General features: G+C 57.0%; 56 protein-coding genes, 1 tRNA gene, 1 other RNA gene and 1 riboswitch (2 of these 59 only partly in view). Of the genes, 26 read left to right on the top strand and 32 right to left on the bottom strand.

Annotated elements, in window-relative coordinates; all coding sequences use genetic code 11:
- The 4 genes from KO492_RS08590 to KO492_RS08575 all read left to right on the top strand — a co-directional run.
- Window positions 1–510, top strand: the 3' portion of a protein-coding gene (locus tag KO492_RS08590; protein WP_216044569.1) for a glutathione S-transferase. Its footprint begins 129 nt before the window's first position; only the last 510 of its 639 coding nucleotides appear in the window; the start codon falls outside the window, past its left edge; its stop codon occupies window positions 508–510.
- A 267-nt stretch (window positions 511–777) separates the two neighbouring features.
- On the top strand, window positions 778–1,341 hold the full coding sequence (gene petA / locus KO492_RS08585) for a ubiquinol-cytochrome c reductase iron-sulfur subunit (RefSeq protein ID WP_066602273.1): 564 nt from the start codon (window positions 778–780) through the stop codon (window positions 1,339–1,341).
- An 11-nt stretch (window positions 1,342–1,352) separates the two neighbouring features.
- Window positions 1,353–2,666: a cytochrome b gene (petB, locus tag KO492_RS08580; protein WP_216044568.1), complete on the top strand. Its 1,314-nt coding sequence runs from the start codon at window positions 1,353–1,355 to the stop codon at window positions 2,664–2,666.
- Between the two features lie 17 nt (window positions 2,667–2,683).
- On the top strand, window positions 2,684–3,502 hold the full coding sequence (locus KO492_RS08575) for a cytochrome c1 (RefSeq protein WP_066602279.1): 819 nt from the start codon (window positions 2,684–2,686) through the stop codon (window positions 3,500–3,502).
- A 50-nt stretch (window positions 3,503–3,552) separates the two neighbouring features.
- Here the strand turns inward: KO492_RS08575 and KO492_RS08570 are convergent, their stop codons facing one another.
- From KO492_RS08570 to thiB, 3 genes are read right to left on the bottom strand one after another with little or no spacing between them, the layout of a single operon-like run.
- Window positions 3,553–4,248, bottom strand: a complete 696-nt coding sequence (locus tag KO492_RS08570; RefSeq protein WP_216044567.1) for a thiamine ABC transporter ATP-binding protein — start codon at window positions 4,246–4,248, stop codon at window positions 3,553–3,555.
- Window positions 4,241–5,785, bottom strand: a complete 1,545-nt coding sequence (locus KO492_RS08565) for a thiamine/thiamine pyrophosphate ABC transporter permease ThiP (RefSeq protein ID WP_216044566.1) — start codon at window positions 5,783–5,785, stop codon at window positions 4,241–4,243. The genes KO492_RS08570 and KO492_RS08565 overlap by 8 nt, the downstream gene beginning before the upstream one ends.
- Window positions 5,761–6,735, bottom strand: a complete 975-nt coding sequence (gene thiB, locus KO492_RS08560) for a thiamine ABC transporter substrate binding subunit (RefSeq protein WP_216044565.1) — start codon at window positions 6,733–6,735, stop codon at window positions 5,761–5,763. Before thiB ends, KO492_RS08565 begins: the two co-directional genes overlap by 25 nt.
- Window positions 6,736–6,775: 40 nt before the next feature.
- A riboswitch (TPP riboswitch) is annotated at window positions 6,776–6,881 on the bottom strand.
- Window positions 6,882–7,074: 193 nt separating this feature from the next.
- On the opposite strand from thiB, the gene KO492_RS08555 reads away from it, so the two are divergent.
- The gene (locus tag KO492_RS08555; RefSeq protein WP_216044564.1) at window positions 7,075–7,944 is read left to right on the top strand and encodes an META domain-containing protein; all 870 of its coding nucleotides are present in this window, start codon (window positions 7,075–7,077) and stop codon (window positions 7,942–7,944) included.
- A gap of 101 nt (window positions 7,945–8,045) precedes the next feature.
- Here the strand turns inward: KO492_RS08555 and ilvD are convergent, their stop codons facing one another.
- The 8 genes from ilvD to KO492_RS08515 form a co-directional block, all read right to left on the bottom strand.
- Window positions 8,046–9,893, bottom strand: coding sequence for a dihydroxy-acid dehydratase (gene ilvD, locus KO492_RS08550; protein ID WP_216044563.1), 1,848 nt, complete (start codon window positions 9,891–9,893; stop codon window positions 8,046–8,048).
- A 163-nt stretch (window positions 9,894–10,056) separates the two neighbouring features.
- Complete coding sequence (locus tag KO492_RS08545; protein ID WP_216044562.1) at window positions 10,057–11,115, bottom strand: LacI family DNA-binding transcriptional regulator; 1,059 nt, start codon at window positions 11,113–11,115, stop codon at window positions 10,057–10,059.
- A gap of 140 nt (window positions 11,116–11,255) precedes the next feature.
- Window positions 11,256–11,332: transfer RNA gene (locus KO492_RS08540), tRNA-Arg, on the bottom strand.
- Between the two features lie 105 nt (window positions 11,333–11,437).
- Window positions 11,438–13,045, bottom strand: a complete 1,608-nt coding sequence (locus KO492_RS08535) for an ABC transporter ATP-binding protein (RefSeq protein WP_216044561.1) — start codon at window positions 13,043–13,045, stop codon at window positions 11,438–11,440.
- Window positions 13,042–14,148 carry an ABC transporter permease gene (locus tag KO492_RS08530; protein WP_216044560.1) on the bottom strand — a complete coding sequence of 369 codons (1,107 nt, stop codon included), beginning with the start codon at window positions 14,146–14,148 and terminating at the stop codon, window positions 13,042–13,044. The genes KO492_RS08535 and KO492_RS08530 overlap by 4 nt, the downstream gene beginning before the upstream one ends.
- The gene (locus KO492_RS08525; protein ID WP_216044559.1) at window positions 14,145–15,242 is read right to left on the bottom strand and encodes a microcin C ABC transporter permease YejB; all 1,098 of its coding nucleotides are present in this window, start codon (window positions 15,240–15,242) and stop codon (window positions 14,145–14,147) included. The genes KO492_RS08530 and KO492_RS08525 overlap by 4 nt, the downstream gene beginning before the upstream one ends.
- Window positions 15,243–15,292: 50 nt before the next feature.
- A complete protein-coding gene (locus tag KO492_RS08520) occupies window positions 15,293–17,164 on the bottom strand; it encodes an extracellular solute-binding protein (RefSeq protein WP_216044558.1) in 1,872 nt (623 codons plus the stop codon).
- Window positions 17,165–17,343: 179 nt separating this feature from the next.
- Window positions 17,344–17,862 (bottom strand): c-type cytochrome, encoded by a 519-nt coding sequence (locus KO492_RS08515; RefSeq protein WP_216044557.1) that lies wholly within the window; start codon window positions 17,860–17,862, stop codon window positions 17,344–17,346.
- Window positions 17,863–17,985: 123 nt separating this feature from the next.
- Between KO492_RS08515 and KO492_RS08510 the strand changes: the two genes are divergently transcribed.
- Window positions 17,986–18,816: a prephenate dehydratase gene (locus tag KO492_RS08510; protein ID WP_216044556.1), complete on the top strand. Its 831-nt coding sequence runs from the start codon at window positions 17,986–17,988 to the stop codon at window positions 18,814–18,816.
- A gap of 27 nt (window positions 18,817–18,843) precedes the next feature.
- Here KO492_RS08510 and KO492_RS08505 read toward each other — a convergent pair whose 3' ends face one another.
- Together KO492_RS08505 and nudC are read right to left on the bottom strand one after the other, a co-directional pair.
- Window positions 18,844–19,317 (bottom strand): SRPBCC family protein, encoded by a 474-nt coding sequence (locus tag KO492_RS08505; RefSeq protein WP_216044555.1) that lies wholly within the window; start codon window positions 19,315–19,317, stop codon window positions 18,844–18,846.
- A gap of 39 nt (window positions 19,318–19,356) precedes the next feature.
- Window positions 19,357–20,304 carry an NAD(+) diphosphatase gene (gene nudC, locus KO492_RS08500; protein ID WP_216044554.1) on the bottom strand — a complete coding sequence of 316 codons (948 nt, stop codon included), beginning with the start codon at window positions 20,302–20,304 and terminating at the stop codon, window positions 19,357–19,359.
- Between the two features lie 262 nt (window positions 20,305–20,566).
- Here nudC and KO492_RS08495 point away from each other — a divergent pair, with 262 nt between their 5' ends.
- From KO492_RS08495 to recR, 9 genes are all read left to right on the top strand, one after another.
- Window positions 20,567–22,543 (top strand): bifunctional 2',3'-cyclic-nucleotide 2'-phosphodiesterase/3'-nucleotidase, encoded by a 1,977-nt coding sequence (locus KO492_RS08495; RefSeq protein WP_216044553.1) that lies wholly within the window; start codon window positions 20,567–20,569, stop codon window positions 22,541–22,543.
- Window positions 22,544–22,731: 188 nt separating this feature from the next.
- Window positions 22,732–23,739: an ABC transporter substrate-binding protein gene (locus KO492_RS08490; RefSeq protein ID WP_216044552.1), complete on the top strand. Its 1,008-nt coding sequence runs from the start codon at window positions 22,732–22,734 to the stop codon at window positions 23,737–23,739.
- 72 nt (window positions 23,740–23,811) lie between these two features.
- Window positions 23,812–24,606 (top strand): ABC transporter ATP-binding protein, encoded by a 795-nt coding sequence (locus tag KO492_RS08485; RefSeq protein WP_216044551.1) that lies wholly within the window; start codon window positions 23,812–23,814, stop codon window positions 24,604–24,606.
- On the top strand, window positions 24,606–25,370 hold the full coding sequence (locus KO492_RS08480) for an ABC transporter permease (RefSeq protein ID WP_216044550.1): 765 nt from the start codon (window positions 24,606–24,608) through the stop codon (window positions 25,368–25,370). Before KO492_RS08485 ends, KO492_RS08480 begins: the two co-directional genes overlap by 1 nt.
- A 64-nt stretch (window positions 25,371–25,434) precedes the next feature.
- Window positions 25,435–25,531, top strand: an RNA gene (gene ffs, locus KO492_RS08475) — signal recognition particle sRNA small type.
- 103 nt (window positions 25,532–25,634) lie between these two features.
- The gene (gene rsgA, locus KO492_RS08470; RefSeq protein ID WP_216044549.1) at window positions 25,635–26,678 is read left to right on the top strand and encodes a ribosome small subunit-dependent GTPase A; all 1,044 of its coding nucleotides are present in this window, start codon (window positions 25,635–25,637) and stop codon (window positions 26,676–26,678) included.
- Between the two features lie 219 nt (window positions 26,679–26,897).
- A complete protein-coding gene (locus tag KO492_RS08465) occupies window positions 26,898–28,661 on the top strand; it encodes a DNA polymerase III subunit gamma/tau (protein ID WP_216044548.1) in 1,764 nt (587 codons plus the stop codon).
- A gap of 31 nt (window positions 28,662–28,692) precedes the next feature.
- Window positions 28,693–29,037: a YbaB/EbfC family nucleoid-associated protein gene (locus KO492_RS08460; RefSeq protein ID WP_066602450.1), complete on the top strand. Its 345-nt coding sequence runs from the start codon at window positions 28,693–28,695 to the stop codon at window positions 29,035–29,037.
- Window positions 29,038–29,044: 7 nt separating this feature from the next.
- Window positions 29,045–29,641, top strand: coding sequence for a recombination mediator RecR (gene recR / locus KO492_RS08455; RefSeq protein WP_216044547.1), 597 nt, complete (start codon window positions 29,045–29,047; stop codon window positions 29,639–29,641).
- A 51-nt stretch (window positions 29,642–29,692) separates the two neighbouring features.
- Here recR and KO492_RS08450 read toward each other — a convergent pair whose 3' ends face one another.
- Complete coding sequence (locus KO492_RS08450; RefSeq protein ID WP_216044546.1) at window positions 29,693–30,421, bottom strand: DUF1013 domain-containing protein; 729 nt, start codon at window positions 30,419–30,421, stop codon at window positions 29,693–29,695.
- Between the two features lie 142 nt (window positions 30,422–30,563).
- Between KO492_RS08450 and KO492_RS08445 the strand changes: the two genes are divergently transcribed.
- The gene (locus KO492_RS08445; protein WP_216044545.1) at window positions 30,564–31,205 is read left to right on the top strand and encodes a ribonuclease T2 family protein; all 642 of its coding nucleotides are present in this window, start codon (window positions 30,564–30,566) and stop codon (window positions 31,203–31,205) included.
- Window positions 31,206–31,256: 51 nt separating this feature from the next.
- Here KO492_RS08445 and KO492_RS08440 read toward each other — a convergent pair whose 3' ends face one another.
- Window positions 31,257–32,237, bottom strand: coding sequence for an NAD(P)H-quinone oxidoreductase (locus tag KO492_RS08440; protein WP_216044614.1), 981 nt, complete (start codon window positions 32,235–32,237; stop codon window positions 31,257–31,259).
- 2 nt (window positions 32,238–32,239) lie between these two features.
- Window positions 32,240–32,950 carry a COQ9 family protein gene (locus tag KO492_RS08435; RefSeq protein ID WP_216044544.1) on the bottom strand — a complete coding sequence of 237 codons (711 nt, stop codon included), beginning with the start codon at window positions 32,948–32,950 and terminating at the stop codon, window positions 32,240–32,242.
- Between the two features lie 112 nt (window positions 32,951–33,062).
- Between KO492_RS08435 and rpsU the strand changes: the two genes are divergently transcribed.
- Complete coding sequence (rpsU, locus tag KO492_RS08430; protein ID WP_066602373.1) at window positions 33,063–33,269, top strand: 30S ribosomal protein S21; 207 nt, start codon at window positions 33,063–33,065, stop codon at window positions 33,267–33,269.
- 179 nt (window positions 33,270–33,448) lie between these two features.
- Here the strand turns inward: rpsU and KO492_RS08425 are convergent, their stop codons facing one another.
- The 6 genes from KO492_RS08425 to mscL form a co-directional block, all read right to left on the bottom strand.
- Window positions 33,449–35,359, bottom strand: coding sequence for a DEAD/DEAH box helicase (locus tag KO492_RS08425; protein ID WP_216044543.1), 1,911 nt, complete (start codon window positions 35,357–35,359; stop codon window positions 33,449–33,451).
- A gap of 229 nt (window positions 35,360–35,588) precedes the next feature.
- Window positions 35,589–35,957 carry a DUF779 domain-containing protein gene (locus KO492_RS08420; RefSeq protein WP_216044542.1) on the bottom strand — a complete coding sequence of 123 codons (369 nt, stop codon included), beginning with the start codon at window positions 35,955–35,957 and terminating at the stop codon, window positions 35,589–35,591.
- A gap of 116 nt (window positions 35,958–36,073) precedes the next feature.
- Window positions 36,074–37,594, bottom strand: a complete 1,521-nt coding sequence (gene adh, locus KO492_RS08415) for an aldehyde dehydrogenase (protein ID WP_216044541.1) — start codon at window positions 37,592–37,594, stop codon at window positions 36,074–36,076.
- Window positions 37,595–37,729: 135 nt separating this feature from the next.
- A complete protein-coding gene (locus KO492_RS08410) occupies window positions 37,730–38,686 on the bottom strand; it encodes a GAF domain-containing protein (protein ID WP_216044540.1) in 957 nt (318 codons plus the stop codon).
- A 110-nt stretch (window positions 38,687–38,796) separates the two neighbouring features.
- On the bottom strand, window positions 38,797–39,252 hold the full coding sequence (locus KO492_RS08405) for an Lrp/AsnC family transcriptional regulator (RefSeq protein WP_216044613.1): 456 nt from the start codon (window positions 39,250–39,252) through the stop codon (window positions 38,797–38,799).
- Window positions 39,253–39,447: 195 nt separating this feature from the next.
- The gene (gene mscL, locus KO492_RS08400; protein ID WP_216044539.1) at window positions 39,448–39,882 is read right to left on the bottom strand and encodes a large conductance mechanosensitive channel protein MscL; all 435 of its coding nucleotides are present in this window, start codon (window positions 39,880–39,882) and stop codon (window positions 39,448–39,450) included.
- 166 nt (window positions 39,883–40,048) lie between these two features.
- Between mscL and KO492_RS08395 the strand changes: the two genes are divergently transcribed.
- From KO492_RS08395 to KO492_RS08385, 3 genes are all read left to right on the top strand, one after another.
- Window positions 40,049–40,750 (top strand): glutathione S-transferase N-terminal domain-containing protein, encoded by a 702-nt coding sequence (locus KO492_RS08395; RefSeq protein ID WP_216044538.1) that lies wholly within the window; start codon window positions 40,049–40,051, stop codon window positions 40,748–40,750.
- A gap of 144 nt (window positions 40,751–40,894) precedes the next feature.
- A complete protein-coding gene (locus KO492_RS08390; protein WP_216044537.1) occupies window positions 40,895–42,379 on the top strand; it encodes an ArnT family glycosyltransferase in 1,485 nt (494 codons plus the stop codon).
- A gap of 18 nt (window positions 42,380–42,397) precedes the next feature.
- Window positions 42,398–43,879, top strand: coding sequence for an ArnT family glycosyltransferase (locus KO492_RS08385; RefSeq protein WP_216044536.1), 1,482 nt, complete (start codon window positions 42,398–42,400; stop codon window positions 43,877–43,879).
- Between the two features lie 50 nt (window positions 43,880–43,929).
- Here the strand turns inward: KO492_RS08385 and pheT are convergent, their stop codons facing one another.
- The 7 genes from pheT to pyk form a co-directional block, all read right to left on the bottom strand.
- Window positions 43,930–46,323 carry a phenylalanine--tRNA ligase subunit beta gene (gene pheT, locus KO492_RS08380; RefSeq protein WP_216044535.1) on the bottom strand — a complete coding sequence of 798 codons (2,394 nt, stop codon included), beginning with the start codon at window positions 46,321–46,323 and terminating at the stop codon, window positions 43,930–43,932.
- A complete protein-coding gene (locus tag KO492_RS08375) occupies window positions 46,320–46,832 on the bottom strand; it encodes a hypothetical protein (RefSeq protein WP_216044534.1) in 513 nt (170 codons plus the stop codon). Before KO492_RS08375 ends, pheT begins: the two co-directional genes overlap by 4 nt.
- Complete coding sequence (pheS, locus tag KO492_RS08370) at window positions 46,829–47,899, bottom strand: phenylalanine--tRNA ligase subunit alpha (RefSeq protein WP_066602409.1); 1,071 nt, start codon at window positions 47,897–47,899, stop codon at window positions 46,829–46,831. Before pheS ends, KO492_RS08375 begins: the two co-directional genes overlap by 4 nt.
- Window positions 47,900–48,016: 117 nt before the next feature.
- Window positions 48,017–48,379: a 50S ribosomal protein L20 gene (rplT, locus tag KO492_RS08365; RefSeq protein ID WP_066602411.1), complete on the bottom strand. Its 363-nt coding sequence runs from the start codon at window positions 48,377–48,379 to the stop codon at window positions 48,017–48,019.
- A gap of 14 nt (window positions 48,380–48,393) precedes the next feature.
- Window positions 48,394–48,594 (bottom strand): 50S ribosomal protein L35, encoded by a 201-nt coding sequence (gene rpmI / locus KO492_RS08360; protein ID WP_066602414.1) that lies wholly within the window; start codon window positions 48,592–48,594, stop codon window positions 48,394–48,396.
- A gap of 119 nt (window positions 48,595–48,713) precedes the next feature.
- The gene (locus KO492_RS08355; RefSeq protein WP_066602416.1) at window positions 48,714–48,950 is read right to left on the bottom strand and encodes a hypothetical protein; all 237 of its coding nucleotides are present in this window, start codon (window positions 48,948–48,950) and stop codon (window positions 48,714–48,716) included.
- Between the two features lie 15 nt (window positions 48,951–48,965).
- Window positions 48,966–50,414 (bottom strand): pyruvate kinase, encoded by a 1,449-nt coding sequence (pyk, locus tag KO492_RS08350; RefSeq protein ID WP_216044533.1) that lies wholly within the window; start codon window positions 50,412–50,414, stop codon window positions 48,966–48,968.
- A gap of 136 nt (window positions 50,415–50,550) precedes the next feature.
- Between pyk and KO492_RS08345 the strand changes: the two genes are divergently transcribed.
- The 5 genes from KO492_RS08345 to KO492_RS08325 are packed head-to-tail and all read left to right on the top strand — an operon-like array spanning window position 50,551 to window position 53,006.
- Window positions 50,551–51,324: an N-formylglutamate amidohydrolase gene (locus tag KO492_RS08345; protein ID WP_216044532.1), complete on the top strand. Its 774-nt coding sequence runs from the start codon at window positions 50,551–50,553 to the stop codon at window positions 51,322–51,324.
- A 2-nt stretch (window positions 51,325–51,326) separates the two neighbouring features.
- Complete coding sequence (locus KO492_RS08340) at window positions 51,327–51,671, top strand: 5-carboxymethyl-2-hydroxymuconate Delta-isomerase (protein WP_216044531.1); 345 nt, start codon at window positions 51,327–51,329, stop codon at window positions 51,669–51,671.
- Window positions 51,672–51,683: 12 nt separating this feature from the next.
- Window positions 51,684–52,004 (top strand): DUF1244 domain-containing protein, encoded by a 321-nt coding sequence (locus tag KO492_RS08335; RefSeq protein ID WP_216044612.1) that lies wholly within the window; start codon window positions 51,684–51,686, stop codon window positions 52,002–52,004.
- Window positions 52,001–52,627 (top strand): DUF5671 domain-containing protein, encoded by a 627-nt coding sequence (locus tag KO492_RS08330; protein ID WP_216044530.1) that lies wholly within the window; start codon window positions 52,001–52,003, stop codon window positions 52,625–52,627. Before KO492_RS08335 ends, KO492_RS08330 begins: the two co-directional genes overlap by 4 nt.
- Window positions 52,617–53,006, top strand: coding sequence for a hypothetical protein (locus tag KO492_RS08325; RefSeq protein ID WP_216044529.1), 390 nt, complete (start codon window positions 52,617–52,619; stop codon window positions 53,004–53,006). The genes KO492_RS08330 and KO492_RS08325 overlap by 11 nt, the downstream gene beginning before the upstream one ends.
- Before the next feature lie 57 nt (window positions 53,007–53,063).
- Here KO492_RS08325 and KO492_RS08320 read toward each other — a convergent pair whose 3' ends face one another.
- The 3 genes from KO492_RS08320 to dgcN form a co-directional block, all read right to left on the bottom strand.
- The gene (locus tag KO492_RS08320) at window positions 53,064–53,924 is read right to left on the bottom strand and encodes a D-amino-acid transaminase (protein WP_216044528.1); all 861 of its coding nucleotides are present in this window, start codon (window positions 53,922–53,924) and stop codon (window positions 53,064–53,066) included.
- A gap of 19 nt (window positions 53,925–53,943) precedes the next feature.
- A complete protein-coding gene (gene dgcA, locus KO492_RS08315) occupies window positions 53,944–54,930 on the bottom strand; it encodes an N-acetyl-D-Glu racemase DgcA (RefSeq protein WP_216044527.1) in 987 nt (328 codons plus the stop codon).
- A gap of 63 nt (window positions 54,931–54,993) precedes the next feature.
- Window positions 54,994–55,995 (bottom strand): N-acetyltransferase DgcN, encoded by a 1,002-nt coding sequence (dgcN, locus tag KO492_RS08310; RefSeq protein ID WP_216044526.1) that lies wholly within the window; start codon window positions 55,993–55,995, stop codon window positions 54,994–54,996.
- Between the two features lie 281 nt (window positions 55,996–56,276).
- Between dgcN and KO492_RS08305 the strand changes: the two genes are divergently transcribed.
- Window positions 56,277–56,471 carry the 5' end (the start) of an L-malyl-CoA/beta-methylmalyl-CoA lyase gene (locus tag KO492_RS08305; protein WP_216044525.1) on the top strand. The gene runs 765 nt beyond the window's last position, so the window shows 195 of its 960 coding nt (coding positions 1–195); it begins with the start codon at window positions 56,277–56,279; its stop codon lies off the right edge, out of view.

Raw genomic sequence — 56,471 nt, 5'->3', positions numbered from 1 at the left:
GAGGCCTCCCCGAAGGGCACTGTCCCTGTGTTGATCACAGAGACCGGTGTGATCGAGGAAAGTCGCGACATTATGGATTGGGCCCTTGCGCAGAATGACCCCGAAGGATTGCGCCGGATGCCCGACACGGGAGAGGATTGGATCGCCCAGATCGAAGGCCCGTTCAAAACCGCACTTGACCGCTATAAATATGAAACGCGCTATCAGGACGTCGAGCCGACCGCAGAGCGCGATAAGGCCGCACAGATTTTGCAACAGGCCGAACCCCGGCTTCGCACAACCCCTTGGCTGTTCGGAGACACCCCGACATTGGCCGATCTGGCAACGATCACCTTTGTGCGGCAATATGCAATGGTAGATCATGCGTGGTTTGCGGCACAGGACTGGGTCGGCGTGAATGGCTGGCTTGAGCGTTTCCTGACCTCGGACCGCTTTGCACAAATCATGCATAAGTATCCCAAATGGGAGCCCACCGCAGAGCCTCTCGTCTTCTCCGGAAAAGCAAACTGACAGGGCAAAACAAACCCGCGATATACCTTGGTCGGGGAAACGACTGACGCGTTTGCGTCGAGATGTCGGAAGGTATAGGTAATTTTCAAATATACCTTATATGTCCCAAAGAGACCACACCGCGACACATCGCGCATGTTCACAATTCATTGAAAGCTAGACGTGAGCGCCTCCTCTCGCTAAAACCGCGTGCGAAGAGCTGCAGTAAAATGCGGCTTCTTACATATTAGGCCGGGGAGGACCGGCTGAGAAAATTGGAGAATTGCAGTGTCCCACGTAGATGAACACGAAGGCACCCGACGCGATTTCTTGTACTACGCCACTGGTGGCGCTGGTGCAGTTGCCGCCGGTGCAGCAGTCTGGCCGCTGGTCAACCAGATGAACCCCTCCGCAGACGTTCAGGCGCTGAGTTCGATCCGCGTTGATATCAGCGGTGTAGAAACCGGCACACAACTGACCGTGAAGTGGCGTGGCAAGCCGGTGTTTATCCGTCGCCGCACCCAAGAGGAAATCGACGCCGCACGCGCCGTCACGATGGACGAGCTGGTCGATCCGGTTGCTCGCAACGACAACAAGGACGCGACCCTTGACGCCGATGACCAGAACCGGACCCTCGACGAAGCTGGCGAATGGCTGGTGATGATGGGCGTTTGCACCCACCTCGGCTGTGTGCCTCTGGGCGACGGTGCCGGTGACTTCGGTGGCTGGTTCTGCCCGTGCCACGGTTCGCACTACGACACGTCTGGCCGCATCCGCAAAGGACCGGCTCCTGAGAACCTTCCGGTTCCAGTCGCTGCATTCGACGGCGACACAGAAATTGTTCTGGGCTAAGGGAGGAACTTATGTCTGGTATTCCGCACGATCATTATGAACCGAAGACGACCTTTACAAAAGGTGTCGAAAAGCGGCTTCCGATCATCGGCCTGATTTACGGCACGCTGATGATTCCTACACCGAAAAACCTGAACTGGATGTGGATCTGGGGCATCGTTCTGGCCTTCTGCCTCGGGCTTCAAATTGTCACCGGCATTGTTCTGGTGATGCATTACACGCCGCATGTCGATCTGGCCTTTGCCTCTGTCGAACACATCATGCGTGACGTGAACGGCGGGCATATGCTGCGCTACCTGCATGCCAACGGCGCGTCGCTGTTCTTCCTGGCTGTATATCTGCACATTTTCCGCGGCCTCTACTACGGCTCCTATAAAGCCCCGCGCGAAATCACATGGATCATCGGCATGATCATCTACCTTTTGATGATGGCCACGGGTTTCATGGGCTACGTTCTGCCTTGGGGGCAAATGTCCTTCTGGGGTGCAACCGTGATTACCGGTCTCTTCGGCGCCATTCCGTTTATCGGCGAGCCGATCCAGACATGGCTTCTGGGCGGACCGGCGGTGGACAACGCCACGCTGAACCGCTTCTTCTCGCTGCACTACCTGCTGCCCTTCGTGATTGCCGCTCTTGTGATCGTCCACATCTGGGCCTTCCACAACACGGGCAACAACAACCCGACAGGTGTTGAAGTGCGCCGCACGTCGAAAGAAGAAGCCAAGAAAGACACCCTGCCCTTCTGGCCCTATTTCGTGATCAAGGACCTCTTCGCCCTCGGCGTTGTGCTGGTTGTCTTCTTCGCCGTCGTCGGCTTTATGCCGAACTACCTCGGCCACCCCGACAACTACCTAGAAGCCAACCCGCTTTCGACCCCTGCGCATATTGTGCCGGAATGGTACTTCCTGCCGTTCTACGCAATCCTGCGGGCCTTCACCGCTGATGTCTGGGCCGTGCAAGTCGTGTCCTTCCTGACCGGTGGCATCGTCGATGCGAAGTTCTTTGGTGTGCTGGCTATGTTCGGCGCAATTATCGCTATGGCTCTCGTGCCGTGGCTCGACACTTCGTCGGTGCGCTCGGGCAAATACCGTCCGATGTTCAAATGGTGGTTCTGGCTTCTGGCCTTGGACTTCGTCGTATTGATGTGGGTTGGCGCCATGCCGACCGATGGCATCTACCCGTATATCTCGCTGATCGGCGCGACCTATTGGTTCGCCTACTTCTTCGTGATCCTCCCGCTTCTGGGCGTGATCGAGAAACCGGCCCCGCTTCCGGCTTCAATCGAAGAAGATTTCGCGTCCCACTACCCGGACGCGGCAGAGTGAGAAAGGAAACAGGGACAATGATCAAACAACTTACCCTCTCCGCCCTCACCGCACTGGGTCTTTCTGCCACAGCCGCTCTGGCTGCTGGCGAAGGCGGGCATATCCATGACGTGGACTTCTCTTTCGAGGGCCCGTTCGGCAAATACGACCAGATGCAGTTGCAACGCGGCTTGCAAATCTACACCGAGGTCTGCTCCTCCTGCCACGGCATGAAATTCGTGCCCATCAGAACACTGGCCGACGAAGGTGGCCCTGCGCTGCCTGAAGAGCAGGTGCGTGCTTACGCGTCACAGCTTTTCGTGGCAGACGAAGCCTCCAACATGCACCTTTTCGACTATGACGAGGGTGCAGCCCGTCCGCTGACATCAAACGATCACTTTCCGGCCAACAATTCCCAAAACGCGCCGGACCTTTCGTTGATGGCCAAAGCGCGTGCAGGTTTTCACGGTCCGGCAGGCACAGGTATCAACCAGTTCCTGAAAGGCATTGGTGGTCCCGAATATATCGTCGCAATTCTGACCGGTTACACCGGTGAGGAGAAAGTCGAAGCGGGCACCACCTATTACGAAAACACCGCCTTTTCGACGGGCTGGATCGCAATGGCCCCCCCGCTCTACGGAGAAGATGTCGAGTTTGCCGACGGTCACTCCAACGAACTGCATCATGAAGCCGAGGATATTGCGGCGTTCCTGATGTGGGCCGCTGAGCCGAAAATGATGGCGCGGAAGAAGGCCGGATTTGTGGCTGTCACCTTCCTCGTGCTGCTGACCTCGCTTTTGTATCTCACGAACAAAAAGCTCTGGGCACCGCACAAAGGCAAAAAGACCACGCTCTGACGCCTGCCACCAGACACACATAGAAAGCGCCCCAATTTGGGGCGCTTTTTTCATGTTCCAATGTAGCTTTTAAGCCCTTGCGGCGGGTTGGCTTTCATCTCACCCCAGTCGCGCGGAAGCTGACACTGACCATCCTCAATCCAGATCACCAGATCAGCAAACCGATCCACATCTGCAATGTCATGGGTAACCATCAACATCGTCGCGCCAAGCCGCTCACTAACCTCTTTGGCCAAACCGATCATCTCACCGCGCATGGCGGGCCCTAGGGCCGAGAACGGCTCGTCCAGCAGGATGATAGGCTTCTCCTGCACAAGCACCCGCGCAAGCGCGACACGGCTTTGTTGCCCGCCGGACAGTTCTGCCGGACGCCGCCCCTCCAAACCGGACAAACCAACCGCAGCCAGTGCGTCCGTGACGCGGGCTTTCTCCGCTTCGGTTAGGCGCAGATTTGGCCTTATCCCCAAGCCGACATTTTCAGCCGCCGACATATGAGCGAAAAGATTGTTGTCCTGAAACAGATGCGCAATCGGACGCTCATGTGGCAACGCTTGCGTCAGGTCCGCCCCGCCCCAAAACATGCGACCTGCGTCAGGGGTTTCAAACCCGCCGATCACGGACAGCAACGTGGACTTACCCGCGCCAGACGGCCCGATCACCGCAACGCGCGCACCCGCAGGAATCACACAATCCGCAGATAGTGTGAAATCCCCCTGAGTGAGGCGGATGGATTGCAATTCAAGCACGATGCTTCCCCCAACGATCAAAGATATAAAACAGGCCCAAACTCAGCCCCAGAAGCAGCAACGCCGCTCCCATCGCCTGATCCATGCGATAGGCCCCCATGAGACGGTAGATTTGCAAAGGCAGTGTCGCGGCTTCAGGTCTGGCGAAAAGCGCGATCACCCCCAAGTCACCCATAGAGAGGGCAGCCGCCAATCCGGCAGAGAACCCCATCGCAACGCGCAAACGCGGCAGAAGGATGAGACGCAGCCGGTTCAGCCCCGTCACGCCAAGACTATCCGCCAAACGCCCGTAATCCCGCTCAGCACCCGCCAGCGCCGGCCCCAATGCGCGCAGGATAAACGGCATCGACATTACTGCATTGACCAGGGCCGTTATCGGCAGCGCCCAATCCGCAGGATCGGTCAAGGCAAAGAGCACGATGTAAAGCCCTGTGCCCATCACCAGAGGAGACGCGGCAATAGACGACATGCCGATGATCTCCAGCCCACGCCACCGCATCGCAGACAGCGCCAGAGCGAGCGAAAGGAGAATCGCCAATGCAGCAGAACCCATGGCCGTCGCAATGGATCGGAGCGCCGCCCCCCAGATCGGGGCGGGCAGATCGGTCATCCCCGCCGCACCACGCAACGCAATGGCCAGAAGCGGCATCAGGAGGAACAGACTGACAGCGACAATCCAGAACAGATCAACCGCTCTCGTCCGAAGGGTCATGGCATCAAACCTCTGCACCACCCTGTTGAGACCGCCCGCGCCCATCTGTGGCACTCTGAATTTAAGCGAGGCAGCCACAGCCAGCGCACAGATCACCACCTGAACAAGCGCGAGAAGCGATGCTTTTCCGAGATTGAAATCGTAGCGGAAGGCCTCGTAGATCGCGAGTTCGACTGTCGTCGCCTTCGGCCCTCCACCAAAAGTCAATGCGACGGCGAAAGATGTTGTGCAAATCAGGAAGATAACGGTGAAGGCGCCGGGGACAATCTCTTTGAGCATCGGTCGCTCAATATGGCGAAAGACTTCCGACGGTCCGAAATGCAGGGAAGATGCGAGACGAAACCGCTCTGCGGGGATCGCCCCCCACCCCTGAAGGAGCAGTCGCGTTGCCAATGGCAGGTTGTAGAACACATGCGCCAAAATCACACCGTGGAAACCATAGATAGAAATAGGCTCCAATCCGGCCCAAAGCAGAAGTTTCGAGACGAAACCGGACTGGCCGAATACAGCCGTCAAACCGAGGATTGCAACAATCGTCGGCAGGATAAACGGTGCACCCAGCAAGGTGATCAACACACCCCGCCCTGGAAAACTCCGGCGCGCCAAGGCACGGGCGGCGGGGATGGCGAACGCGACCGAGAGAAACGCCGAGAGCAGCGCCTGCACCACGGTAAACCGCACCGCCATCCAGTCGAACTCCGAGAGCGCAGAGAAACTCTCCGCGCGCAGCGCAACCGCAACCAGTGTCCCGAAACTCAAAGCAGCGACCAGAGCCGCCGCAATGAGACCGGGCCAGAGTGCTATCGGGAAAATGCGGCGCGCCATTCGGCAATCGCTTCATCACGCAAGGCCGCAGCCTCATCTTCTCCCAAAAGGATAGCTTTTTCCGGATAATTCAACCGGGAAAACGCGTCAGGCCATTGTTCCTTCGGCAAGGCCGCAGGATAGGACCAGTTGGCGGTGGGGATGATCTCCTGAAACGCGGGGGAGAGAACGAAATTCATAAAGGCATCCGCCAGTTCCGGCTGATCCGTGCCCGCAAGCTTCGCGGTCAGCTCGACCGACATATAATGCCCTTCATCGAACAAGGCCGCCGACTTGGTCTCGTCCTCTTCCGCGATGATATGATAAGCAGGCGAGACGGTATAGGAGAGCACCATATCCACCTGACCGTCAGTGAACATGCCATAGGCTTCGGACCAGCCCTTGGTCACGGTGGTCACTTTAGGGGCGAGTTTGGCCCATGCCTCTTCCACATCATCGCCAAAGACCTCATGCCCCCACAACACAAGCGTCAGACCGGAGCTTGATGTGCGCGGGTCCTGAATGGCAATTTTCCAGTCTTCTTCCGAATTCACCAATTCCTCGAAAGACGTCGGCGGATTGGTGATTTTCGTATTGTCATAGACGAAAGCCGCAAAAGACCAATCAAATGGCAGGAATGTCTCGTCGGTCCACTCAATCGGCATGGTCAATGGCGACAGGTCAACGCCATGCGGCGCAAAAAGCCCCGTCTCGCGCGCCTGTTTCATCGCATCCACATTGATACCAATGGCGACATCGGCCTTCGTGCGCGCCCCTTCAAGACGCAGACGCGGCAGGACATCTCCGGTCACATATTCAAGTTCGCAATCACATTGCGCCTCGAACGCTGCCTTGATCGCAGGACCGGGGCCCCATTCGGAAGCAAAGTAATCAGGCGCATAGACAGTAAGCGTTTCTGCCGAAGCAGAGGTCGCAGCCAGCATGGCTGCTAGGGTTAGACCATATTTCATGGCTCGCTCCATACAATATGGGCGAAGAAAAAGGGCAGCGGTAAAGTGCTGATACCTTCCCTCCGCCGGTGTTAGCCGGTTCAGGTTCAACGGGTTCGCAGTGTGCATCTCAGCCGTGTCAGACACGGGCACCCCGAGGTGAGGGTGAAGCTAGGGTGCATTTGACAGAAGTGCAAGCCCTACGCGCTTTGTGCCTGTGGCGGGAAATGACCGACGCGAAGACGTGATGTGTCTCATCATGGACGCCCTTCGGGCTTTCCCCTATTCTTCGAAGGGTTTGATATAAGTGAGGACGTCATGCAGGTTTCTGGTCTTTTTTATTGTCTCGGTTTTTTAACTGTGTCCGCGCCTGCTTTGGCGGGAAGTCTGCCGACGGGCTTTAACACACAGGTTCTCTGTGACACTGCCTTTGGCCGTGTCGGATTTGCACAGAATGCGGCGATCCTTGATCTGGGTGGACGTGTTCTGATTTTGGAAGAGGCTGTCTCTGCCTCCGGCGCCCGCTATATCAACGAGGCGGAGGAAGCCGAATTCTGGGCCAAAGGCGATGAAGCGCGTTTGACGTGGGGGGAGGCGGATATGAACTGCACCCTGCAAACATCCGCTCACCCGTGGGTGGCGCATGGCAATGAACCCGGATGGCGGATCTCTGTTGAAGAGGGACGGTTTCGCGCCGAATTGGACTATGGCGAAACGGTGATCGAGGGCGACCTGCCGCCCGCAAAGGTTGCCGTGCATGGGCTGACCTATGACATGGAGAACTTCGGCCTCACGGTCCGTGCAGAAATCTGCCAAGACGACATGAGTGGCCAGACCTACCCCGAAAGCGCTGTCCTCAGTCTGGGCGAGACCACACTGCGCGGCTGCGCCGGTGCGCCCGCCGATTTACTATCCGGCCCTGAATGGCAGATCGAAGAGGTTACCGGAGCCGAGGTCATAGATGCCACTCCTGCCACCCTCGCCTTTCAGGACATGCAGGTGTCCGGATCCACAGGCTGCAACCGTTTTACGGGCGGCTTCGAACTGACCGGCGAAGGGCTGGGCTTCGGCCCATTGGCTGTAACGAGAATGATGTGTCCGGAAGCCCAGATGCAACAAGAGGCTCGTGTTCTGGACGCTCTGTCAAACGTAGACCGCTTTGACATTGACGAAACGGGCGCGCTGATCCTTTACGGTGCTGATCAACCATTGATAATCGCCCGCCGCTAAGGCCCCGCGTGAGAACCGGCGGCACCGAATTGGTGACGCTCTAAAGCAAAACGCCGCCCTGAACAGAGCGGCGTTTCATAATTTCTGGCAGGATAAGAGCCTTATTCCGCCTCGTCTGGCAGGATACGCACGCCGCCCTTGTCTGCCGAAGAAGCAAACATCGCATAGGCCTTGAGCGCGGTGGACACGGCCCGCGGACGCGGTTTCGCGGGTTTCCACGGCAGCGGACCTTTGGCCTCACGACGCGCAGCCAGTGTGGCATCGTCAACCTTGAGCTGGATCGAGCGGTTCGGAATGTCGATCTCGATCACATCGCCGCTCTCGACCAACCCGATCAGACCACCCTCGGCGGCTTCGGGAGAGGCGTGTCCGATGGAAAGACCAGAGGTCCCGCCAGAGAACCGTCCGTCGGTCAAAAGCGCACATTTCTTGCCGAGGCCTTTGGATTTCAGATAGGAGGTCGGGTAAAGCATTTCCTGCATCCCCGGACCGCCTTGCGGGCCTTCGTAGCGAATGATGACAATCTCGCCCGCTTTGACTTTGCGAGTCAGGATGCCTTCAACAGCGTCGTCCTGTGATTCAAACACATGCGCGGTGCCGGTGAATTTCAGGATGCTGTCATCCACACCCGCCGTTTTCACGATACAGCCACGCTCGGCAATATTGCCGAACAGGACAGCCAGCCCGCCGTCTTTCGAGAAGGCGTGTTCCACGGAACGGATCACGCCGTTTTCGCGGTCGGTATCAAGTTCCTTATAGCGGTTCTCGGTGGAGAATGCCTGTGTCGTGCGCACGCCACCGGGTGCCGCTTTGAACAGCGTCTCGGCCTCGGGGTTGTTGGCAACCTTGATGTCCCACTTGGCAATCGCAGCCGCCAGGCTTTCCGAATGCACTGTGCGGGCATCCCCATGGAGCAAGCCACCGCGCAGCATCTCGCCCAGAATGGAGAAGATACCACCTGCGCGGTGCACGTCTTCCATATGGACGTTCGGAATGTTGGGTGCGACCTTACACAGGCAGGGCACTTTACGGGAGAGGCGGTCAATGTCCTGCATGGTGAAATCGACCTTACCCTCATGCGCTATTGCCAAGAGGTGCAGAACCGTGTTCGTGGAGCCGCCCATCGCAATGTCCAAAGACATGGCGTTTTCGAAGGCTTCGAATGTCGCAATCTCGCGCGGCAAGAAACCCTTTTCCTCGCCCTCATAGTGGCGTTTGGTAATCTCGACGATCTTGCGACCGGCTTCGAGGAACAGGTTTTTGCGGTCCGCGTGGGTTGCAAGCGTCGAACCGTTCCCCGGCAGTGCGAGACCCAGCGCTTCGGCCAGACAGTTCATCGAGTTGGCGGTAAACATACCGGAGCACGACCCGCAAGTCGGGCAGGCATTCTCTTCGATTTGCTGGACCTGCGCATCGGTGAAATCGTCATTCGCCGCAGCAACCATTGCGTCCACGAGATCGACCTTTGTCATATCAAGGTCGGCAATATCGATTTTGCCCGCTTCCATCGGACCACCGGAGACGAAGATCACAGGGATGTTCAGGCGCATCGCGGCCATCATCATACCCGGCGTGATCTTGTCACAGTTGGAAATACAGACCATCGCATCCGCGCAATGGGCGTTGACCATATATTCCACGCTATCCGCGATGACTTCGCGCGACGGCAGGGAGTAGAGCATCCCGTCATGCCCCATGGCGATGCCATCATCGACGGCAATGGTGTTGAATTCCTTCGCCACACCGCCGGATTTCTCAATCTCGCGGGCAACCATCTGGCCGAGATCCTTGAGATGGACGTGGCCGGGCACGAATTGCGTGAAGGAGTTCACGACCGCGATAATCGGCTTACCAAAGTCTCCATCGGTCATGCCGGTTGCGCGCCAAAGTCCGCGGGCACCGGCCATATTCCTGCCATGGGTCGAGCGGCGGGATCTGTAATGTGGCATGGTGTTGGCTTTCGTTATGTGTACGTCGTTTATCCGCCTTAACGGACGGGGTTGTCGTTGCATAAGGCTTTCGTCGCGACATTTCCAGTCACGAACGCCTGTGCGCAGATGAATAAAGTTGCTGGAATCGACTCGAATGCAGACAGTTTGCGGCCTGAGCGTCTCAGATCGGCTTTTTCTTGCGCTTCAACGTATCACCGATTTCGAGCGAAGGCTCCAATGTGATGATCTCGCCGCCGGCGGGCCCGTCACTTTCGACTCGCTTGGCGATAATTTCCGCCGCAGCACGCCCGATTTCAAGACGACAAGCATCCATCGTCGCCAGCTTGCGCGGCAAACCGTCGAGAAACTCGATCCCGTTGAACCCTGCAAGCCCGATGTCTCCTGGCACATCAATTCCGTTATCGAGACAATACATCAGGCCGCCAGCCCCGATCATATCATTGGAATAATAAAGAAAATCCAAAGGCTCATCGACGTTTCTCTTGAGAATGGCCTCGGTCATCTCGCGCCCTTTCTTGAGCGCGGAGCCACCGGAATAGAATTCGCTGTCGGTGATCTCTAGGCCGGATTTGGCGAGAACTTCGGTGAAGCCCTCGAACCGTTTGCGGGCACGATGGTCGAGCGGCATTTTCGTGCCCAAAAACCCGATCCGCTTGTAACCTGCGTCAATGATCGCCTGCGCCATTTTCCGGCCTGCGCGTCGATGGGAAATGCCGACTGCGGAATCGATCGCTTCGCCATCAGTATCCATGATTTCGACAATCGGAATACCCGCGGCACCCATCATGGCTTTTGCCGCTTCGGTATGTTCCAACCCTGCGATGATCACACCGGAGGGGCGCCATGAGAGCATCTGATACAAAACCGTTTCTTCGCGCTCCGGTTTGTAATTCGTGATGCCCACAACCGCCTGAAGCTCTGTGCCCTCAAGCACGTCATTGATTCCGGTCATCACTTCGGGAAAGACCATGTTCGACATGGACGGGATAATCACGGCCACAAGGTTCACCCGACTGGACGCAAGTGCGCCCGCGATCTTGTTCGGCACATACCCGAGTTCGCGGGCCGCTTCCAAAACTTTCGCGCGAGTGGCTTCGGAAACATCACCGCGATTTCTGAGGACGCGACTGACGGTCATCTCGGAAACGCCGGAGGCTTCGGACACATCGCGGAGGGTAAGCGGCCTTTTGGGAGGTGTATTTCCTGAACCTTGCGACATGACCTGACCCTCCAGCCTGTTTATAACATCTACAGTTTACATCAAAAAACGGGCTTGTCCATCTGGGGCGCACAAAAACCGTTAACGCTAACATATTGCGGCGGTTGCCACTCTCATCAACGCGAACTGTTCTGTGGGAATGGTGGGCCGTGCGGGACTCGAACCTGCTGCCTCCAAATTAGGAATTTGGCGCTCTATCCAGATGAGCTAACGGCCCTGAAACCTGTTATCTTTTCAGGGAAGAACAAAGCGATGTCAACGGTCACAACCGGTCACGTTTCAACACGCACACAGTCAGGATCGCAAAAGAAGCAGGTGGCGATTAGACCCCCGCCCCCTCTTCCACCTTCAAATCCAGCGCAGCACTGACGAGCGCGCGGGTGTAGGGTTCTTTCGGCGCATTGAAAATCTCTTCGGCCGAACCCGCCTCGACCACATCCCCGCGCTTCATCACAAGCACCTTGTGAGACAGCGCCCGCACCACGCGCAGGTCATGGGAGATGAAGAGATAGGCGAGCTTGTGGCTCACCTGAAGACGGCGCAACAGTTCCACAATTTGCACCTGAACCGTCATATCGAGCGCCGATGTCGGCTCATCCAGCACCAACAGGCGCGGGCGCAGAATCATGGCACGCGCAATAGCAATCCTCTGTCGCTGACCGCCGGAAAACTCATGTGGATACCGGTGGCGCGTCTCTGAATCGAGACCAACCTCGCGCATAATGTCGATCACAGCCTGCTCTTTCGAGGCATAGCCCTCCACGTGATGCACACCCAGACCCTCGGCTATGATCTGCTCCACCGTCATACGGGGCGACAAAGAGCCATAGGGATCCTGAAACACGATCTGCATATCCGCCCGCATCGCGCGCAACTGACGATTGGACCAGCCCTGAATGTCTTTGCCCAACACCACCACAGGCCCTTGCGACGAAATCAGCCGCATCATGGCCAGCGCAAGCGTGGTTTTTCCCGAGCCGGATTCCCCGACGATGCCAATGGTCTCTCCCTCGCGCACCGAAAGTGTCGCGGCATTCACGGCCTTCACATGGCCCACAGTTTTGCGCAGGAAACCGCGCTGGATCGGGAACCAGATACGCAAATCCTTGGTCTCGGCCACGACCTCTGCGCCTTCAGGCACGGGGGCAGGCTGACCGGTGGCCTCAGCGGCCAGAAGCATTTGCGTGTAAGGGTGCTGCGGACTGTCGAAAATTTCCGCCGTCACGCCGGTCTCGACGATTTCACCATCCTTCATCACACAGACCCGATCCGCGATTTTGCGCACGATGTTGAGATCGTGGGTGATGAAGAGCATGGACATGCCCAGTTCGCTTTTCAGATCACGCAAGAGTTCGAGAATCTGCGCTTGAATGGTCACATCAAGCGCCGTGGTCGGCTCGTCCGCGATCAACAGGTCGGGCCGGTTCGCAAGCGCCATAGCAATCATGATCCGCTGCCGCTGCCCGCCAGAGAGCTGGTGCGGGTAATCTTTAAGGCGGCTTTCCGGTTCATGGATACCGACCTGAGTGAGCAGTTCGATCACCCGCTGGCGAGCAGGCTCTCCGGTCATTCCGTGGTGGATCAGCAAAACCTCGGACAACTGCTTTTCCAGCGTATGCAGCGGGTTGAGCGAGGTCATCGGCTCTTGGAAAATAAAGCTGATGTCATTGCCCCTGAGCTTGCGTAGAGCTTTCTCGGAAGCCCCCACAAGCTCTTGGCCCTGATAGGTGATCGAGCCGGTGGTCACGGAAGTGTCCGGCAAGAGGTTCACACAGGACAGCGCGGTCACGGATTTGCCGGAGCCGGATTCACCCACAAGCGCCACGGTTTCGCCCTTCTCGATGGAAAAGCTCACGCCTTTCACCGCCTCGACAGTCTGACCGTCCTGCTGGAATCCCACACGCAGGTCTTTATATTCCAAAAGGCTCATCGAAAGGTTTTCCTTGGATCAAACGCATCCCGCACGCCTTCGAAAATGAAGACCAGAAGCGAGAGCATGATGGCATAGGTGAAGAAGGCAGTGAAACCGAGCCACGGGGCCTGAAGGTTCTGTTTGGCCTGTAGAGTCAACTCGCCCAGAGAGGGGTAAGAGCTTGGCAAGCCGAACCCCAGAAAGTCCAGCGCGGCCAGCGTGCCGATATTTCCCGTCACGATGAAAGGCAGCATAGTCAGCGTCGCAACCATCGCATTGGGCAGCATGTGGCGGAACATGATGGTCCAGCTTCCAACCCCCAAAGCTCGCGCCGCACGAATATATTCGAAATTCCGCGCCCGCAGGAATTCGGCACGCACCACCCCGACCAGAGCGGTCCAGCCGAACAGAATAGTGACAAAGACCAAGAGCCAGAAACTTCGCCCCAGAATGGCAAAGAGAATGATGATCACATAGAGCGAGGGCATCGCCCCCCAGATTTCCAGCACACGTTGGAAAATCAAATCCGTGCGGCCACCGAAAAAGCCCTGAATGGCGCCTGCAACAACCCCGACGAGAGACGACGCGACGGAGACCACAAGTGTGAAAAAGATCGACAGGCGGAAGCCATAGATCACCCGCGCGACCACATCGCGCTTGGTGTCATCCGTGCCCAGCCAGTTCTGCGAAGTGGGCGGTGATGGCGCGGCTCCCGGTCCCTCGACTTGGGTGTTGAAGGAATAGCGAATGGGCGGCCAGAGCATCCAGCCTTTCTCGATCTTCTCGCCATTGATCTCGCCGTCTTGCGCGTCTTCGATATAGCCTTCGGGATCGTCGAAACAGTCCACCAGACCACCCGTTTCGATGAGACATTGCACTTCGGGATAGCGGTAAACGGCTTCCGTCCTGAAATCACCGCCAAACTCCGTCTCGGGATAGAATTTGAAGATCGGCGTGTAGTAGCTGCCGCGATATTGCACGAGGATCGGTTTGTCATTCGCCAGAAACTCGGCAAAGAGCGAGAGGCCGAACAGGATCGAGAAGATAATCAGCGACCAATAGGAGCGCCGGTTCGATTTGAAATTCCGCCAGCGTCGGCGGTTGAGTTCGGACAGTCTCATGTATCCCTCCGCTCAAAGTCGATACGCGGATCCACGAAGACATACATCAGGTCCGAAAGGATGCCGATGAGCAAACCGATGAGACCGAAAAAGAACAACGTCCCGAAGATCACCGGATAGTCGCGGGCGAGTGCGGCCTCATATCCCATGCGGCCCAAGCCATCCAAAGAGAACAGCGTTTCAATAATCACCGAACCGCCGAAAAAGACCCCGAGGAACAGTCCCGGAAAGCCTGCGATCACGATCATCATCGCATTGCGGAACACATGACCATAGAGAACACGGCTTTCGGGCAGCCCCTTGGCCTTGGCCGTCACCACATATTGTTTGCGGATTTCGTCGAGAAAAGAGTTCTTCGTCAAAAGCGTTAGTGTTGCGAAAGACGAGATCACAGAAGCCACCACAGGCAGGGTGATATGCCAGAAATAGTCCCCGATCTTGCCCAGAAGCGACAACTCGTCCCAGTTGGGTGAGGTCAGGCCACGCAGCGGGAAAATCTGCCAATAAGAGCCCCCAGCAAAGAGCACCAAAAGCATGATTGCGAACAGGAATCCGGGAATCGCATAGGCTGCGATGATGATGCCGGAGGTCCATGTGTCGAATTGCGATCCGTCCTTCACCGCCTTGCGGATGCCAAGCGGAATGGACACGAGATAGGAAATCAGCGTCGCCCAAAGCCCCAGAGACACCGATACCGGCAGCTTGTCCCAGACGAGATCCAGCACTTTCTCCGATTTGAAATAGCTCTCGCCAAAGTCAAAACGCATATAGTTCCACATCATCGACAGGAATCGCTCCAGAGGCGGCTTGTCGAGACCGAACTGTTTCTCCAGATCCTCGATAAACTCGGGCGGTAAACCGCGCGCGCCGGCGTATTCGCTTTGATAGGCCGTGCTCTCCAGATCTTTCGCACCGATGGCATCACCCTGCCCGCCTGTAATCGATTCGAAGACATCGCCCTCGCCTTGCAAATTGGCGAGCACCTGTTCAATCGGACCACCGGGCACGAATTGTGTCAGCGCGAAATTGACCACCATAATCCCGATCAATGTCGGAATGATCAGCAGCAAACGCCGTAGAATATAGGCTCCCATAAACCGTCCTTACCGGATTGTTATCTCTGCTTCGGTCTTTCCGGACCCTCTTACTTCAATGCACCCTCTGCACGCAATTCGGCTTCGCGATCCGCGTTCGCCCACCAGAAGTCTAGATAGCCAAGGGCCAGAGGTGGCATTTTATCTTCGGACGGGTGTTCATACATGTCGTAATACGCCACCCAGTAGCTGTCGTTCATATGCGCGGGCACGATGAAATAATCATAACGCATGATCCGGTCTGCCGCGCGCACCATAGCGGCCATGTCTTCGTAGCTGTCCGCCTTCAGGATTTCCGCGCCGATATGTTCGATAGCGGGGTTACAATATCCTGCGGGATTGAAAATATCGCCCACTTCCTCGCAGCCGTATTTTTGCAGGAAGCCTGACCCTTCTTCGAACCCGTTGTTATACCCGTCATAGATCATATCATAGTCGAAGCTCTGCTTGCGGGCCTGATACTGGTTCGGATCAATCCGGTTGTAAGTCGCATCCACGCCCAGCGCGTTCAGGTTTTCGACATAGGGCTTGATGATCCGGTCCCAAGAAGGGTTGTAATGCAGGATTTCGACGGAGAGCACCTCTCCCTCAGCATTGCGCATCTTGCCATCATCTCCGGGCGTGTAGCCCGCCTGCTCCAACAGGGCCATCGCCTTGCGCATGTTGCGCCGGTCCAAAGACCGCTCACCAGAGGTATGGGGCAAGAGTGCCTCTTCAGTGAAAATCTCTTCGGGCAGATCGTCTTTCACCTCTTCGAGAATCTCAAGCTCCTTGCCTTCGGGCAATCCCGTTGCCATCAGCTCCGGCGACTGCCAGAAGCTTTCGCGTTGTGAAAACAGCCCGTATTGCAGCGTGTCATTGGTCCATGTGAAATTATACATCATCCCAAGCGCAAGACGCACATTGCGGTCCTGAAACTTGTCGCGCCGCAGGTTGAAGAGAAAGCCCGATGCCCCCGGAATATTCCCGTTGTGCAGGCTCTCCTTTTTCACCCAGCCCTTTTCCAGAGCGGGGAAATCATATCCTGTGGCCCAGTTCAGAGACGAGAACTCCTGACGGAAGGTAATTTCTCCGGCTTTGAACGCCTCAAAGGCCGCGATGGTATCCCCGAAATAGACCACCCGGATGGTGTCGAAATTGTATTGCCCCACATTGAACGGGTGATCCGCCCCCCAATAATCAGGGTTGCGTTTGTATTCGACCCACTGGCCCGCATCATAGGCCGTCAACATATAGGGCGCGGTCCCCGGCGGGGTTTCGTAGCGTTTTTCATCCAGACGCGCGCCGGTTTCGTCGAACCATGCCTTCTTCATGACGATTGTCGCTCCGGCCTGACCGATCAGACCACTGCGCGGGATGTCCGGCTGGAACGTAAATTTCACCGTATGCGCGTCCAGCGCCTCAACCGATTTGATCATAGCAGACACGCCTGCGCGCCATGACGGTGTTCCTTCGGCGATGAATTTATTGTGGGTAAAAACGACGTCTTCGGCGGTCATCGGTGTGCCGTCGGAGAAGGTGACATCATCACGCAGGTGGAAAATCACCCAGTCCTTGCTCTCCGGATATTCAATTGTTTCGCATAACAGGCAATAACTCACCGCCTTATATTCATCCGCAGTCGAGGTCATAAGGCGTTCATACATGGACGATGACAAGGCCGCGGGTGTTCCCGACAGGGTGGAAAACGGGTTCAGACTGTCAAATGTCCCGACCATACCGATAGAAATCTCGCCGCCTTTCGGAGCGTCCGGATTCACATACTCAAGATGATCGAAGGGTTCGGCATATTTCGCTTCGTTCCAGTCGGAATACCACGTCGAGGTGATGATCTCCGGCTCTTGTGCCCATGCGCCTCCCGACAAAAGGCCAAGCGTTGCCAAAACAGGTGCAAAGACGCGGGCGAAAGGGCGTTGGATCATATTCATGTCTCCGGTAACCGAGGCGATTGGTCAGTTTCTACTTGGGGTGACGGTAATGTGCCACAGCCTCAAGATGCAAGTTACATACGCTCGAATTTCCGTGATCTCGGGGCTGTGCACAAACAAAACCCCCACCGGTGCGGCCGATGGGGGTCTCGTCAAGTCTATGTGTTGGCCGTTCAGCCGGAGATCGACTGGAGATAGGCCACCAGATTTGCACGATCTTCAATTTTCTTCAGACCGGCAAAGGACATTTTGTTGCCGGGAATCGCATCTTTCGGGCTGGTCAGATAGACGTTCAGAGCCTCTGCATCCCAAGCACCGCCATGCGAAGACATCGCATCAGAATAAGCAAAGCCATCGACCGAAGCCAGTTCGCGCCCGAACACACCATCGAGATGCGGTCCAGTGCTATTGGAACCATCAACTTTGTGACAGGCTCTGCACTTGCCAAAGACTTTCTCGCCTTTTCCGGCGTCGGCGGATGCCAGAAGTTCCTCGAAACTCACTTCGACCACCTCTTCTTCCACAACCTCTTCATCGCCCGTGGCGATAACGTAGGCTTGGACGTGTTCGCCGTCGTGTCCGGTGGCGTCCATGGCGTAGATAGAGGAAGCGGCCCAATTGCCAAGCAGGAAGATCAAGAATGTGCCGCAGATGCCGCCCACAATCTTGGTAAGGGTCATAGTGTTGAACATATTACGTTCCGTTCATATAGGTTCGTCGAGCGATATCTACCCGCTTCCCATGCTTCATTTCAAGGTATAAGACCAAAGCTTGGACAAGTTAGCGCAGTACAAACGAACAAAAAGGGGTCGAAAATGACCGGTCGCATCGCATTTCAGGGAGAACCGGGGTCTTATTCCCATCAAGCCTGCACCGAGGCGCGCCCGGATTTTGATCCCCTTCCATGCCCGTCTTTCGAAGATGCGATGGAGGCGGTGCGCTCCGGCACGGCCGATCTCGGCATGATCGCCGTCGAAAATTCCACCTACGGACGCGTGCAGGATGTCTATCACCTACTGCCGGATTCAGGGCTTCATATCATCGACGAAACCTTTGTTCGGGTGCATGTGAATCTGTTGGGTCTACCCGGCACCAAAACATCCGACATCAAGACCGTCCGCGCCATGTCTGTCCTCTTGGGGCAAGCGCGCGGGTTCTTGCGCGACCATGATCTGGCCACCGCAAACTGGTCCGACAACGCCGCCGCCGCCCGCTCCGTTAAGGAGGCGGGAGACCCAAGCATCGGTGCCTTTGCCTCCGAACTGGCTGGCGAAATTTTCGGCCTTGATGTGCTTGAACGCCACATCGAAGATCACAAGCTGAACACAACGCGCTTTCTGATCATGGCCCGCGAGCCCGATTATACGCGCCGCGCCGACAAGATGGTCACGGCCTTCATGTTCCGCGTCCGCAACATTCCCGCCGCGCTTTATAAAGCAATGGGCGGTTTCGCCACCAATGGCGTCAACATGACCAAGCTGGAAAGCTACATGGTGGACGGCGGTTTCACGGCAACACAGTTCTATGCCGATATCGAAGGCCATCCGGAGGACGAAAATGTCCGCCTCGCCCTTGATGAATTGGGATATTTCACCGAAATGGTGGAAATTCTCGGTGTCTATCCAGCCGACCCGCGACGGGCCTGAACCAAGCGATTGACAGGCGCGGTGCGTTCAGCCCCTCTGCGCCCCTTGGTATTGCTCCGACAGGTTTTGGCAGTAAGTCTTCACCCGCTTCTCGAACCGTTTCTGCAATGTCGATTTTGCAAATTTCACCGACTGCACGAGAATACGCGCCGACAAGGTCGTCGGACGCACATCATAGCCAAAGGTTACCCGTGTGCGTTGCGCAGACAAGGGCACAAGCTCGGTCGTGATCTCCATATTGAGACCGCCGGATTTAGCCATTGCCATCAGGGCATTCGGCGCATCAAACTCGGTGATTTCCGCATCCAGATCACGCAGCTTGCCCCGAAACGGGACTTTGAGTGTCCAGCCAGCGCCCACACCACGGGGCTGCGTCGGAGACTTGCGGGAAAAATCAATCCCGCGCCGCATGGCCTGACGCTCCAACCCCTCGAAATCCGTGATGTGACCGAAGACAAAATCTGCGGGCGCTTCAATATCTTGACGGGTCGAAAATTTCATACCTGATTACCTGTTAGCTTCCCCAATGTATTTATTCCTTTATTCCCAAGAATCCGCAAGCCACTTGGACATGAGAACCTGTGCAATTGCGCCTTTTCTTGGCGGGGAAATCTCGGGATGCTGATCGGCCATGGCGCAGGCCAACTCCTCGCGCCGGACCCAGCGGGCATCCTCGATCTCGACGGGATCAACGGTGATCTCCGTGCTCTCAGCTATCGCCCGACAGCCCAGCATTAGCGATGCCGGAAAGGGCCAGGGCTGGCTTGTGACATAATCCACCTGCCCCACACGCACGCCCGCCTCTTCGAAAACCTCACGCCGGACGGCGGCTTCGATCGGCTCTCCCGGTTCTACAAACCCCGCAAGCAAAGAATACATCCGGTCCGGCCAAGCGGGATTGCGGCCCAGCAAAACAGAATTGCCGTGAGTGACCAACATGATCACCACCGGATCAGTGCGCGGATAATGGGAGGCAGAACAGGACGGGCAATCCCTTTGCCATCCGCCCTGAGACATCTCCGTGCGCGCACCACATGCGGCACAAAACCCATGTGTGCGGTGCCACTCGAACAAGCCTCTGGCGGTTCCTGCAATCTCTGCCTCCAGAGACGTCAACTCCGTCATCACAACCCGCAGATCGTAAAACGTAATATCCGGCAGTTCAGCACATTCCACGCTCACATGCGACCACGGCGAAGCCTCTACGTGCTCCGATTTGGTCTCTTCGGCGTCCAACTCGCTGACATCTCGCGAGAAGACTGACTGCCCACTTGGCAAAACTCCAAGAAACAGATCATGCCCCTCGATTTCGGGAAATGCGTCTTGAGTCAGAAACGCAAGTTCGCCCGCAGCATCCAAAGGCACCCGCCCACGCCAGTAAGGCACGAACACGGCATCTTCCCGCCCACTCAAATCCGCTGCATCTAATCTCAGATGCGCGGCCCTGTTCAACTCTCCGCCCGCAAGCGGCACCAAATTCTGTTTCATGGCCTCGCCATATGCCCCGTTTCCCTTGCAAACCACGCCGCTCTTCATGCCAACGCCCCGGACGCCGCCGCCCTGTTGCCATTTTGCGACAAGGAAACGTCCCGAACCACAGGCACATAGCGCCTCGAAAGACAGCCCGAACAGAATGTGATGACTGTTTTTGCTTGATAATTTCAGCCCTGTCACATCTTTTTCTTGTGATGATCCTATGGCCGTATCACACTGTTTCCGAAATCGATGTTTCCAAGCAAGGAGAAGCCCGATGGACCACCCGAACACCCATATTCATCGCCGAGACTTTCTATCCGGCACAATTGCAGGATCTGCCTTGCTCGCACTTCATCCCTTCTCTGCGCGCGCCAATGCCAACCAAGCCCATTTGCGGATCATGGAAACCACGGACCTGCACGTCCATGTGTTCCCTTATGATTACTACGCAGACAAGCCGGTGGACACGGTTGGCCTCGCTCGCACCGCAGCGCATATCAATGACGTGCGCGCCGAAGCCACCAACACGATGCTGTTGGACAATGGCGACTTTTTGCAAGGCAACCCGATGGGCGATTACATCGCCTATGAGCGCGGCATGAAGGAAGGCGATATGCATCCGGTCATCACCGCCATGAATACGCTGGGATTTGACGCTTCGACCCTTGGCAATCACGAATTCAACTACGGCATCGACTTTTTGATGAAGACGCTGGCGGGTGCGAATTATCCGGTGATTTCGGCCAATGTCGTCAAGGAAATGGGCGCGACGCCGCGCGAGGACACAACACTGGTTCCGCCCTATATCATCCTTGACCGCGAGATCACCGATGGCGCGGGCGAGACCCATCAGATCAAGGTCGGCCTGATCGGCTTTGTTCCGCCACAAATCATGATGTGGGACCGCAAGAACCTTGAGGGCATGGTGGACGCCCGCGACATCGTGGAAACCGCCCGCGCCTATGTGCCCGAGATAAAAGAGAAAGGCGCGGATATCATCATCGCGCTGAATCACTCCGGCATTGCCTCCGCCGACCACACGGAAGGCATGGAGAACGCTTCGGTTCCGCTGGCTGAAGTAGAGGGGATCGACGCGCTTTTGACCGGCCACTCGCACCTCGTCTTTCCGTCACCGACCTTTGACGGCTTTACAGCGGTTGATAGCGAGAAGGGTCTCATCCACGGCAAACCGGCGGTCATGGGCGGTTATTGGGGCTCGCATTTGGGGGTCATGGACCTGATGCTCGAATATGAAGGCGGCGAATGGCGTGTCGTCACCAGTTCCGTCGAAACCCGCCCGATCTACCAGCGCAACGAAGACCGTTCGATCACGCCTCTGGTGGAAAGCGTCGAGCCTGTGATGAACTCGGTGCAGGACATTCACGACCAGACGCTGCAATATGTCCGCCGCGCAGTCGGCAAGACAACAGCACCGCTACACTCCTATTTCGCGCTGGTGGCCGACGATCCCTCGGTTCAGATCGTGTCCAACGCCCAGCTTTGGTATATCTCAGAAATGATGAAAGGCACCGAACATGAGGGGCTGCCGATCCTCTCTGCCGCTGCCCCGTTCAAAGCAGGTGGTCGTGGCGGGCCGGAGTATTACACGGACGTTGCGCCCGGTGATGTGGCAATCAAGAACGTAGCCGATCTCTATCTCTACCCGAATACGATCCGCGCCGTGCGCATCAACGGGGCGCAGCTCAAAGGCTGGCTGGAACGCTCCGCCGGCATGTTCAATCATGTTGAGAAAGGGGCGAAAGATGAGCTCCTGCTCAACCCGACATTCGCGTCCTACAATTTCGACGTGATCGACGGGGTGAACTATCAGATCGACATCTCCCAACCTTCGCGTTTCGATTCAGACGGCGAGCTTTTGAATCCGGACGCCTCCCGCATCACCAACCTCACATTCAACGGCGCGCCCGTCACGGATGACATGGAATTCATTGTTGCAACCAATAACTACCGCGCAGGGGGCGGCGGGACTTTCCCCGGCGCAGATGGATCCACTGTCATTTTTGAAGGGCCGGACACCAACCGCGACATCATCGTGCGCTATATCGTCGAACAAGGCACAGTGAATCCGACGGCAGATAACAACTGGTCGCTGGCCCCGCTCGGCGACACCACGGTTCTGTTCGAGACCGGACCCGCAGCGCGTGCGCATCTGGCCGATCTCGAAGGGCTGACCATAGAGGATGCGGGCGAAGGTTCTGACGGATTCGCGCAATTCCGCATTTCGCTTTGAACCAACACTGATTTGTGAAAGCGGCCACCCTGCGGTGGTCGCTTTTTTTGTTTACCAAATGGGCAAAAACGCATTCGTGTGCCCGTTTTTTGTGCGATTGCCGAAATTGTATACACAATTGTGAACTCGAAACTCGCCGTAGGACGTCTCAGGGGGCATGCTTTTCAGGAACGATACAGGGGAGTTTCATGTTCAACAAATCCATCACCACTATGGCCGCCATCGCGCTCAGCGCGACCGCCGCCTATGCCGAGACCGCGATGCCTTTCGCTCTCGACTGGAAATTCGAGGGCCCCGCTGCCCCCTATTTCACAGCCGTAGAAAAAGGCTATTTCGCCGATCAAGACCTCGACGTGGAAATCTCCGCGGGCCAAGGTTCGCTCGACGCCATCCCGAAAGTCGCCACCGGCGCTTTCCCTGTCGGCTTTGCAGACATCAACAGCCTTGTGAAATTCCTCGACCAAAACCCCGGCGCACCCGTCACGGCGGTCATGATGATCTATGATGCACCGGCTTTCGCCATTGTTGGCCGCAAGTCTCTGGGTGTCGAAGCGCCCAAAGATCTTGAAGGCAAAGTTCTGGGCGCACCGCCGCCCGATGGCGCATGGGCGCAATTCCCGATCTTTGCCGCCGAGAACGACCTCGACATGGACAAGATCACCGTGGAGCCGGTCGGCTTCCCGACCCGTGAGCCGATGCTGGCCGAAGGCAAAGTGGATGCTGTGACAGGCTATAACTTTTCCTCGTTCCTGAACCTTGTACGCCTTGGTGTGCCCGAAGATGACATTTCCACCATCATGATGTCGGATTACGGTGTGGATCTTTACGGTAATGCGATCATCGTCAACACCGACTTTGCTGCCGAAAACCCCGAAGCTGTAACCGGTTTTCTGACTGCCGTTGCGGCCGGTTGGAAAGATGCAGTCGCAGACCCTGCCGCTGCAGCGGAAACGCTGGTGAAATACAATCCGGCGTCCGATCTGGCTCTGGAGACCCGTCGCCTTGAACTGGCCATCGAAGGCAATGTTCTCACAAATTATGTTGCAGAGAACGGTCTGGGCGGCATCGACGAAGAACGCCTCGCGGCCTCTCTCGAACAGCTCAAACTGGTCTATGAATTCAAGGCCGAGCCGGATGCGAGCCTGTATTTCACCGAAGAATACCTGCCTGCCGCTGACGCGCGCATGCTGAAGTAATCTCGGAGCGAGTATTTGGCGGGCGCGGGTCTTTCGGCTCGCGCCCGTTTTTGTGCGGGCAAAAGGTGATACATGACCAATCTCATAGACATCAAAGGCGTCACTCACGCCTATCAAACCGAAAACGGCCCCCTGCCCGTTCTCGACGATCTCAATATCTCTGTGCCTGAAGGCGATTTTTGCGCCGTGGTCGGTCCGTCCGGCTGCGGGAAATCCACGCTCACGCGGCTCATCGCAGGACTGATGAAACCCGATCAGGGCGAAGTCTGGCTACACGGGGAAAAAGTCACCTCACCACGCGCGACCGTGGGCATGGCATTCCAAAACCCCGTTCTGCTCGAATGGCGCACGATTTTGCAAAATGTTCTGCTGCCGCTCGAAATCGTGCCGAACAAGATGACCAAAGCCCAGAAAGAGGAACGCGGACGGGAATTGCTGACATTGGTCGGCCTCGAAGGGTTCGAAGACAAGCGCCCCTCGGAATTGTCCGGAGGTATGCGACAACGCGCCTCGCTCTGTCGTTCGATCGTCCACAAGCCCGATGTGCTGATCATGGACGAACCTTTCGGCGCTCTTGATGCCTTCACCCGCGAAGACCTCTGGCAAACCATGCACCGGCTGCGTGCGGAAGAACCTTTCACCGGCGTGCTCATCACCCATGACCTGCGCGAAAGCGTCTATCTTGCCGATGAGGTGGTTGTGCTTTCGGGCCGCCCCGCGACCACACAGCATGTCGAAAACGTGAAACTCGGCGGGCGCACCGACCTCGAAGTGATCTACACCACAGAGGCCACCGACATCCTGCACCGCCTGCGCCACCAGATCGAGATCGCCCAAGGCCGCGCCAAAAGTGAGGAGGCTGCGTGATGAAACATTGGAAGCAAATCGCCACTCCGACCCTTGCCATCGTGCTATTCATCGCGTTCTGGGAGTTCATCGTCTGGGTGAACCAATGGCCGAATTACAAAATGGCCTCGCCCTCTGATCTGATCCCCGCCTATGCGAAATACTGGAATCTGTTTCTGATCTACGGCTGGCAAACACTGTGGCGCACGGTCGTTGGCCTGTTGGTCGCAGTCGTTTTCGGCACGCTGATCGGCATGATCATGGGCTTTTCACGCACCATGCGCGATGCGCTCTACCCACTTCTGGTCGGCTTCAATGCCATTCCGAAAGCCACGGTTGTCCCCGTGCTCGCGCTGATCCTGATCGGGCATCATGATCTCAACACCGTGCTGATCGCGTTCATGATCTCCTTTTTCCCGATCTCGGTCGCGGTTTCCATCGGGCTGTCGACACTGGAGCCGGAGTATCGTGACATTTTGCGCGCTCTGGGGGCATCGAAATGGACAATTTTCTGGAAAATCGCCCTACCCAAGACGCTGCCGGAATTTTTCGGCGCGCTCAAAGTCGCGGTTACGTTGGCCTTTATCGGCACAAACCTGATGGAGATCGTAGAGCCGCACGGCAAGGGGCTGGGGCATCTGTTCGACAGCGGCAAGATCAACGCGGACTACCCGCTGATGTTCGCCGTATTGATCGCTTTGGCCTTCCTCGGCATCCTGCTTTACTACATCGTCGTAGGGCTTGAGAAAATCTTTGCCGGATGGGCGGAAAGACCGCAAAGCTGAGAGGATATGCGCAAGAGTTCACAAGCTCTTGCGAATCCGCGTTGTCATCACTATGTAACGCCTTGAGAGGTTGGCGCGGGCGAGCGCCTCGCCAACCCGGTCAGGTCCGGAAGGAAGCAGCCGTAACGAGCCCCGCTTGGGTCGTTGTCCAGCCTCTCACCCTTTCTCCCAAAGATGCAACAGGTGCGAAACAACGTGCCATGCCCACTTGTTCTTGGCCGGATACGCGGCAATATAGGCAAAACCCTCTGACAGCGTGGCACAATGCATCCGACCCTTTCCGATCTGGGCTGGTCCCAATTCTTTACCGACCAACTCGATAGCAACGAAATCGAGACCCTGACGCCTGTGCGCCTCTCCGGAGTGCGCCGCCGCTCTGTTGTGGCGCTGACGGCCGATCTTCGTCGTAAAGAGATTGCATTAACCGGTGATCATGTCGCCACCGACATGGCGGTTGGAGATTTTGCCCTCACCGATGGCGAACGTCTCATTCGTGTGCTTGACCGCAAAACCGTGATCTCGCGCAAAGCCGCCGGTCTTGCAGCACAGGCCCAGTTGATTGCGGCCAATATCGATACGCTCATCATCACCACCTCATGCAATCAGGACTTCAACGACGCACGCCTTGAGCGCTACCTCGCCATTGCCATCGAGGCAGAGACTACCCCCGTGATTGCCATCACCAAAGCCGACAAACCCGAAGGACTTACAGCAGAGGCCTATGCAGAGCGCGCAAAGGCGCTCTATGACGGAGCCGATGTGTTGTTGATCAACGCCAAGTCTCCGGACGACATCGCCCGTCTCGAAGGCTATTGCGGCACAGGTCAGACGATTGCACTGGTTGGCTCCTCCGGTGTGGGGAAATCCACCATTGCCCGCGGATTGACGGGCGAGGACATCGCGGTTGGGGACATTCGCGATGATGATGCGAAAGGCCGCCACACCACCACGGCACGCTCCATGCACCGGATGCATGCGGGCGGATGGCTGATCGACACACCGGGAATGCGGGAACTGGCGCTGCATGACGCCTCCGAGGGCATCGCGACGCTGTTCGAGGACATCACCGACCTCGCCGCCCAGTGCAAATTCTCCGACTGCCAACACCGCACCGAACCCGGCTGCGCCGTCCAGCGTGCGGTCGAAGCCGGAACACTCGACCCCGAACGCCTCGAACGATGGCGCAAACTCGTGGACGAGGACACCCATAATTCCGAAACCATTGCGGATGCACGCGAACGGGGTCGGAAATTTTCCAAAATGGTCAAATCCACCCTGAAGGCAAAAAAGGCCCGTCGCGGAGAATAACCAGTCGCACAGCGCCACAACCGCCAGATGCAAATTCGGTCAATTCAGGTTGCGGGGACACGCCCCCGCCCTTACCTTAGCCGCAACAACGATAGCCTTTCGCGGCAGACTTGAAACAAGAGCTGCCTGTAAGAGGTTGTCCACATCAATACGTCGCACGGCGTTTTCCGGAACTCTGCACGTCAGATTCTTTGCAAAACGCTTCAAGGAGGCTCGCGCATGACCGACACAAATACCGGCTACAAGGTGCTGGCGCGCAAATACCGTCCGGAGACCTTTGCCGATCTGATCGGTCAGGACGCCATGGTGCGCACGCTCAAAAATGCCTTTGCGGCGGACCGCATTGCGCAGGCCTTTATCATGACCGGTATCCGCGGCACCGGCAAAACCACCACTGCACGGATCATCGCCAAGGGCATGAACTGTATCGGGCCAGACGGAAACAGCGGTCCGACAACAGAACCCTGTGGTCAATGCGAACATTGCGTGGCGATTTCCGAGGGCCGCCATGTCGATGTGATGGAAATGGACGCCGCATCGCGCACAGGTGTGAACGACATCCGCGAGATTATCGATTCTGTGCATTATCGCGCCGCCTCAGCGCGCTATAAAATCTACATCATCGACGAGGTACACATGCTCTCCACGAGTGCGTTCAACGCGCTCCTGAAGACCCTTGAGGAACCGCCCGCTCACGTCAAATTCATCTTTGCGACCACAGAAATCCGCAAGGTTCCGGTCACGGTTCTCTCCCGCTGCCAGCGCTTTGATCTGCGTCGGATCGAACCGGAAGTGATGATGAACCACCTCGCCTCGATTGCCGAGAAAGAAGGCTCGAAAGTGGCGCAAGACGCCTTTGCGCTCATTACACGGGCCGCCGAAGGCTCCGTACGGGACGCGCTTTCGCTTCTGGATCAGGCGATTTCCCACGGCGCAGGCGAGACCACAGTCGATCAGGTCCGCGCCATGCTGGGTCTGGCCGACAGGGGCCGCGTTCTCGACCTGTTCGACATGATTATGATGGGCGATGCCGCCAGTGCGCTTGAAGAACTGGGTGGACAATATGCTGACGGAGCTGATCCGCTCGCCGTGCTGCGCGATCTGGCAGAGATCACCCACTGGGTCTCGGTCATCAAGATCACGCCCAATGCCGCCGATGATCCGACGATTGGTCCCGATGAACGTGCCCGCGGCTTGACCATGGCGGAGAAACTGCCGATGCGGGTGCTCTCGCGCATGTGGCAGATGCTTCTGAAAGCCATCGAAGAGGTCGCCGCCGCGCCCAACGCCATGATGGCCTCCGAAATGGCAATCATCCGCCTGACCCATGTGGCCGATCTCCCGATGCCCGAAGATCTCGTGCGCAAGCTCAACGAACAAAACCCGCCACCGCGTCCGCCTTCCAGTCCTGCTGGCGGTGGAGCCCCTGCTGGCGGAAGCTCTGTGAATGCGCAAGGCAGCACGAGTGCTCCACGCGGTCCGGTGCATGGTCCGACCATGTCCTCCGGCGCCGCCACCGCCACAGCACAAGCACCCGACCTTGCCTTGGCGCGCTACACCAGCTTTCAATCTCTTGTCGATCTCGTGGGCGAACACCGCGACATGAAACTCAAAATCGACATGGAAACCCATATGCGGATCGCCAATTACCGTCCGGGGTTTATCGAATTCGAACCGGCGGGAGATGCGCCTTCCGACCTCGCGCAGCGCCTGCAAAGCCGCCTCTTTGCCTTTACCGGCCAGCGTTGGGGCGTGACCATAGCCAAAGCGCCGGAAGGCACAGAAACCATCCGCGAGGTCGCAGATGCCGAACGCCTTGCTCTCGAAGAAGAGGCCAAGCAGCATCCGGCAATTGCGAAAGTGTTCGAGCTTTTCCCCGACGCGAAAATCACTGATATACGCACACCGGAACAGATTGCCTCCGAAGCCGCCAGCGAAGCGCTTCAGGAGGTTGAGGATGAATGGGACCCGTTCGAAGAGTGAACGCCCACAAGACAGATGCAGGAGCATGAACATGTTTAAAGGCCTTGGCGGTCTCGGCGATATGGCCGGGATGATGAAAAAAGCGCAGCAAATGCAAAAGGATATGGCAGAGCTGCAAGAGAAACTCGACTCGGTGGAAGTGGTCGGGGAAAGCGGTGCGGGCCTTGTCAAAGCGACAGCCACGGCCAAGGGCAAGCTGACTGCGCTCGACATCGACCCGTCGATTTTCCATCCGGACGAGAAGGAAGTGGTCGAGGATCTGATCCTCGCCGCGATCAAGGACGCACAAGCCAAAGCGGCCGAAAAGTCCGAAGAAGAAATGAAATCCCTGACCGAGGGTCTCGGCCTTCCGGCTGATTTCAAAATGCCGTTCTGACCAGCCCGTGAGTGGTCGGCAGGACATAGAAGATCTGATTGATCTGATGGCGCGTTTGCCGGGGCTTGGCCCGCGGTCGGCGCGCCGTGCTGTCTTGCACCTCATCCAGAAACGCGGACGCCTGATGCAGCCTCTTGCCCAAGCCATGCAGCAAGTCGCCGACAGCGCCCGCGAATGTGTCCATTGCGGCAATATCGGCACTGCCGACCTGTGTGATATTTGCACCGACGACCGCCGTGCAAATGGCGAAATTTGTGTGGTTGAAGACGTCTCCGACCTCTGGGCGATGGAGCGCTCCGGCGTGTTCAAAGGGCGGTATCATGTGCTGGGCGGTACGCTTTCCGCGCTGGATGCAATCGGCCCGGAAGACCTTCGCATTCCCCTTCTGGTGCAACGCGTAGCAGAGGAAAACATCGGCGAAGTCATCCTCGCGCTAGGCGCGACCGTCGATGGCCAAACCACCGCGCATTATATTGCCGATGAACTCGCCGGACGATGTTCGGTTACCTCTTTGGCGCAGGGCGTGCCTGTGGGGGGCGAGTTGGATTATCTTGACGACGGCACAATCACCGCCGCCCTCACCGCCCGCAAGAGCCTCTCATAGAAAAAGCCCGGAACTTGCGCTCCGGGCCATCTGATTTGACTGTGACCGAGATTACTCGTCGTCTTCGTCGCTATTGTCCGGCAAGTTGAAGAAGCTGTCCGCGTCGGGCACCTTGTCTTCTTTTTCCTCATCATCACGCGACAGAGAGAAGCCTTCCAGCCCGGAAATCGCGGTCGGGATTCTGGGTTCCGCCTCGGCAGACAGGGAATCTTCGGTGGACAGAAGTTTGCGACGCTCGTCATCTGTCATATTCGCTTCGCGGTTTTTCGCGGCTTTCTGCACGGCTGCGTCCAATTCGGACTGCTTACACAGGCCCAGCGCCACCGGATCGATCGGCTGCATATTGGCGATATTCCAGTGCGTGCGCTCGCGAATCGACTGGATCGTCGGCTTGGTGGTGCCCACCAGTTTCGCAATTTGACCATCAGACAGTTCAGGGTGGAACTTCACCAGCCAGAGAATCGAATTCGGGCGATCCTGACGCTTGGACAAAGGCGTATAACGCGGGCCACGACGCTTTTCTTCGCCCTGAGCCGCTGCGTTGAACTTCAGCTTCAGCTTGTGCATCGGGTTTTCTTCGCCAGCCTTGATTTCCTCGGCCGTAAGCTGGTTATTGGCAACCGGGTCGAAACCACGCACACCGCCCGCGACATCCCCGTCGGCGATGCCCTGAACTTCGAGTTCATGAAGACCACAGAAATCGGCGATCTGTTTGAAGCTCAGCGTGGTATTGTCGACCAGCCAAACAGCGGTGGCCTTTGCCATAATCGGTTTTGCCATGGGTCACACTCCTTAAAAATGCGGCTCTCCCCGGATACACCTTCTCCGTCGCCTGAAAGGGCTTTCCCCGGCTGGGGACGGTTCTCGTTGTCGGGGAACTTGGGCGCTGTATAGTGCGGATCGCAATCGGAGGAAAGAGAAAATGCGTCAATGGATCGTGACCACGCTGATCGGGCTGAACCTGATCTGGAGCACCCCGGGCTTTGCCGATGGCGAAAAGGCGGGGGATTTCGACTATTATGTGCTGGCGCTCTCATGGTCCCCCACATGGTGCGCTCTTGAAGGCAACGCCCGCAATTCCCCGCAATGCGATCAGGATTTCGGCTGGGTGCTCCACGGGCTCTGGCCACAATACGAAAGCGGCTGGCCCTCCTATTGCAACACCACGGCGCATGACCCGTCGAAACGCGAAACCACTCGTATGGCCGACATCATGGGCACATCCGGAGCCGCTTGGTATCAGTGGAAAAAGCACGGACGCTGCTCCGGCCTGTCACCGGACGATTTCTTCGCCCTCTCCCGTCAAGCCTATGACAGCATCACCCGACCCGAGGTTTTCCGCAAGCTTGACCAAGACGTAAAACTGCCCGCCTCTGTTGTCGAGGATGCCTTTCTCAAAGACAACCCCGCGCTTGAGGCCAATGAGATCACCGTAACCTGCGAAAGCCACCGCATCCAAGAGGTCCGCATCTGCCTCACGCGTGATCTGGAGCCGCGCATATGCGGAACAGATGTAATCCGCGACTGTTCGCTCGACGATGCGCTTTTCGAAGCCATTGATTGAGTATTTTAACCATCAGAAAACCGCCCCCCTGCTTTCTGATGGCCCAAATACTCACATTTCCAGCACGATCTTACCGATATGCGCACCGCTTTCCATGTGCGCGTGCGCCTGCGCCGCATCTTCCAGAGCATAGGTGCTATCCAACACCGGCCCGACCTGCCCCGCTTCGATGAGAGGCCAGACCTTCGTCAAGAGTGCCCGACCGATCCCAGCTTTGACTTCATCCGATTGCGGACGCAATGTCGATCCGGTGAGTGTCAGGCGCCGCAGCATGATCTGCGCGAAATTCACCTCGGCTTTCGAGCCTTGCAAAAACGCGATATTTACAAGGCGTCCTTCCATAGCGAGTGCTTTGATATTTCGCGGGATATAACTTCCGCCCACCATATCCAGAATAAGGTTCATCCCACCTTCTGACTTTGCCACCTCGACGAAATCTTCCTCGCGGTAATTGATCGCCCGCTCTGCTCCAAGCCCTGTGCAGGCCTTGCATTTCTCATCAGATCCCGCCGTCGCGAACACTCGTGCGCCAAAGGCGCGCGCCAGTTGGATCGCCGTTGTGCCAATACCCGAGGAACCGCCATGCACGAGAAAACGCTCCCCCGCCTGCAAACCGCCACGCATAAAAACGTTCGACCAGACTGTGAAGAACGTCTCCGGCAGACAGGCAGCCTCTTTCATGGACATTCCTTTCGGCACAGGCAATGCGTGAGCCGCAGGGCAAGCGACATATTCCGCATAGCCGCCACCAGGCAGCAATGCACAGACCTGATCCCCGACATTCCAATCGCTCACGGCAGCCCCCACGGCCACAACCTCTCCTGTGCCCTCAAGGCCAGGCAGGTCGGACGCCCCCGGCGGCGGATTATAGAGGCCCGCCCGTTGCAGCGCATCAGGCCGATTCACACCGGCATAGGCCAGTTTGATCACAATCTCGTCGGCGCTAGGATGCGGGACAGGACGGGTGCAAGTCGTGAGCACATCGGGGCCGCCCGCCTTGGAAATTTCAACGGCACGCATGGTTTCCGGCAAACTCATTGGACAGTCTCCCCTTCTGTTGTCTCCGTTCCGGGCACATCCGCCCGCCTTGCCCCAGCGGGCGCTTTCACCAAAGACAATGCCGCGTTCGGCAGCGCGAAGAACGTAGAGAGAACCTTGTTCTCCCGCACGGTTGCCTTGGCTTTCTCGATCTGCATCACATCGTCGATCCGGCGATCAAGGAAGTCCTTGGTATCCACGAAACCTTCGCTGTCATCTCCAAGCCAGAAAAGCACAGTAGAGGCAAAGACCCCCGCCAGTGTCGCACGTTTCGTATACCAGTTCACATCGTCCGAACGGTCCCCAAGCGCATTCCAGATGGCATCTGCGGTTTCCCAGACCAGACGCGTACCCTCGGGCGCATAGATCGGCAAGGAGAAGAGTGACATGCCGCGCCGCACCGCTTCGCGATCAACCGCCTGAAGACGCAGCCAGACCGCGTAGGCAATGCGGTCACGAAAACGCATACCGGACAGATCCGCCGCCTCAAGTGCCTTGACCATCTCGCGGTCGCCACGTTTGTGAAAGGCAGCTGCCAAATCAACGGACCCACGCGGGGCAGCCACTTTGGCCAAGGCTTCGGACACACCCGAATCAGCCACCGCCGCTTTGAAAGTCTCAGGCCCCCATCCGTCGAAAACCACATGGATCAGTGCCGCATCCAGCAGTTTTTCACGGGTTGGATCGGGATAAGCGGTGGTTGGCATGTCTTAGTCCTCCTTCAGAGTCTTGCGCATAGTAGACAAGCTAGAGTGACTTTGCTATACGGCCAATTCCTGCAATTCATGCAAATCTAACTTAGGAAGGTGGTGACACCACATGCAGGTTAGCGTTCGTGATAACAACGTCGATCAGGCACTCCGTGCTCTGAAGAAAAAACTTCAACGTGAAGGCGTTTTTCGTGAAATGAAGCTCAAGCAACATTTCGAAAAGCCGTCCGTGAAGAAAGCGCGCGAGAAGGCCGAGGCCATCCGCCGTGCCCGCAAGCTGGCTCGTAAAAAAGCCCAGCGCGAAGGGATGCTTTAAGTTCGACGTTTCGAACGGTCCCACATGACTTCGCGTGATGTGAGACATATAAAAATACAACCCCCGGAAGCGAAAGCTCCGGGGGTTAGTTTTTGTCATCTACGTCTTTGTGCCAACGTGTTTCACGGGAAACCTGAGACACAGATTTTCGCGAAACGCGCGACGACCAAGTAGCCTACTCAGCCTTTGCGTGCGGGCTTTGCATCGCCGCCACGCACGGGCGTTTTGGCACCTTTGCGATGGGGCTTTTTGCCGCCCGGTTTGGAGCGGTCGAATTTCGGCTTTTCAAACTTGGCCTTCGGCTTTCCGGCAGTAGCCTCACGCGGCTTGCGCGGTTTGGCTGCGGAATGGGTGGCCTCGTCGCGTTCTTTGCGCGGCTTTTTCTCATAGGGTTTCTTGGGGCGGTCCTGACCGTCCAGAAACTCCTTGGAAGACGTGTTGCCACGCGGCTTGTCGAACCGTTTCTTCGGCCCGCCTTTTCCCGGTCGCCCCGCAGGGTTGCGGTGTTGCGAAAACTCCGGCGCACCCGCGAGCGGCTTGACCGTGATCTCACCTTCGAGTTGCGCTTTCGGCCCAATATGGTCGAGGAAGCCGGCCAAAGCGGACTCTTTCAACTCCACATAGGTCTCGTTGTCTTCCATACGGATCTTGCCGATCTGGGTCTTTTCCAGATTGCCAGCACGACACAAAAGCGGCAGCAGCCAACGCGGCTCTGCTCTCTGGGTGCGTCCCACCGACAGGGAAATCCATGCCGAAGGACCGAATTCTGCGCGCGGGTCTTGCGGGCGTTTTGCCGTATGGACATTCAACTCTTCAGGCGCGGACAGACCTGCGCGATAGAGACGCAAGCAAGCGACAGCAACCTGTTCGGGGCTGTAACGCTCCAGCAATTTCGCAGCAAAAGCCGTGTCGGAGTCACTCAACTCCTCTGCCCAAGCCGCATCTTCCATGATCCGGCTTTCGTCGAGCGCAAGGATGTCTTCCGCCGTCGGCGCATGTTTCCACTCAGCGTCAATTTTCGCCCATTTCAACAGGCGCGCGGCTTTCTTTGCCACGTTATCCGGTGCGATGAGGACCGAGGTGCCTTTGCGTCCGGCACGACCTGTCCGACCCGAACGGTGCAAAAGCCCCTCGGTATTGGTCGGCAAATCGGCATGGATCACCAGTTCCAGATTGGGCAAGTCAATCCCGCGTGCCGCCACATCGGTGGCCACACAGACACGAGCCCGACCGTCGCGCAGCGCTTGAAGCGCATGGGAGCGCTCGTCCTGAGACAGTTCGCCCGACAGACTCACCACAGAGAAGCCGCGGTTGGCAAACCGTGCTGTCAGACGCGCCACTGCGGCGCGCGTGTTTGCAAACACGATCGAGGTCTGGCTGTCGTGAAACCGCAGCAGGTTGATGATCGCATGTTCGGAATCACGCGGCGCACACTGGATGACCTCGTAAGAGATATCCGCGTGCTGGCTCTTTTCCGAAACCGTTGCGACACGCACAGCATCACGTTGATAGGTCTTGGCGATATGGCTGATGGATTTGGATACGGTTGCCGAGAACAGCAGCGTGCGACGATCTTCGGGCGCTTCGCCTAACATGAACTCAAGGTCTTCGCGAAAGCCGAGATCAAGCATCTCGTCGGCCTCATCGAGAACAATGGCGCGAATGCTCGACAAATCCAGCGCACCGCGCGTGATATGATCGCGCAAACGTCCGGGCGTGCCCACAACGATATGCGCGCCACGTTCCAAAGCCCGACGCTCGGTTCGTGCATCCATACCGCCGATACAGGTCGCTACCCGCGCACCGGTTTTGGCATAAAGCCACATCAATTCACGGCTGACCTGCATCGCAAGCTCGCGGGTCGGTGCCACAACAAGCGCCAAGGGGCTACCTGCGTGGTCAAAGCGTTCGGCTTCCCCCAAAAGCGTTGGCGCAATGGCGAGACCAAAGCCCACGGTCTTGCCGGACCCCGTCTGGGCAGAAACCAGCAAATCGGCCTGAGCAAGCTCGGGTGCGGTGACGGCCGTTTGAACGTCGGTCAGAGTGTCATAGCCACGCTCGGCAAGCGCGTCGGATAGGGGGGTCAGCATAAAGGGAATTCCGTTAGGGCGCCTAAATTCAGGCGCAAGATAGCACTGTCTAACGGATTTTGCGACGAGAGTCCACAGCATACAAATCGACATGCCCGACAATCTGCCGAACACGTGAAGGCTCACGCCAGAATAAAACTCCGAAATGCGCCGATCCAGCATTCAGACCGAACATTCAGGTTCATAAGACAAAGGTTAACGCACGGAAAGGCGCGCTGTGCAATACCGTTCAGGCCTCGACCGCCTCAAACTCCGCCCATTCCTCATCCGTAAACACCCGCGCTCTGGACAGAAAACAGGTGCCGCGTCCGGTGTCCAAAGAGAATCCCGCACCATTGCCCGGCCCGGCATCCAGAATCATCTGGCTATGTTTCCATATCTCGAACAGGCTCTCGGAGATCCACACGGGCGCCCCCTCGACCTCACCAAGCTTTATATCGCGGGCCCCGATTATATAGTCACCCTCTTTGAAGCACATGGGCGAAGAGCCATCACAACAGCCCCCCGATTGCACGAACATCACGGGGCCATGTTCGGCAACAATATCTGCAAGAAGGGCACGGGCGGCGTCAGTCATCGTCACACGATCAATAGGCATTCTATCCTGCTTTCGGAAAAAAAGCGGGGCATACACGCAACTCAGGGGGGGAGGGAGAGGAATGCGTATATGCCCCAAGACAAGCCCGTAGAGGGCTTTATGAAGTCGGGCGGAACCTAGAAGAAGCCCAACTTGTTCGGATTGTAGCTGACCAGCATGTTTTTGGTCTGCTGATAGTGGTCGAGCATCATCTTGTGGTTCTCGCGCCCGATGCCCGATTGCTTATACCCGCCAAAGGCCGCATGGGCCGGATAGGCATGGTAGTTATTGACCCAGACACGTCCTGCCTGAATGTGACGCCCGAAGCGATAGCAGGTGTTCATATCCCGCGACCACACACCGGCACCGAGGCCATACATGGTGTCATTGGCGATATGGAGCGCTTCTTCTTCGTCCTTGAAGGTCGTGACAGAGACAACCGGCCCGAAGATTTCCTCCTGAAACACACGCATTTTGTTGTGGCCCTTGAGGATTGTCGGCTGGATGTAATAGCCACCGGCCAGATCGCCGTCGAACTTGGCCGCATCACCGCCGGTCAGAACCTCGGCCCCCTCTTCGCGACCAATGGTCAGGTAAGAGAGGATTTTCTCTTGTTGCTCGGAACTGGCCTGTGCGCCGACCATGGTATTGATGTCCCGTGGATCGCCTTGCTTGATGGCTTTCACGCGGGCAATGCAGCGTTCCATGAACTCCTCGTAGATGTCTTCCTGAATGAGCGCACGGCTCGGACAGGTGCAGACCTCGCCCTGATTGAAGGCAAAGAGCACAAAGCCCTCGACGGCCTTGTCGAGAAAGGCATCATCTTCGCGCATCACATCGGAGAAGAAAATGTTCGGGGATTTCCCACCCAGTTCAAGCGTCACCGGAATCAGGTTCTCGGTGGCATATTGCATGATCATGCGACCGGTTGCCGTGGACCCTGTGAAAGCGATCTTGGCGATACGCGGGGAACGCGCGAGCGGTGCACCCACCTCGGCGCCGTAGCCGTTCACGATGTTCAGCACCCCGTCGGGCAGCAGATCGGCAATCAGTTCCATCATCACCAAAATTGCCGCAGGGGTCTGTTCCGCAGGCTTCAGCACGATGCAGTTGCCCGCCGCCAGAGCCGGCGCGAGTTTCCAAGCCGCCATCAGGATGGAGAAGTTCCACGGGATGATCTGCCCCACAACGCCCAGAGGTTCGTGATAGTGATAAGCGACCGTATCCGCGTCGATCTCGGACATGGTGCCTTCCTGCCCGCGCAAAACCCCTGCGAAATAGCGGAAGTGGTCGACGGCAAGCGGAATATCCGCCGCCATGGTTTCGCGGATCGGCTTGCCGTTGTCCCATGTCTCGGCGGTCGCGATGAGTTCGAGATTTTCCTCGATCCGGTCTGCGATTTTCAACAGGATGTTGGAGCGTTCGGATGCACTCTTGCTGCCCCACGCTTCTTTCGCCGCATGGGCCGCATCCAGCGCCAGATCAACATCTGCTGCATCAGAGCGTGCAACTTCGCACACTTTCTCGCCGGTGATGGGGGTCACATTGTCAAAATAGCGACCATTCACGGGCGGGGTATATTTACCGCCGATAAAGTTGTCGTAACGGGATTTGAAAGGCGATGTGTAAATCGCACTTGTCTCGGATTGTACGTTCATGAATTTCCTCCTCATAGTCGGCATGACGTCCTCCACGCCAGCCTATGAGAGAAATGTGACCGCTCGCAGAAATCCGGTCACCCCCGAGTCGCCTAGCCGCAGCGCAGCAATGTCTCACCCCTGAGACAGGTGAACTCAGTTTTCGCCGTTTTCACCGATTCCGAGACGTTTCATCCGGCGATAAAGGGTCGCACGGCCAATTCCGAGCTCACGCGCCGCCGCCGACATATTGCCACCCGCCCGCGCAATCGCGCGTTTGAGCGCCGCCCGCTCGGCGCGTTCCAGCGCGGAACTCGTCGAATCCCGTCCCAGAATGTCCGAAGCCGGACGCGGATCAATCTTGCCACCAAGACCCAAGCCGAAGGCCCTCCGTGCCGCGCGGGTTGCACCCACGATCAGATCATCCTGGTCCACCGCAAGGAGAACCGCTCCTTCGGGTCGCTCTTCGGGGCCGGTGATGATCCGCGCTTTCGGGAACGCGGCGCGAAAGGCCTCCGTCTCGATCTGTTTGGCAGTTTGCGCCACAACGCCAGAGATCAACCGTGTATAGGCCTCCGTCTGATCCGCACGACAAGAGGACACATCAAGAGCCGCGATCAACTCTCCGTCCGGCCCGAAAATCGGCGCATCCATACAGGACATGACCGTGTTCCGGCTCATGAAATGTTCATCACGGTGAATGATAAGGCTGCGCGCCTCCGCAATACAGGTTCCGATCCCGTTGGTGCCCTCGGATTTTTCTGACCAGTCGAAGCCCGCCCATAAGCCCCAGTCCTGAAATGTATCACTGTCGGCATCCTTGGAACGCTGGTCGAGAATGACCCCGTCCCGATCCGTCATCAAAACGGAACAGCCTGTGTTGCCGACCATCTGGAATAGATGGTCAAGCTGTGGCGTTGCAAGGTCCATGAACCCTTCAAGCCGCGCGCGGCGTTCCTGTATTTCCATGTCGGAAAACCGCTTCGGCGCAGGTGTGCGGGTCGGATCCAATCCATGTTTCATCATCGAACGACGCCAACTGGCCGTCAGACGTGTCCCAACGTGATCCGATTCGACGGTAGAAATGATGTAATCTGCGTGACTTTTGCTCATCTAAGTCGCCTCCTCCCAAACGCGACGGCGACAAGCCTTACCATAGGGAAGGCCCAATCGCCAAATCTCGGTGTCGTGACCTCGTTGCATTGACGGACTCAATGAAAGGATCAAACGGGAAGCGCCGTGGTTTTGAACACCGTGCGCATGGCAAAGGAAGATTGCATGGTCTGCACACCGGGCAGGCGAACAAGCTGGCGATGTACCTCAGCAAAATGATCGGTGTCGGCGGCGACGACCTTGAGGATATAATCCGCTTTGCCCGCCATCAGATGACATTCGAGCACATCAGGCATGTTTTTCACAGCCTTCTCAAAAGCTGCCAAAATATCATCTGCCTGACTGTTGAGCGTCACCTCGACAAATACGGTCGCGCGACGGTCCAGGTGGCGCGGGTCCAGCAGCGCCACATAATCGCGGATGATGCCCTCTGACTCCAGCCGCTGCACCCGACGATGACAGGCCGAGCTTGAGACATTGGCCTCTTGCGCCAGATCAGCGTTAGAAATCCGGCCCCGCCGCTGCAAAATCCGCAAGATTCGGCGGTCTGTATCATCCATCTTTATCATTTCGCGCGTTTCGCCCACTCAAAGTAGAATCTTTGCAACAATGTCCCACGAATGTTCTTTTTCGACAAGCCGCGTCGGAAACATGTCTGCGGCGCGTATGATATATGTGTGTCCCTGCTGGAACCTCTTTGGTCCAGCAAAAAGGCCCGTTGGATCACTCCAACGGGCCAATTTTTCAGAATCTCAACGCTCTCACTTCTTGAGCGAGTCGCGGATTTCCAAAAGCACTTCCAACTCGGTCGGCCCCTTGGGCTCCTCGACGGCGGGTGCTTCCTCTTCTTTGGATTCGGCAGCTTCTTTCACCTTGTTGACATAACGCACCAACAAGAAGACCACCAAAGCGATGATCAAGAAGTTGATCACGGCCATGATGAACGACCCGTAAGCGAACAGAGATGCGCCTGCTTCGCGTGCAGCTTCCAACGAAGTGCCCGGTGCCACTTCACCCGAAATCACAACGTAACGGTTGGTGAAGTCCAAGCCACCGGTAAAGATGCCGATGATCGGGTTGATCAGATCCGCCACCATGGATTTGACGATCGCGGTGAAGGCCGCACCGACGATGATACCAACAGCCATGTCCATGACATTGCCTTTGGCGATAAAATCTTTGAACTCTTTGAGCATTGTCTTTCCCTCTTTTGTCCCTTGGGGCCTGCCCCCCTGATTGCAAGCGCTTTGGAACCGTTTGGCGCACAGTGCGCTCCGCAACCTTGCACATGCCTACCTGTTTTTTCGCAGAAGCAAAGCGCTATTTTAGGGGAAATCACCTGATTTTATCCCCGGAGCTTTCATGTCAAATACAGTCAATCACCCGATCACCAAACGCTGGCCCGCGCAATTTCCAGATAAAATCCAGCTTTACTCCTTTCCCACACCGAACGGGGTTAAGGCCTCTATCGCGCTTGAAGAAATGGGACTCGACTACGAGCCACATCTGGTGACGCTCTCGGATTCGGATGTCAAAAGCCCCGAATTTCTCGCGCTCAACCCGAACAACAAAATACCGGCAATCATTGACCCGAACGGGCCGGATGGCGCACAGATCGAACTGTTCGAATCCGGTGCCATTCTGATCTACCTCGCAGAGAAAACCGGAAAGTTCCTCCCGACCGATTCGAAAGCCCGTTACGAGACCCTCCAGTGGCTGATGTTCCAGATGGGCGGCGTCGGGCCAATGTTCGGACAGCTCGGCTTTTTCTACAAGTTCGCCGGCGCAAAGATGGAAGACCCCACTGCACGCAACCGCTATATCAACGAAGCCAAACGCCTTCTGAACGTGTTGGAGCAACGCCTCGAGGGGCGCGATTGGATTATGGATTCGTATTCCATCGCAGACATGGCCATCGCACCATGGCTCAACGCGCTGGATTTCTATGGCGCAAAAGAGGTTCTCGGCTATAACGACCTGAAAAACGTGCCGGCCTATGTCGAACGCTTCTACGCGCGACCTGCCGTTGCAAAAGCAAAGAACATCCCCCCGCGGCCTGAGTAATCAAACGGAATCCATCCGCACAGGACGACATCCGCGTTCCGTATTCGGGGCGCGGAGATTTCATGAGATCTAGCCTGACAACAGGGATTCAGGTTTCGCGCAAAACACAGTAGGTTGTTCTCAGAAACCTCCGAGAGAGCCCCCATGACAGATTTCTCATCCGACAGCGCCAGTATTCCGACAAGCGACACCTGGACCACACAACAGGTCACTCGACTGTTTTTCTTGGCAATTACGACCTACTTTCTCGCACAACTGGCTCTGCGCCTGATCCTTGGCGGCGCACTGGAAACCGATGAAGCGGAAATGCTGTTGATGACGCCGGGCCTACGTTGGGGTTATGGCCCTCAACTCCCATTGTATAACTGGCTTCAGACCGTCCTGTTTTCCGTATTCGGAGAAACCCTTTTCGCTCTGTCCCTCCTCAAGAACCTGCTGCTCTGGTCCACCTATGCCTTGTTGTTTGTCGGGCTTCGCGCCTTTGTCCCCGCACGGGTGGCCGCGCTGACCGCCCTGTCTCTGTTCCTTATTCCTGATATTGCCTGGGAAGCGGAGCGTGCGACGACCCATTCCAACATGCTGCTTGCGACAATCTCCGCAAGCATTGCCGCATTTCTCTGGGCGCTGAAAACCGGCCATTTGCGGCATTGGGCTTTGTTCGGTCTGGCTTTGGGGCTGGGCGGTATTGCCAAATACAACTTCTGGGCCATTCCAGTCGGGCTGGTGCTTGCATCCCTGTCGATCGAACACGCGCGCCGGAGCCTGCTCTCGAAACGCGCGCTCATCGCACCCGTTATCGCCGCAGTCGTCGTCGCTGGCCCCTATGTGTGGATGTTCAAAAATCCGGACCTCGCGCTGTCCTCCGTCGGAAAAATGGACCTGTCCGAAGCGGCTCACAGCCTTATTCCCGAGGGCGTCCCCCTCTATTTCCAAGGCATTGCCGCGCTTTTGATCCTGCCTGCGCTTGTCGCTGTCATATTGTGGATCGCTTCCCGCAAAAGGTCCGCCTCCGACGACACACGCTGGCCCGCCATCCTGTTTCTAAGAGCCGGAGCCATACTGGCCGTGATCGGCCTCGCAACAGTCTGGCTGGCAGAAGTGGGCCATATCACGCCGCGCTGGCTCCTGCCCATCGTCTTGCCTGTGGTGATCGGCCTTTTCCTGCATCTCTCACCCCGCCTCTCTCGACGCGCAGCACTTGGCTACCTTACCACACTCTGTCTCTTTGCTGTCTTGGTCTTCGTCGGCCTGACCTTCGACCGCTACAAGGACGGTGCGAGACGTGACCTCGACTTTGAACCGCTTGCCCAATTCATCGAAGAAATGAGCCTGCCGGAAGACACGCTGATCGTCGCCGATTTCTACATCGGCGGCAATCTGGCCCACATCCGTCCGGACTGGAACATTCGGCCGGATCTGCCTGCAAATGCCAAATCCGAACAAACAAAGCAGATCTTGCTTCTGAGCCGCACCGCAGGCAAGGGAAGCCATATGTCAAAACTCGCATCACAAGTCCGTTGGCCTTTTGCGGACCATGTAGACTATGGCGAAGAGCACCAGATCACACTTCCCTTTCTCCACGGCGAACGCACATTGCCGGTCCGGCTGCTTTACGGCACCTCACAATAAAAGAAAGCTGTAATAACCATGCAGACGTCTGAGGACACCCAACTCTCAAGAGCCTTCTTTCTTATCCTTCTCGCATATTTCAGTGTCCACGTCGTGTTGCGCACCGCGCTCGGTGGCACATTTGAATACGACGAAGCGGAAATGTTCGTCCTCGCGCAAGAGTATCATCTTGGTTACGGGCCTCAGACGCCGCTCTACAACTGGATTCAGGCATTCACCTTTGATGTATTCGGCCCCACAACTTTTGCAATCGCCTTACCCAAAAATATCCTGCTCTTCGCCACCTATGCCCTGACATTTGACGGCTTTCGACGTCTCCTTCCTGTGCGGACGGCCATAGCGGTAACGCTGGCGCTTTTGCTATTGCCGAACGTATCATGGGAAGGCCAACGCGCGGGATCGCACAGTATTGCAATGCTGGCCTTAATCGGTGCGACGCTGAATATCCTTGCCCGTCGTATTGCCGCCGCGCGAAGGGGAGATCATTTCCTGTCCCACGCGATCTTGCTTGGTGTCGCACTGGGGCTGGGAGGCATTACCAAATACAATTATTGGCTTTTTCCCCTGCCTCACCTCCTGACAGCAGGGCTTTTCCCCGACATCCGTCAGGCGCTCTGGCGCAAGGACCTCTGGTTAACCGTATTGGTAGCCGCGTCTCTTCTTGCCTTACCAATGCTCTGGGCCGTAACCCATCTAGAGATGACAGTCTCCGCGGCAGACACCCTTTATCACCCACCCGCCTTCAATGCGTTGCCCGCCCCGCTTCTGGGCGTGGCAACCATGTTTGCCGAAACGCTCGCGGCCCTTGCTCTGCTTCTACTCACACTACTCGCCACACGCCTACCCTTTGGGCGTCAGATGTTTTCGGTGGGACGCCCTGCCCCCTTATCTCTCTGGATGCTCACTTCCGGAATAACGGGACTTATTGCAATCGCCTTTCCAGTAATCGGCTTCGGTGTCACCGACGTGCAAGCCCGTTGGCTCATTCCGTTGCTGATTCCTCTGGCCTTCGGACTGATGATTTGGGTTACACCCACACTGTCATCACGAATCTTGCGTAATTTTTTCCGGTTTTGTGCCGCTCTTGCGCTTTTGATCATCGTAGCAATAGCAGACACCCGTCTACGTGGGGCAGGCAGCGACTCCCTGGACATTGAGACCCTTGCGCAAGCGATCGAACAAGACCTTCCCGAAGGCTCCAAGCCTCCAGCAGTAATAAGTTTTAATTTCTATTTTCCCGGAAACCTTAAATTCCTGCGCCCGTCATGGACAGCTTTACCGTCCCATCCCGGCGGAACAATTCCAGAAGATTTAACGCATGTTGTCGTGATCGGCACCACCAATCCGGAAAACATCATGGCCAAGCTCGCGATGCATGGGCTGACAGCACTGAATCCCGAACTTGGCCCTTTGCATACTGTTACCTTGCCCTATCGTTTCGAGGACGAAAAAACCCGCGATGTGCCTTATGGCATCATCCCGCTGAAAAATAACAAATAAAAAACGGCGCCCAATAGGCGCCGTTTTCCTAGCTTAGCTCAGACAAAACCTCAGCCGCGCAGCATGCCGCCGGTGGATTTCTCCACTTTCGCGATGATTTTTTGCGACAGGGCTTCGATGTCTTTCTCTTTGAGCGTTCCTTCAACCGGCTGGATACGCACGGTGATGGCCAGAGATTTTTTGTCTTCGCCCAGAGAGCCGCCGATAAACTCGTCAAAGATGCGGACATCTTCGATCAGAGATTTGTCGGCCCCGCCAGCGGCATTGATGACATCCAGCGCACGCACATCCTTGTCCACGACGAAGGCGAAATCGCGTTCTACCGCCTGAAGATCGTTGGTGAAGAAAGCAGAGCGGGCGATTTTGTTCGTCTTCGGCATTGGTGCTTCTTCGAGATAGACGGTGAAAGCCACAGCCGTGCCTTTCACACCCATTTCCTTGAGCACTTTCGGATGCAACTCACCAAATTCCGCCAGAACCTTCTTCGGGCCGAGGCAGATTTTACCAGAGCGCCCCGGATGGAACCACGGCGATGTGTCACGCAGGATTTGTGCTTTGGCGGGCGCACCGATGGCGGCCAGAACGGCTTCGGCATCGGCCTTGGCATCGTAAAGGTCCACCGCACGACGCTCGCCATGCACGTCTTTCGGCCCCGTTGCCCCGACGCGCACACCGGAAATTTGCCGACGCTGTTCGCCCGGTTCGCCACCGAAGAATGCCGGTCCACATTCGAACAGGTTCAAATCCGCAAACCCGCGTGCCTGATTGCGTGTCGCAGCCGCCAGAAGTCCGGGCAAAAGATCCGGACGCATGTGGCTCATCTCCGAAGAGATCGGGTTATCCAGTTTCACCGCATCCGTGCCACCGCCAAACAGTTCGGCGCTTTTCTGGTCGATGAAGCTGTAGGTCACACATTCGTTGAACCCGAGCCCCGCCGCCTGATGGCGCGCCTTGCTTTCGCGCACCTGCATGGGGGTCAGGATTTGCTTGGCCACACCAGAGGGCCGTGTCATCGGCTTCGGCTCAAGATGGGTCAGGCTCTCGACACGGGCGACCTCTTCCACGAGATCGGCCTCGCCCAACACATCCGGACGCCAGCTTGGCACCTGCGCCATGTCGCCATCCATCACAAAGCCCAAGGCCTCAAGAATAGCCACCTGACGTTCCGCCGGAATGGTCATGCCGACCAGAGATTGCACACGGTCGGTATCGAGATGATAGGCGCGGGACACGTCCGGCACCTCGCCTGCGACAACGGCTTCGGACGCCTCGCCACCGCAGAGCGCCACAATCATCGCGGTCGCGTCATCGAGCGCCTGCATGTTGTAGGCCGGATCAATGCCGCGTTCGTTGCGATAGCGCGCGTCGGAATTGATCTTGAGCGCACGCCCCGCCTTGGCGATGTCGAGCGTGTTCCAAAACGCCGCCTCGACAAACACATCCACGGTCTCGTCCGTGCAGCCGGTTTCAAGCCCGCCCATGATGCCGCCAATACTTTCGACCTTCCCGCCGGAGAAAATACACATCGCGCCTTCAGGCATGGCGTAAGTTTTCTCGTCGAGCGCCAGAAGCTCTTCGCCCCCTTTGGCGCGGTCAATCACCAGACCATCTTTCACCGTCGCTGCGTCAAAGACGTGCAGCGGGCGGTTGCGGTCATAGGTGAAGAAGTTGGTCACATCGACCAGAATGGAAATCGGGCGCAGACCAATGGCGGTCAGGCGGTCCTGCAACCATTTCGGAGAGGGGCCGTTCTTCACACCTTTGATCACACGACCGGCGAAAACGTGACAACCGTCTTTAGCAGCCTCCGTAATCTCCACCGAAATCGGATTGAGGAATTTTGCTTCCACCGTCTCGGCCTTGAGCGGTTTCAACGTCCCGAGACCACGCGCCGCCAGATCGCGGGCAATGCCATACACGCCCAGCGCATCGGGGCGGTTCGGCGTAATGGCAATCTCGATCACCGGATCGACTTTGGCCGGATCATGCTCGGCCAGATAATCGGCAAACTCCATGCCGATCTCGCCGCCCTCCAGCTCGATAATGCCGTTATGCTCGTCGGAAAGCTCCAACTCGCGCTCGGAGGCCATCATCCCGTGACTTTCGACGCCGCGAATTTTGCCGACGGAAATGGTGATGTCGAGGCCGGGGATATACATGCCCGGCTTGGCCAGAACAGCCGTGATCCCCGCCCGCGCATTGGGTGCGCCGCAGACGATCTGGGTCATGCCCTCGTCGGTCTCGACCTGACACACGCGCAGTTTGTCTGCGTCGGGATGCTTTTCGGCCTCTTTGACCTTGACCAGCTTGAAGCCCTTGAGCTTTTCACGCGGGTTCTCGACGCCTTCGACCTCAAGCCCGAGATCGGTCAGGGCGTAAAGGATGTCATCGAGGCTCGCCTCGGTTTCGAGATGCTCTTTGAGCCAGGAGAGTGTGAATTTCATTGTTTACTCCATTTGGCTACGACTGTTTTAACAAGCGCTTTCCTCCGAAAACGCGTGTGTGATGCCAAATCTTTTTTCATTTCCTTCAACAAAGCCCTCTGACTTTGCAGCAAATTCTCATATTTCGCGCGAACAATCCCTCGCCCTTCCTCAAAAGACGAGTAATTTGTATTGAACGAAATTTTCCATGCACGGAAGGCTTCGTCACATTTGTCCAGAGCTGTGACAACATTGTCCGGTGCCAACAAGAACACTTGATCTCTCAAGCAATAAAGGCCGACTTCACGCTCTTCCATCCCGAAGAATTGTTTAGCCTTTTCCGCGAAATCATCATCGTCCAGCATAGGTTGAGCAAACCGGAGTTCTGTTAGAGCAGCGGTATACTCTGCATAAAGGCGGCGCAATTCTTCCTTTTGCTTAGTCTCATGATCAATGAGCTTCTGCCAACGATAGACAAAAGTCGCCACGATAATTGTGACTAAGCCAAGAAAGAACTGGCCTATACTCACCCGTGAATCCCCCCGGCCAAAGTCGGCGTGCCCAGTGCACTAAAGCCGTAGTGGCGCAACCAGCGCAGGTCGGAATCAAAGAACGCCCGCAGGTCGGGGATGCCGTATTTCAGCATCGCCAGACGGTCGATCCCCATGCCGAAAGCAAAGCCCTGCCATTCCTTCGGGTCGATCCCGCCGGATTTCAGAACATTCGGGTGCATCATACCGGAGCCCAGAACTTCGAGCCAGTCGTCGCCCTCGCCCACGGTCACGGTGCCGTTTTCCCATTTGCACTGCACATCCACCTCGGCGGAAGGTTCCGTGAAGGGGAAGTGCGATGCGCGGAAGCGGGTTTTCACCTTGGTGCCGAAAAAGGCGGTGTAGAATTCTTCGAGCACCCATTTCAGGTTCGCCATAGAGATGTCCTTGTCGATGGCCATGCCTTCGACTTGGTGGAACATCGGCGTGTGTGTCTGGTCATAATCCGACCGATACACGCGGCCCGGCGCGATGATGCGGATCGGTGCGCCTTGGTCGAGCATGGTGCGGATTTGCACCGGCGAGGTGTGGGTCCGCAGCACGTTGGGCGCGCGTTCGTCGCCTTCGGCGCGGTGCATGTAGAACGTGTCATGCTCCTGACGGGCCGGATGGTGCGGCGCAATGTTGAGCGCGTCGAAATTGTGCCAGTCATCTTCGATCTGCGGCCCTTCGGCCACGGCAAAGCCGAGATCGGCGAAGATGGCATAGATTTCTTCGGACACACGGGAGATCGGGTGGATCGTGCCTTGCGGACGCCCGCGCCCCGGCAGGGTCACATCGAGCCATTCCTCCGCCAGACGTGCATCCAGTGCAGCATCCTCCAGCGCGACCTTTTTGGCGGCCAGAGCGGAGTTGATTTCATCTTTGAGTGCGTTGAGCTTCGGCCCCATGACCTGACGCTCTTCGGGGGTCATTTTCCCCAATTCACGCATCTTGAGTGCCACTTCACCCTTTTTACCAACCGCTTGCAGACGAATGTCTTCGAGCGTGGCCTCGTCCCCCGCTTGCAAAATCGCGGTGAGATATTTGTTCTTCAGATCGTCCATCCCGAACCCTCTGTTCCATGTCCCCCGCTTGGTATCACGGGAGGCCCAAAAGACAAGAAGCCGCGAGACCTCGAAAGGTCCGCGGCTTCAAAAATGTTCGTTCCCGAATAGGGGAGCTTACGCGAGCGCGGCCTTCGCCTTTTCGACGATGGCTTCAAACGCAGCAGGCTCGTGCACGGCGAGATCGGCGAGAACCTTACGGTCCACTTCGATACCGGCGAGCGACAGGCCGTTGATGAATTTGGAGTAAGTCAGCGCTTCGTCATGCGAACGCACAGCAGCGTTGATACGCTGGATCCACAGGGCGCGGAAGTTACGCTTGCGGGCCTTACGGTCACGCGTTGCGTATTGGTTCGCCTTGTCGACGGCCTGCGTTGCGGTGCGGAAGTTCCGCGAACGTGCGCCATAATAGCCTTTTGCGGCTTTGATGACTTTACGGTGACGGGCGTGGGCGACGGTACCACCTTTGGTGCGGGACATGTGTCTCTCTCCTCTTAGCGGTCGTAGGGCATGTAGGACTTCACGATCTTCGCATCAGGTGCGGAGAGCGTGGTCGTACCACGTGCGTCACGGATAAATTTCGTGGTGCGTTTGATCATGCCGTGGCGTTTGCCGGCTTGACCCGCTTTGACCTTGCCAGAGGCGGTCATTTTAAAGCGCTTCTTGGCGCTCGACTTCGTCTTCATCTTAGGCATTTCCATCTCCTTATAGTTTCGATGGTTTATCGCGCGACTCGGCATGCCATACCGCCGGACGCGCCCCATGAGCCGGTGCCATTACAGGCCCTGAGCGGCCTTGGCAAGGCTTGAGAGGTTCATTTCCTCAAAAAATCCATGATTCCGACCATCACACGCAAGACGGCATGTGGAATGTCGGCAAAGCTGTAACCAACCGGATGCAAGATCAGTGCTGCGACGAACATCACACCACCGATCACAATCATGCCTGTGGCAAATTTCGGGGACAGGCTTTCGGAATAGGCTTTGATGGCATTGGGCACGGCGAGCAAACAGATCACCATGCCCAATACAAGAAGAAAGTCCGTATTCATCGCGACCCGCGCGCCTTATTCGGGGTCGGAGTTGAAGATCAGGCGTTCTTCACAGGGGGCAACACGCAGGATGTTGGTCGAGCCCGGCTGGTTGAACGGAATCCCCGCGACGACGACGATCTTGTCCTCCTCGGTTGCAAAGCCCGACGTCCGCGCCGCGCGCGCTGCATTGACCACAGCCATTTTGAACCGCTCGACTTCGCCCGTCATGACGCAATGCATCCCCCAGTAGAGGCAGAGCTTGCGTGCAGTGTTGCGACGCGAGGTCATGGCAATGATCGGCACATGCGGGCGTTCACGGGCGGTCAGCGCCGCCGTTGTGCCACTCTCGGAATAACAGACGACGGCTTTGACATCGGTGTTTTCCGCAATCTCGCGGGCTGCCGAAACAATCGCATCAGCCGTGGTGGTTTTCTCGATCCCCGCACGCGAAGCATCCAGAACGTCGCGGTAGACCGGATCACTCTCCACTTCGACCGCGACATTGTTCATCGTGGTCACAGCTTCGATCGGATAATTGCCCGCCGCAGATTCAGCCGATAGCATGATCGCATCCGCGCCCTCATAGATGGCGGTCGCCACGTCGGACACTTCGGCGCGTGTCGGCATCGGGCTTTCGATCATGCTCTCAAGCATCTGGGTCGCCACGATCACAGGTTTCGCCACAGCACGACACCGGCGTGTCAGGCGTTTCTGGATCGGCGGCACGGCTTGCACAGGCAGTTCAACGCCCAAATCGCCACGCGCAACCATGATGCCATCGGAAACAGCCAGAATATCTTCAAACGCATCAACCGCCGACGGTTTCTCGATCTTCGCCAGAACAGAAGCACGGCCCTTCACAAGCTCTCTGGCTTCGAGCACATCCTCGGGACGCTGCACAAACGACAGCGCGAGCCAGTCGACACCCAGTTCGCAGACAAATTCGAGATCCTTACGATCCTTCGGCGACAACGCGGCAAGCGGCAGCACCACGTCCGGCACGTTGACCCCTTTGCGATCGGAGATCGTCCCGCCGACCATCACGATGCAATTCGCGTAGTCGTCGCCGCAATCTTCGACCTTAAGGCGAATCTTGCCGTCATTGACCAGAAGAGACGCGCCCGGTTTGAGTGCGGCAAAAATCTCGGGATGTGGCAGTTGCACACGGTTCCCGTCACCGGGTGTATCGTCGAGATCAAGGCGGAATTTATCGCCTTCTTCGAGATCATGTGCGCCGGAGCCGAATTTTCCCACCCGCAGCTTCGGCCCCTGAAGGTCGGCCAGAATGGCAATCGGACGGCCAAGGTCGGTCTCGATTTTGCGGATGATGGCATGTCGCGCACGAATTTCTTCGTGATCACCGTGGCTCATATTCAGACGGAAGACATCGGCACCTGCTTCAGTCAAGGCGCGGATGGTCTCGTAATCATTGGAGGACGGGCCCAACGTGGCCACGATCTTCACATTCCGAAGGCGTCTCATATTGCCTAAAGTCCTTTTCGGTCGTTTCAACTTGTCACGGGCCATCTTCTCTATGCCCCAAATGTTAGCGCTGCACAACTGGCCCTGCGGCGCGAAAGGGCTTAATGGAGGTATGAAACCAAAAGGTGACGCGAAAATGACCTCTAACGCTCCTTATCACATCGAAGGACAGGATCGGCCGGGCCGCTGGCTCATCACCTGCGATCATGCAACCAACCGCGTGCCCGAAGAAATCGGTCCCGATCTTGGCATCAGCGCCGAGGATATGGCCCGCCACATCGCCTATGACATCGGCGCGCTGGGTGTAAGCCGCAGCTTGGCTGACAAACTCGGCAGCCCGATGATCCATACCGATTTTTCCCGGCTTGTGATCGATCCCAACCGCGGCGAGACAGACCCGACACTGGTGATGAAACTCTATGACGGAACCATCATCCCGCGCAACCGCCATGCTGATGCCGCAGAAGTGGAGCGGCGGCTGGAGTTGTTCCATCGTCCCTATCACAACGCCTATGCGGCACTCTGCGCGAGGCGTGACGACGTGGTCATCTGCGCTGTCCACAGCTTTACCCCGCAACTGCAAAACCGTCCCCGCCGCCCGTGGCAGATCGGTATTCTTTCGGCCTATGACAGACGCTTCACCGATCCGTTCATTGCCGCGCTTGAAGCCTCCGAAATTCTGCAGGCCGAAGCCGAAAAGCTTGGCGAGCGACTTATCATCGGCGACAATGAGCCCTATGACGGACACCTGCCCGGCGATGCCATTGACCGCCACGCCCTTCACCACGGGCGGCTCAACCTATTGATCGAACTGCGCTCCGATCTGATCGAAACACCTGCGCAGCAAGCACACTGGGCCGCACTTCTGGCCCCCATTCTTCAAGACACGCTCCAAAAGACAGGATTGTAACCATGCCCCATGTTGTCATCGATTTCGCAGAAGGCCTCGAACGAAACCACGATATCTCACGTCTTTGCGAAGAAGTTTTCGACGCACTTGTTCTTGACGTCGAAGTGAATGCGCCCGCGCTCAAAGTGCGCGCACGTCCTCAACCCTATTTCAAGATCGGCACCGAGCCGGACACTTTTGCCCACGCCACGCTCTATCTGCTGGAAGGCCGCAATGATGCGACAAAGGCACGGCTTTCCGATATTGTGCTCAAAGCGATGGACGGGGTGCTGCCCTCGGTCGGTAGCCTCAGCGTCGACGTGCGCGACATGAACACCGCGGCCTATGCCAAACGTCTGAAGGGATGAGAAATGCCGGAGATTGACGACAAGACGATGGTCGAAATCGAAGCCGCTGCCTTCCGCACCCTGCGCGACCATCTGATGAACAAGCGCCCCGATGTGCAGAATATCGACATGATGAACCTCGCAGGTTTCTGTCGCAACTGTCTGTCACGCTGGGTGCAAGAAGCCGCCAACGCACGCGGAATCGAAATGTCGAAAGCCGAGGCCCGCGAGCTTTACTACGGCATGCCCTATGAGGACTGGAAAGCCCAAAGCCAGACAGAGGCCACACCCGAACAGAAGGCAGCATTCGACATCGCCTTTGCCGAGAATGTCGGCCCGAAAGAGACATCATGAGCCCTGTTGACCAGCTTGCACAATTCACCCGAGAGGCATTGCTCGCCGGTCAAAGCCGCGACGAGATTGCCACGGCGCTGCGCGAGGCCGGATGGGCAGAAACCGAGGTGCAGGATGCCTTGGGGGCTTGGGCCGAAACCGATCACATCCCACCCGTGCCGCGCCCGCGTCCTTATGTGTCGGCAAAAGAGTCCTTCTTTTACGCGCTGATGTTCGTGGCTCTGGCCATGACCACGTGGCATATCGCATCTCTTGGTATGGAGCTTGTGGAGCGCTTTTTTGACGAAAGTCACGCCTATATTCTCAATCGCTCGCTACGTTGGTCCATCGCGGCCATCATCGTGTTCTTCCCGCTCTTTATGCTCCTGCAACGCAGCGAGACCCGCACCCTACATCGGGACCAGAGCCGCCGTCGCTCCGTAGTGCGCAAGTGGTTCGGCTATATCGCGCTTTTCGTCTCTTCCATGGCGCTGTTGGGCGACCTCCTGAGTGTTGTCTATGCCTTGCTAAACGGCGATCTGTCCCTCGTTTTCACCTTGAAACTTGCGGTTGTCGCAGCCGTCGCCGGCACGGTCTTCGGCTATTACCGCAATGCGATGAAAGACGCAGAGAATGACCTTTGAAAGCTGGCCGCAAATTGCACTCACCGTGCTGGCATTGGGCGCAGTGGCTGCGGGGATTGCCACGGTTGGCGGTCCGGACGCGGCGCGGATCGAAAAGCGTGACGATCAACGCCTCTCGGAAATGCGCACCCTTGTCTGGCACACCCAATGTCTTGCGCGAGAAAACGGGAACACACTCCCAGACATGCTGACCGAAACCGATACATGTCCTGACAAACTGGCCGAAGATGCCCTACTGCGCACCGAGGGGTATCGCTATCTCAAAGTCGACGAGGCCTCTTTCAAAATTTGCGCAGATTTCGAAGACATCGAATCCTTGCAAAAACGGCGACCCGCAGAGGCGCTTGACGGGTCCGGCTGTCGCACTGCAAATCTTTGAGCGCAAAGAAAAGGCCCGCCAAACCGGCGGGCCTCATTACATCAATATCCGCGTCCATCAGATCGCTGTTTTCAGCATCTCTTCAACGTAAATTTCACGCAGGCGCTTGGCGATCGGACCAGCCTTACCATCCGCCACAGTCACCCCATCAATTTCGATCACCGGCTGGGAAAATCCGGTTGCGGAGGTCACAAAGGCCTCATCCGCAGCTTGCGCCTCAGCAATTGTGAAGGGGCGTTCTTCGATCTTGATTTGCGCCTCTTTGGCAAAGCGCAAAATCGCTGCGCGGGTGATACCGTGCAGAATGTCAGTGGACAGCTGACGGGTGATGATCGTGCCATCTTTGACGATATAGGCGTTGTTCGCATAGCCTTCGGTGACAAAACCGTCTTTCACCAGCCACGCATCGGAACAACCCGCTTTTTTCGCCTTCATTTTTGCCATCGACGGGTAGAGCAATTGGGTGGTCTTGATGTCGCGGCGCGCCCAGCGCAGATCCTCGACAGAGATGACCTTGATCCCCTCATCCATGACTTTGGAATTCAAAAGCGGCTTGGCGAAGGTAAAGAGCACGATACCGCCAGACACTTCTTCCGGATCAGGCCAGACGAAATCGCGATCCGTGCCGGCACCGCGTGTGATCTGGAGATAGATACCGCCTTCGTCGAGATCATTTTTCGCAATCAATTCACGGTGGATCGCAAGCAGATCATCCATCGTGACGGGGGAAACCATTTCAAGCTCGGACAAGGAGCGTTCCAGACGGGCTTTGTGCCCTGCGAAATCAATCAGCTTGCCGCCGATTACAGAGGTCACCTCATAGACCGCGTCCGCCATCAGGAACCCGCGATCAAAAATGGATACTTTAGCCTCGGTTTCCGGCAGGTATTCGCCGTTCACATAAACGGTGCGGGTCATGTCTTTCTCCTTGAATGAGTTAGCCCCAAAGCGCACGGACAGGCGGGTGAACGCCTTCCGCATCAAATTGCAAAGGTTCGGGACGGTCTTCTGCCAAAAGCAAAGGACCGTCAAGGTCCACAACACGCGCCCCTTGCGCAACGATTGTGGCCGGTGCCATCGCCAAAGAGGTGCCGACCATGCAGCCAACCATGATGTCATAGCCCTCTGCCAGCGCCGCCTTGCGCAATTCCAGCGCCTCCGTAAGCCCCCCCGTTTTGTCGAGCTTGATGTTGATCACATCATATTTGCCCTTCAAATCGGGGAGGCTCTTGCGGTCATGACAGGACTCATCGGCACAGACCGGAAGGGGTCTCTCAATCTCCGCCAACATATCGTCCTGCCCCGCAGGCAAGGGTTGCTCCACAAGTTGCACGCCAAGCCGCACCAAATGCGGCGCGAGGTCTGCGTAGACCTCAGCGGACCAACCCTCGTTCGCATCAACAATAATCTTTGATTTCGGCGCACCGCGACGCACGGCCTCCAGACGGCCCATGTCATCCGCCGTGCCCAGTTTGATCTTGAGCAACGGACGGTGTGCGTGTTTCGCCGCAGATTTCTCCATCTCTTCGGGGGAAGCCAGCGACAGGGTATAGGCCGTAATCATCGGCACCGGAGCCGGAAGGCCCAACAGGTCCCAAACCCGTTTTCCGGCTTTCGAGGCTTCCAAATCCCAAAGCGCACAATCGACCGCGTTTCGAGCGGCCCCCGGAGACAGCGCCTCTTGCAGTGTTGCGCGGGTGATGTCCTCCGGCAGCCCTTCGATCTCGGCGGCCACGCTTTCAAGGCTTTCGCCATAGCGCGCATAGGGCACGCATTCGCCCCAGCCACGTTGTTCGCCCCAGCCACGTTGTTCGCCCTCTGTTGCCCGCACAGTAATCACTTTGGCCTCGGTGCGTGATCCGCGCGAAATGGTAAACACTTCGGCGAGACGAAAGCTTTCGGCGGTAACGGTCAACTTGGGCATGTGATCTTCCTGAATGGGAACAGAACAGTGTGAAGAGGCGTCCGAAGACGACCCTTTTTATCCTTAAACCTCTGCCAAGGCATCAGCCAGACGGTCCGCGCCCTGACGGAACGGATCAATGGTCGGCAGACCCATCTCTTTTTCCACTTTCGCGAGATAGGCCAGCGCCTCGTCTTCGGACATGTGCTGAGTGTTCACAGAAATACCAACCACCTTACAGTCCGGATTCCCAACTTTCGCCAGCGTCAGCGCCGTGTCACGCAGCGCCTCAAGTGTCGGGAGCTTGAACCCCGGCAAGCCGCGCATGTGTTCGCGGGTCGGCTCGTGGCAGAGGATCAACGCATCCGGCTGCCCCCCGTGCACAAGCGCCATGGTCACGCCGGAATAGGACACATGGAACAAGCTGCCCTGCCCCTCGATCAGATCCCAGTGATCCGCATCATTGTCCGGCGTAAGGTATTCGATAGATCCCGCCATGAAATCCGCAATCACTGCATCAAGCGGAACACCATTACCGGTAATCAGGATCCCCGTCTGACCCGTGGCACGGAACGTGGACTTCATACCCTTTTCGCGCATGGATTTGTCGATTGCCAAAGCCGTATACATTTTACCCACAGAGCAATCTGTGCCGACCGCGAGACACCGTTTTCCTGTGCGTTTCACACCATTTGCAATCGGATATTTCACCGAAGGGATACGCACATCATGCAACGTCCGGCCAAAGGTCTTGGCAACCGCCACAAGGTCTTCCTCCTCACGCAAGAGGTTGTGCAGGCCGGAGGCGATATCAAAGCCTTCTTCAAGCGCATCGATCAGCACTCTTTTCCACGCCGGACTAATCACGCCGCCACGGTTTGCCACACCAATGACCAAGGTCTTGGCGCCAGCGGCCTTTGCCGCTTTCAGGTCCATATCGGGCAGTTTCATGTCGGCATTACAGCCTTCCATGCGGAATTGGCCGAGAGCATATTCTGGGCGCCAGTCCTTGATCCCTTGGGCTACTTTCGCAGCCAGTTGATCAGGGGCGTCGCCGAGGAAAAGAAGATACGGTGTTTCAATCATGGTGCAGCACTCCGGTTGCGTTTGATTCACAGTGACCGAGATTCGTTGCAAGGTGCTTCTGAAATTACGTTAGAAACTCTGACGTATTGGGAGAATATCCCAAATTAATCTAAAAAATCGGGAGAAAAATTAACCTGATTACGAAACAAGCAGTTTGAAAACTCCGATTTCTTTCGAAAGCGGGAAATGCCGCAGACGCAAAATCCTCCTTGCCACAATCAAAGCAAGATAATAACAATGCTGGATATATTTTGGAAACATCATTGCCGAGAGGAGCGCCAATGTCCTTCCGTCTACAGCCCGCCCCCGTGGATCGTCCGAACCGTTGCCAACTTTTCGGCCCCGGCTCGAATACGAAACTCTTTCCGAAAATGGCAGCATCAGCGGCGGATGTGATCAACCTTGATCTGGAAGATTCGGTCGCGCCCTCTGATAAAGACGTGGCCCGCACCAATATTATCGAGGCGATCAACACG

This window comes from Celeribacter halophilus, from assembly GCF_018860305.1.
Classification (GTDB): Bacteria; Pseudomonadota; Alphaproteobacteria; order Rhodobacterales; family Rhodobacteraceae; genus Celeribacter; species Celeribacter halophilus_A.
Note: the sequence above shows the minus strand (reverse complement) of the source record. Positions and strands in the feature narration are given on the sequence as shown.

What these genes read in the sequence shown, in the direction of transcription:
- KO492_RS08495 (WP_216044553.1), top strand. Translation starts at nt 20,567, where the DNA reads ATGGACCACCCGAACACCCATATTCATCGCCGAGACTTTCTATCCGGC.
- KO492_RS08395 (WP_216044538.1), top strand. Translation starts at nt 40,049, where the DNA reads ATGTCAAATACAGTCAATCACCCGATCACCAAACGCTGGCCCGCGCAA.
- KO492_RS08420 (WP_216044542.1), bottom strand. Translation starts at nt 35,957, where the DNA reads ATGCCTATTGATCGTGTGACGATGACTGACGCCGCCCGTGCCCTTCTT.
- KO492_RS08530 (WP_216044560.1), bottom strand. Translation starts at nt 14,148, where the DNA reads ATGAGACTGTCCGAACTCAACCGCCGACGCTGGCGGAATTTCAAATCG.
- KO492_RS08480 (WP_216044550.1), top strand. Translation starts at nt 24,606, where the DNA reads ATGAAACATTGGAAGCAAATCGCCACTCCGACCCTTGCCATCGTGCTA.
- KO492_RS08535 (WP_216044561.1), bottom strand. Translation starts at nt 13,045, where the DNA reads ATGAGCCTTTTGGAATATAAAGACCTGCGTGTGGGATTCCAGCAGGAC.
- KO492_RS08445 (WP_216044545.1), top strand. Translation starts at nt 30,564, where the DNA reads ATGCGTCAATGGATCGTGACCACGCTGATCGGGCTGAACCTGATCTGG.
- KO492_RS08355 (WP_066602416.1), bottom strand. Translation starts at nt 48,950, where the DNA reads ATGAATACGGACTTTCTTCTTGTATTGGGCATGGTGATCTGTTTGCTC.
- KO492_RS08325 (WP_216044529.1), top strand. Translation starts at nt 52,617, where the DNA reads ATGACCTTTGAAAGCTGGCCGCAAATTGCACTCACCGTGCTGGCATTG.
- nudC (WP_216044554.1), bottom strand. Translation starts at nt 20,304, where the DNA reads ATGAAACAGAATTTGGTGCCGCTTGCGGGCGGAGAGTTGAACAGGGCC.
- petB (WP_216044568.1), top strand. Translation starts at nt 1,353, where the DNA reads ATGTCTGGTATTCCGCACGATCATTATGAACCGAAGACGACCTTTACA.
- rpmI (WP_066602414.1), bottom strand. Translation starts at nt 48,594, where the DNA reads ATGCCTAAGATGAAGACGAAGTCGAGCGCCAAGAAGCGCTTTAAAATG.
- KO492_RS08330 (WP_216044530.1), top strand. Translation starts at nt 52,001, where the DNA reads ATGAGCCCTGTTGACCAGCTTGCACAATTCACCCGAGAGGCATTGCTC.
- KO492_RS08345 (WP_216044532.1), top strand. Translation starts at nt 50,551, where the DNA reads ATGACCTCTAACGCTCCTTATCACATCGAAGGACAGGATCGGCCGGGC.
- KO492_RS08425 (WP_216044543.1), bottom strand. Translation starts at nt 35,359, where the DNA reads ATGCTGACCCCCCTATCCGACGCGCTTGCCGAGCGTGGCTATGACACT.
- KO492_RS08525 (WP_216044559.1), bottom strand. Translation starts at nt 15,242, where the DNA reads ATGGGAGCCTATATTCTACGGCGTTTGCTGCTGATCATTCCGACATTG.
- KO492_RS08385 (WP_216044536.1), top strand. Translation starts at nt 42,398, where the DNA reads ATGCAGACGTCTGAGGACACCCAACTCTCAAGAGCCTTCTTTCTTATC.
- KO492_RS08340 (WP_216044531.1), top strand. Translation starts at nt 51,327, where the DNA reads ATGCCCCATGTTGTCATCGATTTCGCAGAAGGCCTCGAACGAAACCAC.
- KO492_RS08435 (WP_216044544.1), bottom strand. Translation starts at nt 32,950, where the DNA reads ATGCCAACCACCGCTTATCCCGATCCAACCCGTGAAAAACTGCTGGAT.
- KO492_RS08410 (WP_216044540.1), bottom strand. Translation starts at nt 38,686, where the DNA reads ATGAGCAAAAGTCACGCAGATTACATCATTTCTACCGTCGAATCGGAT.
- pyk (WP_216044533.1), bottom strand. Translation starts at nt 50,414, where the DNA reads ATGAGACGCCTTCGGAATGTGAAGATCGTGGCCACGTTGGGCCCGTCC.
- pheT (WP_216044535.1), bottom strand. Translation starts at nt 46,323, where the DNA reads ATGAAATTCACACTCTCCTGGCTCAAAGAGCATCTCGAAACCGAGGCG.
- KO492_RS08520 (WP_216044558.1), bottom strand. Translation starts at nt 17,164, where the DNA reads ATGATCCAACGCCCTTTCGCCCGCGTCTTTGCACCTGTTTTGGCAACG.
- adh (WP_216044541.1), bottom strand. Translation starts at nt 37,594, where the DNA reads ATGAACGTACAATCCGAGACAAGTGCGATTTACACATCGCCTTTCAAA.
- KO492_RS08575 (WP_066602279.1), top strand. Translation starts at nt 2,684, where the DNA reads ATGATCAAACAACTTACCCTCTCCGCCCTCACCGCACTGGGTCTTTCT.
- rsgA (WP_216044549.1), top strand. Translation starts at nt 25,635, where the DNA reads ATGCATCCGACCCTTTCCGATCTGGGCTGGTCCCAATTCTTTACCGAC.
- pheS (WP_066602409.1), bottom strand. Translation starts at nt 47,899, where the DNA reads ATGGACGATCTGAAGAACAAATATCTCACCGCGATTTTGCAAGCGGGG.
- KO492_RS08565 (WP_216044566.1), bottom strand. Translation starts at nt 5,785, where the DNA reads ATGGCGCGCCGCATTTTCCCGATAGCACTCTGGCCCGGTCTCATTGCG.
- KO492_RS08510 (WP_216044556.1), top strand. Translation starts at nt 17,986, where the DNA reads ATGACCGGTCGCATCGCATTTCAGGGAGAACCGGGGTCTTATTCCCAT.
- KO492_RS08460 (WP_066602450.1), top strand. Translation starts at nt 28,693, where the DNA reads ATGTTTAAAGGCCTTGGCGGTCTCGGCGATATGGCCGGGATGATGAAA.
- KO492_RS08505 (WP_216044555.1), bottom strand. Translation starts at nt 19,317, where the DNA reads ATGAAATTTTCGACCCGTCAAGATATTGAAGCGCCCGCAGATTTTGTC.
- ilvD (WP_216044563.1), bottom strand. Translation starts at nt 9,893, where the DNA reads ATGCCACATTACAGATCCCGCCGCTCGACCCATGGCAGGAATATGGCC.
- KO492_RS08450 (WP_216044546.1), bottom strand. Translation starts at nt 30,421, where the DNA reads ATGGCAAAACCGATTATGGCAAAGGCCACCGCTGTTTGGCTGGTCGAC.
- KO492_RS08545 (WP_216044562.1), bottom strand. Translation starts at nt 11,115, where the DNA reads ATGTCGCAAGGTTCAGGAAATACACCTCCCAAAAGGCCGCTTACCCTC.
- KO492_RS08485 (WP_216044551.1), top strand. Translation starts at nt 23,812, where the DNA reads ATGACCAATCTCATAGACATCAAAGGCGTCACTCACGCCTATCAAACC.
- dgcN (WP_216044526.1), bottom strand. Translation starts at nt 55,995, where the DNA reads ATGATTGAAACACCGTATCTTCTTTTCCTCGGCGACGCCCCTGATCAA.
- thiB (WP_216044565.1), bottom strand. Translation starts at nt 6,735, where the DNA reads ATGAAATATGGTCTAACCCTAGCAGCCATGCTGGCTGCGACCTCTGCT.
- rplT (WP_066602411.1), bottom strand. Translation starts at nt 48,379, where the DNA reads ATGTCCCGCACCAAAGGTGGTACCGTCGCCCACGCCCGTCACCGTAAA.
- rpsU (WP_066602373.1), top strand. Translation starts at nt 33,063, where the DNA reads ATGCAGGTTAGCGTTCGTGATAACAACGTCGATCAGGCACTCCGTGCT.
- KO492_RS08490 (WP_216044552.1), top strand. Translation starts at nt 22,732, where the DNA reads ATGTTCAACAAATCCATCACCACTATGGCCGCCATCGCGCTCAGCGCG.
- KO492_RS08320 (WP_216044528.1), bottom strand. Translation starts at nt 53,924, where the DNA reads ATGACCCGCACCGTTTATGTGAACGGCGAATACCTGCCGGAAACCGAG.
- dgcA (WP_216044527.1), bottom strand. Translation starts at nt 54,930, where the DNA reads ATGCCCAAGTTGACCGTTACCGCCGAAAGCTTTCGTCTCGCCGAAGTG.
- mscL (WP_216044539.1), bottom strand. Translation starts at nt 39,882, where the DNA reads ATGCTCAAAGAGTTCAAAGATTTTATCGCCAAAGGCAATGTCATGGAC.
- KO492_RS08390 (WP_216044537.1), top strand. Translation starts at nt 40,895, where the DNA reads ATGACAGATTTCTCATCCGACAGCGCCAGTATTCCGACAAGCGACACC.
- KO492_RS08515 (WP_216044557.1), bottom strand. Translation starts at nt 17,862, where the DNA reads ATGTTCAACACTATGACCCTTACCAAGATTGTGGGCGGCATCTGCGGC.
- KO492_RS08465 (WP_216044548.1), top strand. Translation starts at nt 26,898, where the DNA reads ATGACCGACACAAATACCGGCTACAAGGTGCTGGCGCGCAAATACCGT.